Source organism: Collinsella sp. HCP28S3_G2 (assembly GCF_052065125.1).
Taxonomy (GTDB): domain Bacteria; phylum Actinomycetota; class Coriobacteriia; order Coriobacteriales; family Coriobacteriaceae; genus Collinsella.
In genome coordinates, this window is record NZ_JBQHUO010000003.1 from 57,672 (window position 1) to 115,342 (window position 57,671).

At 62.1% G+C, this 57,671-nt stretch carries 45 protein-coding genes and 1 tRNA gene (1 of these 46 only partly in view); 22 read left to right on the plus strand and 24 right to left on the minus strand.

The genetic code is table 11. The features are described from left to right. Positions 1 to 122 precede the first annotated feature (122 nt). Entirely contained in the window at positions 123 to 2,618 is a 2,496-nt protein-coding gene (gene dnaX, locus ACTNB2_RS03175; protein ID WP_441041740.1) for a DNA polymerase III subunit gamma/tau, read from the minus strand. A gap of 115 nt (positions 2,619 to 2,733) precedes the next feature. On the opposite strand from dnaX, the gene ACTNB2_RS03180 reads away from it, so the two are divergent. The 7 genes from ACTNB2_RS03180 to pknB all read left to right on the plus strand — a co-directional run bounded on the left by ACTNB2_RS03180 (position 2,734) and on the right by pknB (position 13,788). Next, positions 2,734 to 3,459, plus strand: coding sequence for a hypothetical protein (locus tag ACTNB2_RS03180; RefSeq protein WP_441041742.1), 726 nt, complete (start codon positions 2,734 to 2,736; stop codon positions 3,457 to 3,459). Positions 3,460 to 3,603: 144 nt separating this feature from the next. Next, on the plus strand, positions 3,604 to 5,457 hold the full coding sequence (locus ACTNB2_RS03185; RefSeq protein ID WP_441044853.1) for a serine/threonine-protein kinase: 1,854 nt from the start codon (positions 3,604 to 3,606) through the stop codon (positions 5,455 to 5,457). Then, a complete protein-coding gene (locus ACTNB2_RS03190; protein ID WP_441041745.1) occupies positions 5,454 to 6,461 on the plus strand; it encodes an FhaA domain-containing protein in 1,008 nt (335 codons plus the stop codon). Before ACTNB2_RS03185 ends, ACTNB2_RS03190 begins: the two co-directional genes overlap by 4 nt. Before the next feature lie 6 nt (positions 6,462 to 6,467). Beyond that, on the plus strand, positions 6,468 to 6,884 hold the full coding sequence (locus tag ACTNB2_RS03195; RefSeq protein WP_055250779.1) for an FHA domain-containing protein: 417 nt from the start codon (positions 6,468 to 6,470) through the stop codon (positions 6,882 to 6,884). Next, positions 6,881 to 8,818 (plus strand): Stp1/IreP family PP2C-type Ser/Thr phosphatase, encoded by a 1,938-nt coding sequence (locus tag ACTNB2_RS03200; RefSeq protein ID WP_441041747.1) that lies wholly within the window; start codon positions 6,881 to 6,883, stop codon positions 8,816 to 8,818. The genes ACTNB2_RS03195 and ACTNB2_RS03200 overlap by 4 nt, the downstream gene beginning before the upstream one ends. Positions 8,819 to 8,834: 16 nt before the next feature. Beyond that, the gene (locus ACTNB2_RS03205; protein WP_441041749.1) at positions 8,835 to 11,705 is read left to right on the plus strand and encodes an FtsW/RodA/SpoVE family cell cycle protein; all 2,871 of its coding nucleotides are present in this window, start codon (positions 8,835 to 8,837) and stop codon (positions 11,703 to 11,705) included. A 133-nt stretch (positions 11,706 to 11,838) separates the two neighbouring features. Next, positions 11,839 to 13,788: a Stk1 family PASTA domain-containing Ser/Thr kinase gene (pknB, locus tag ACTNB2_RS03210; RefSeq protein ID WP_427795137.1), complete on the plus strand. Its 1,950-nt coding sequence runs from the start codon at positions 11,839 to 11,841 to the stop codon at positions 13,786 to 13,788. Positions 13,789 to 14,216: 428 nt separating this feature from the next. Here the strand turns inward: pknB and ACTNB2_RS03215 are convergent. From ACTNB2_RS03215 to ACTNB2_RS03245, 7 genes are all read right to left on the minus strand, one after another. Beyond that, positions 14,217 to 14,292 (minus strand) — tRNA-Arg (locus ACTNB2_RS03215). A gap of 331 nt (positions 14,293 to 14,623) precedes the next feature. Next, positions 14,624 to 15,022, minus strand: a complete 399-nt coding sequence (locus ACTNB2_RS03220; RefSeq protein ID WP_441041751.1) for a DUF956 family protein — start codon at positions 15,020 to 15,022, stop codon at positions 14,624 to 14,626. 120 nt (positions 15,023 to 15,142) lie between these two features. Beyond that, positions 15,143 to 16,063, minus strand: a complete 921-nt coding sequence (locus tag ACTNB2_RS03225) for a PTS system mannose/fructose/sorbose family transporter subunit IID (RefSeq protein WP_154518429.1) — start codon at positions 16,061 to 16,063, stop codon at positions 15,143 to 15,145. 16 nt (positions 16,064 to 16,079) lie between these two features. Continuing rightward, positions 16,080 to 16,898 (minus strand): PTS mannose/fructose/sorbose transporter subunit IIC, encoded by an 819-nt coding sequence (locus ACTNB2_RS03230; RefSeq protein ID WP_055285302.1) that lies wholly within the window; start codon positions 16,896 to 16,898, stop codon positions 16,080 to 16,082. A gap of 18 nt (positions 16,899 to 16,916) precedes the next feature. Continuing rightward, on the minus strand, positions 16,917 to 17,906 hold the full coding sequence (locus tag ACTNB2_RS03235; RefSeq protein ID WP_154518426.1) for a PTS sugar transporter subunit IIB: 990 nt from the start codon (positions 17,904 to 17,906) through the stop codon (positions 16,917 to 16,919). Between the two features lie 378 nt (positions 17,907 to 18,284). After that, a complete protein-coding gene (locus ACTNB2_RS03240; RefSeq protein WP_441041753.1) occupies positions 18,285 to 18,713 on the minus strand; it encodes a hydrogenase maturation nickel metallochaperone HypA/HybF in 429 nt (142 codons plus the stop codon). 198 nt (positions 18,714 to 18,911) lie between these two features. Continuing rightward, the gene (locus ACTNB2_RS03245) at positions 18,912 to 21,689 is read right to left on the minus strand and encodes an FAD-dependent oxidoreductase (RefSeq protein WP_441041755.1); all 2,778 of its coding nucleotides are present in this window, start codon (positions 21,687 to 21,689) and stop codon (positions 18,912 to 18,914) included. A gap of 189 nt (positions 21,690 to 21,878) precedes the next feature. Here ACTNB2_RS03245 and ACTNB2_RS03250 point away from each other — a divergent pair, with 189 nt between their 5' ends. From ACTNB2_RS03250 to ACTNB2_RS03260, 3 genes are all read left to right on the plus strand, one after another. Beyond that, positions 21,879 to 22,541 carry a TetR/AcrR family transcriptional regulator gene (locus ACTNB2_RS03250; RefSeq protein WP_427719312.1) on the plus strand — a complete coding sequence of 221 codons (663 nt, stop codon included), beginning with the start codon at positions 21,879 to 21,881 and terminating at the stop codon, positions 22,539 to 22,541. A 62-nt stretch (positions 22,542 to 22,603) separates the two neighbouring features. Then, a complete protein-coding gene (locus tag ACTNB2_RS03255) occupies positions 22,604 to 23,611 on the plus strand; it encodes a DUF5692 family protein (RefSeq protein WP_154518417.1) in 1,008 nt (335 codons plus the stop codon). A 232-nt stretch (positions 23,612 to 23,843) separates the two neighbouring features. Then, positions 23,844 to 25,343 carry a hypothetical protein gene (locus ACTNB2_RS03260; RefSeq protein WP_441041756.1) on the plus strand — a complete coding sequence of 500 codons (1,500 nt, stop codon included), beginning with the start codon at positions 23,844 to 23,846 and terminating at the stop codon, positions 25,341 to 25,343. A gap of 132 nt (positions 25,344 to 25,475) precedes the next feature. Here the strand turns inward: ACTNB2_RS03260 and ACTNB2_RS03265 are convergent, their stop codons facing one another. From ACTNB2_RS03265 to dnaK, 7 genes are all read right to left on the minus strand, one after another. Beyond that, complete coding sequence (locus ACTNB2_RS03265; protein ID WP_229770727.1) at positions 25,476 to 25,670, minus strand: hypothetical protein; 195 nt, start codon at positions 25,668 to 25,670, stop codon at positions 25,476 to 25,478. A 132-nt stretch (positions 25,671 to 25,802) separates the two neighbouring features. Beyond that, positions 25,803 to 28,430 (minus strand): ATP-dependent chaperone ClpB, encoded by a 2,628-nt coding sequence (clpB, locus tag ACTNB2_RS03270; RefSeq protein ID WP_154518122.1) that lies wholly within the window; start codon positions 28,428 to 28,430, stop codon positions 25,803 to 25,805. A 624-nt stretch (positions 28,431 to 29,054) separates the two neighbouring features. Further along, positions 29,055 to 31,355: a hydratase gene (locus tag ACTNB2_RS03275; RefSeq protein ID WP_441041758.1), complete on the minus strand. Its 2,301-nt coding sequence runs from the start codon at positions 31,353 to 31,355 to the stop codon at positions 29,055 to 29,057. 533 nt (positions 31,356 to 31,888) lie between these two features. Continuing rightward, a complete protein-coding gene (locus ACTNB2_RS03280) occupies positions 31,889 to 32,305 on the minus strand; it encodes a heat shock protein transcriptional repressor HspR (protein WP_427719306.1) in 417 nt (138 codons plus the stop codon). A 72-nt stretch (positions 32,306 to 32,377) separates the two neighbouring features. Continuing rightward, positions 32,378 to 33,343, minus strand: coding sequence for a DnaJ C-terminal domain-containing protein (locus ACTNB2_RS03285; RefSeq protein WP_154518131.1), 966 nt, complete (start codon positions 33,341 to 33,343; stop codon positions 32,378 to 32,380). A 107-nt stretch (positions 33,344 to 33,450) separates the two neighbouring features. Further along, complete coding sequence (locus ACTNB2_RS03290; protein ID WP_441041760.1) at positions 33,451 to 34,293, minus strand: nucleotide exchange factor GrpE; 843 nt, start codon at positions 34,291 to 34,293, stop codon at positions 33,451 to 33,453. Positions 34,294 to 34,295: 2 nt separating this feature from the next. Then, entirely contained in the window at positions 34,296 to 36,188 is a 1,893-nt protein-coding gene (gene dnaK / locus ACTNB2_RS03295; RefSeq protein ID WP_441041762.1) for a molecular chaperone DnaK, read from the minus strand. Between the two features lie 590 nt (positions 36,189 to 36,778). On the opposite strand from dnaK, the gene ACTNB2_RS03300 reads away from it, so the two are divergent. After that, complete coding sequence (locus ACTNB2_RS03300) at positions 36,779 to 37,030, plus strand: indolepyruvate ferredoxin oxidoreductase subunit alpha (protein WP_158564522.1); 252 nt, start codon at positions 36,779 to 36,781, stop codon at positions 37,028 to 37,030. A gap of 242 nt (positions 37,031 to 37,272) precedes the next feature. On the opposite strand, the gene ACTNB2_RS03305 is transcribed toward ACTNB2_RS03300, so the two are convergent. From ACTNB2_RS03305 to nadA, 4 genes are read right to left on the minus strand one after another with little or no spacing between them, the layout of a single operon-like run. Continuing rightward, positions 37,273 to 37,818: a transcription repressor NadR gene (locus tag ACTNB2_RS03305; protein WP_427719302.1), complete on the minus strand. Its 546-nt coding sequence runs from the start codon at positions 37,816 to 37,818 to the stop codon at positions 37,273 to 37,275. Beyond that, complete coding sequence (gene nadC / locus ACTNB2_RS03310) at positions 37,818 to 38,678, minus strand: carboxylating nicotinate-nucleotide diphosphorylase (protein WP_427719300.1); 861 nt, start codon at positions 38,676 to 38,678, stop codon at positions 37,818 to 37,820. The genes ACTNB2_RS03305 and nadC overlap by 1 nt, the downstream gene beginning before the upstream one ends. Before the next feature lie 3 nt (positions 38,679 to 38,681). After that, positions 38,682 to 40,058: an L-aspartate oxidase gene (locus ACTNB2_RS03315; protein ID WP_441041764.1), complete on the minus strand. Its 1,377-nt coding sequence runs from the start codon at positions 40,056 to 40,058 to the stop codon at positions 38,682 to 38,684. A gap of 56 nt (positions 40,059 to 40,114) precedes the next feature. Further along, positions 40,115 to 41,140, minus strand: a complete 1,026-nt coding sequence (nadA, locus tag ACTNB2_RS03320; RefSeq protein WP_441041765.1) for a quinolinate synthase NadA — start codon at positions 41,138 to 41,140, stop codon at positions 40,115 to 40,117. A 193-nt stretch (positions 41,141 to 41,333) separates the two neighbouring features. On the opposite strand from nadA, the gene ACTNB2_RS03325 reads away from it, so the two are divergent. Next, positions 41,334 to 41,462, plus strand: coding sequence for a hypothetical protein (locus ACTNB2_RS03325; protein ID WP_441045711.1), 129 nt, complete (start codon positions 41,334 to 41,336; stop codon positions 41,460 to 41,462). Positions 41,463 to 41,522: 60 nt separating this feature from the next. On the opposite strand, the gene ACTNB2_RS03330 is transcribed toward ACTNB2_RS03325, so the two are convergent. Continuing rightward, positions 41,523 to 42,098 (minus strand): hypothetical protein, encoded by a 576-nt coding sequence (locus ACTNB2_RS03330; protein WP_441041769.1) that lies wholly within the window; start codon positions 42,096 to 42,098, stop codon positions 41,523 to 41,525. A 136-nt stretch (positions 42,099 to 42,234) separates the two neighbouring features. Here ACTNB2_RS03330 and trxA point away from each other — a divergent pair, with 136 nt between their 5' ends. The 8 genes from trxA (at position 42,235) to ACTNB2_RS03370 (ending at position 49,725) form a co-directional block, all read left to right on the plus strand. Next, on the plus strand, positions 42,235 to 42,555 hold the full coding sequence (gene trxA / locus ACTNB2_RS03335; protein WP_441041771.1) for a thioredoxin: 321 nt from the start codon (positions 42,235 to 42,237) through the stop codon (positions 42,553 to 42,555). A gap of 219 nt (positions 42,556 to 42,774) precedes the next feature. Next, positions 42,775 to 43,023 (plus strand): hypothetical protein, encoded by a 249-nt coding sequence (locus ACTNB2_RS03340; RefSeq protein WP_006235225.1) that lies wholly within the window; start codon positions 42,775 to 42,777, stop codon positions 43,021 to 43,023. 1 nt (position 43,024) lies between these two features. Further along, positions 43,025 to 43,531 carry a nickel-responsive transcriptional regulator NikR gene (gene nikR, locus ACTNB2_RS03345; RefSeq protein WP_441041773.1) on the plus strand — a complete coding sequence of 169 codons (507 nt, stop codon included), beginning with the start codon at positions 43,025 to 43,027 and terminating at the stop codon, positions 43,529 to 43,531. Positions 43,532 to 43,648: 117 nt separating this feature from the next. Further along, the gene (gene hypF / locus ACTNB2_RS03350) at positions 43,649 to 46,306 is read left to right on the plus strand and encodes a carbamoyltransferase HypF (protein ID WP_441041775.1); all 2,658 of its coding nucleotides are present in this window, start codon (positions 43,649 to 43,651) and stop codon (positions 46,304 to 46,306) included. A 134-nt stretch (positions 46,307 to 46,440) separates the two neighbouring features. Then, complete coding sequence (locus ACTNB2_RS03355; RefSeq protein ID WP_154518167.1) at positions 46,441 to 46,701, plus strand: HypC/HybG/HupF family hydrogenase formation chaperone; 261 nt, start codon at positions 46,441 to 46,443, stop codon at positions 46,699 to 46,701. Continuing rightward, the gene (hypD, locus tag ACTNB2_RS03360; RefSeq protein WP_441041777.1) at positions 46,701 to 47,816 is read left to right on the plus strand and encodes a hydrogenase formation protein HypD; all 1,116 of its coding nucleotides are present in this window, start codon (positions 46,701 to 46,703) and stop codon (positions 47,814 to 47,816) included. The genes ACTNB2_RS03355 and hypD overlap by 1 nt, the downstream gene beginning before the upstream one ends. An 81-nt stretch (positions 47,817 to 47,897) precedes the next feature. Next, complete coding sequence (gene hypE / locus ACTNB2_RS03365; protein WP_441041778.1) at positions 47,898 to 48,932, plus strand: hydrogenase expression/formation protein HypE; 1,035 nt, start codon at positions 47,898 to 47,900, stop codon at positions 48,930 to 48,932. 124 nt (positions 48,933 to 49,056) lie between these two features. Next, positions 49,057 to 49,725, plus strand: coding sequence for an HAD family hydrolase (locus tag ACTNB2_RS03370; protein ID WP_229770728.1), 669 nt, complete (start codon positions 49,057 to 49,059; stop codon positions 49,723 to 49,725). 147 nt (positions 49,726 to 49,872) lie between these two features. Here the strand turns inward: ACTNB2_RS03370 and ACTNB2_RS03375 are convergent, their stop codons facing one another. From ACTNB2_RS03375 to ACTNB2_RS03390, 4 genes are all read right to left on the minus strand, one after another. Next, positions 49,873 to 50,430 (minus strand): hypothetical protein, encoded by a 558-nt coding sequence (locus ACTNB2_RS03375; RefSeq protein WP_441041553.1) that lies wholly within the window; start codon positions 50,428 to 50,430, stop codon positions 49,873 to 49,875. Between the two features lie 233 nt (positions 50,431 to 50,663). After that, positions 50,664 to 51,200: a PTS sugar transporter subunit IIA gene (locus ACTNB2_RS03380; RefSeq protein ID WP_427719835.1), complete on the minus strand. Its 537-nt coding sequence runs from the start codon at positions 51,198 to 51,200 to the stop codon at positions 50,664 to 50,666. A 263-nt stretch (positions 51,201 to 51,463) separates the two neighbouring features. Then, entirely contained in the window at positions 51,464 to 52,912 is a 1,449-nt protein-coding gene (locus tag ACTNB2_RS03385; protein ID WP_427719834.1) for a glycoside hydrolase family 1 protein, read from the minus strand. Between the two features lie 172 nt (positions 52,913 to 53,084). After that, positions 53,085 to 54,092, minus strand: a complete 1,008-nt coding sequence (locus ACTNB2_RS03390) for an AraC family transcriptional regulator (protein ID WP_441041552.1) — start codon at positions 54,090 to 54,092, stop codon at positions 53,085 to 53,087. Positions 54,093 to 54,208: 116 nt separating this feature from the next. Between ACTNB2_RS03390 and ACTNB2_RS03395 the strand changes: the two genes are divergently transcribed. Then, positions 54,209 to 56,779: a glycosyl hydrolase gene (locus ACTNB2_RS03395; protein ID WP_427719832.1), complete on the plus strand. Its 2,571-nt coding sequence runs from the start codon at positions 54,209 to 54,211 to the stop codon at positions 56,777 to 56,779. Between the two features lie 42 nt (positions 56,780 to 56,821). Further along, positions 56,822 to 57,671: the 5' portion of a MurR/RpiR family transcriptional regulator gene (locus tag ACTNB2_RS03400; RefSeq protein WP_427719831.1), read on the plus strand. 5 nt of this gene lie beyond the right edge of the window; 850 of the gene's 855 nt are visible here — the first part of the coding sequence; its start codon is at positions 56,822 to 56,824; its stop codon lies off the right edge, out of view.

The following is a 57,671-nucleotide window of genomic DNA, read 5'->3' on the forward strand; positions in this document are numbered from 1 at the left end:
AGCGGGGCGGTCGCGCTAACTCAGTCGATATACATGTCCTCTAGCGTGACGCGCCGCCCAAGACTATGCAAGGTCGAATTATGCAAGGTCTCACAACTCGGCGTATATACCCGCCCGCATAGTTACTCCACCGGTTTGAAGATGGTGGACTGGCCAAAGACACTACGGATGAGGGCTTTGGCCTCGTCCTCGGTCTGCGGGATGCCCGGGGCTGCGCCCTGGTGACCGAAAGGACTGCCGGCGCCGGGGTTGGACTCCCAAGGGGCAGCGAGGGCGTCGTCACTTGCAGGAACGGACGTCGCAGCTGCGGGAGCTGCGGCCGAAGCGGCAGGGCTGGGCGCAGGCGCCGCGGCAGGCACGTCGAACGGAGGAAGATCTTCCCCGCTCGCATCGCCGGCGAACCCGCCGACCATGGCGTCGTCGTAGGGTACCTGCTCGGATTCCCATGGCGCAGCCTGCACAGACGGCTGAATCTTGGGAGCAGACGCGCACTCGGACACTCGGGGCGCGGGCTCGGTCGGGAGCTTGCCCGTGGCAGAAGCACCGGCAGGGTTGTCGGAGCGCAGCCAGGGGACCTTGGCCAGGTCGGATGACTTGGGTGCAGGCGCGGCAGCGGGTTTGGGCGCGGGAGCCGGAGCAGCCGGTTTGGGCGCCGCGAGCTTAGACGCCGACAGGGTCGATGCCGCTACCGGTGCCGCTTGCTGCTGCGGCGCGCTGGCGCTCGAGGATGCAGGGGCCGCCGAGGACACGGGTTGCGGGTCCGCAGATGCCGCAGCCCGTGCAGATGGAGAAAGCTCCTCATGTTGAGGAGCCGGCCTGACACCCCCATCCAGGACATAGTCGACGGTGCGACGACCGAAGACCGCACTGACTGTCGGCAAAAACACCGCCTGTGTATCAGCACGCCCGAGCATCTTGATAGCAAATGCCGTAGGGAACGAGACCGTGAGCTTAGAACCATCGTCTGCCGTAGCGCGAGCGTTCAACAGGAGAGCCGCATAAGAAGGTTGTTGGGCCTTGACGCGCTCGACGACCTCGACCCATTTGCGCTGGAGCTCGCCGGCATCCTCGACCGCAGGGGTCTCGGCGGCGCCGGCGGCAGCAACCTGAGCGGCAGTGTTGGGCTGGGGCTTAGGCGCCGGAGCGGTGATAGGCGCGGGGGCCGCAACGGGCTGAGGCGTCGGAGCTGGCGCAGGCCGAGGCGCAGGCGCCGCAGGCTTGGAAGCTGACACGGACGCAGGCTGGGCCGCCGGAGCGGCAGCGCCGCGGTCCCAGGGCATGCCGCCCTGGTGCGCAGACGCAGCGGCGGGAGCGGCAGATGCCGTCGGAGCGGCAGCTCGGGCACCCGAGATCAGCGTCGGTTGTTGTGTCGCCACAGGTGCAGCCGCGACAGCCGCAGGCGCAGCACTAGCAGCAGCCACGCTCGCCGGCACCGCGGCGTTGGCGACCATGGCCTCCAAGCGTGCCACGCGCTCGGCCAGGGCCTCAATGGTCAGATCGGCCTCGGGACGTGCCAGGCGCGTGCAGGCGATCTCGAGCACCAGGCGCACGTCGCTCGCACCCCTCATCTCCAACGCGGCATCGTCGAGCACTGTCAGCACGCGGGCCAGACGGTCGGCCGGATGCCCGCCAAAGGCAGCGGCCTCGGCAGCAAGCGCCTCGGCCTGCTCGGCCCCGCCCTCAAACAGCTCGGCACGGGTACCGGCAACGCAGGCCACATACACGTCGCGCACGTGCGCCACCAGGTCGCGCGTCAGCTCAAGCAGGTCATTGCCCTCCTCGACCTGTGCGCGAATGAGCCCATAGAGTTCAGCAATATCACGCTCGGCGATGGCACGGGCAAACTCGCCCAGGATCTGGTCCGAAACCTCGCCCAAAAGCGAGCGGGCATCGTCCGCATGCACGGCGCCGTTGCCAAAAACGCTCAGCTGCTCCAGCGTGGAAAGCGCGTCGCGCATGCCGCCCTTGGCATGGCGCGCCACGATGGCGAGCGCCTCGTCGTCGTAATCGAAGCCCTCCTGCTCGCACACGTAGGACAGACGATGCTCGATATCCTCGTTGCCGATGCGGTGGAAATCGAAGCGCTGGCAGCGCGAGAGGATGGTCTCCAGAATCTTTTGCGGATCGGTGGTGCACAACACAAAGATCACGTGCGCCGGCGGCTCCTCGAGCGTCTTGAGCAGCGCGTTAAACGCCGCCGTCGTGAGCATATGGACCTCATCGATGATATAGATCTTGTACTTGCCACGCACCGGGGCAAAGTTAACGGAGTTGATGATCTCCTCGCGCACATTGTCCACGCCCGTACGGCTTGCGGCATCGAGCTCGTAGACATCGGGGTGGTTGCCCTCGGCGATGAGCTCGCACTCTTCGCAAGTGCCGTCGGGCATGCAGCCGCTTGCGCCCTCGGCGCGCGCCGCCTCGGCATTGCGGCATAGCAGCGCCTTGGCCAGAATGCGCGCCATGGTGGTCTTGCCCGTGCCGCGCGGTCCGCAGAACAGGTACGCGTGGGACAGGCGTCCCTCGGTGATGGCGTGCTCGAGCGTCGAGACGATATGCTGCTGGCCCACCACGGAGTCGAAGGTGAGCGGGCGATACTTTCGGTACAACGATTCCATGGGTGCTCCCCCGGGTATACTGAGTCTTGTTGCCGCGACGGCCATGCGGTCGCACGGCATACTGCACTCATAATAACCCGTACGGCGAGCCCGCCGCGATAGGAGTCCAAAGAGCATGGCAGACGCAGAGAGCAACCTCGTTCCCTCCGAAGCAGCCGACCAGGTCGAGGTCGCGCTCGAGAAACAGGCAGCAGCCGACGACGGCATCCTGTACCTCAACGAGTATCAGTACGAAAACGACCTCGTCACCGACTTCGCCCGCTTGGTCGCCTCGCCCAGGCGTCGCGGCTCGCTGTATGTCGCCGCGGCAATTGCCGCGCTGCTCGGCATCGGCATGTTGGTGGCCGGCGGCAACTGGATCAAGTTTGGCGTCGTCCTGATCGTGTTCGGCGCCTTTTTGGCCTGGTGGAGCAAAAACCTGCACCACACGCTCGCCCGCGACTTTATCGACGCCGTCGAGGCCGACAAGTCCATGGGTGGCCGCTATCGCCGCGTCGCCGCCAACGAGGACGGCTTGATGGTATGGGGCAAGAGCGGCAAGTCGCAGTTCTTCCCGTTTGAGAAGCTCGACCACGTACTCGACGGCGAGCGCATCTTTGTTGCCATGTTCGCAGACCAGGGCGTGACGATCCCCAAGGACACCTTTGTTCGCGGCGACGCCGAGCAGTTTGGCTCCTTCCTTAAGGCGCACATCAACAAAAAGCTCCGCATCGAGACCAAGAAGAAGAAAATGAAGGCCGAGAAGGCTGCAGCCGAGGCCAAGCAGGGAGACAAGGCAGACAAGCCCCAGAACAACAAGGGCAAGCAGTGCAAGCAGAAGAAGGGCAAGAAGAAGCGCTAAGGCCAAGTCAGACAGGCAGCCTCGCATCCCGCTATCCTCCCCATGCACCAGAGCGTGCTACACTAGCAGCATCTATGCCACCGCGAATGGCTCGGCCCCGCGCCCGCCGCTCGCAAACGAACTTTAAACGCACGAGGGTTGGCCATGCCGCTTTTCTCGCAACATACCGCCCGGTTCTCGCCGGACGTCCCTTTGGAGGGCACCAGCTCTCGCGAGCTGCTCAAGCGGTACCAGCCGCTCGAGACGCTTGCGACCGGCGGTTTTGGCTCCATCGAGATTTGCCGCGACACGCACCTGCGTCGTCGCGTGGCCATTAAGCGCATCCCTCTTATCAACGGCTCCGGCATGCCCGCCAGCGACATCATGGATGTACTGCGCGAGGCACATACCGCCGCCATGCTTCAACATCCCAATATCGTGCAGGTTATCGACTTTACGCATGACACCGCCTATGCCTACCTGGTCATGGAGTATGTCGACGGCATGTCGCTGGCCGAGTTTTTGCATATCGTGGACGGCCACTCGCTCACCTTTGACGAGGCAGTGACCATTGCCGACGCGTTGGGTCAGGCGCTCACCTTTGCCCATGCAAACGGCGTGCTTCATCTGGACATAAAGCCCGCCAATGTGCTCATTGACCACTCGGGCAATGTAAAGCTCACCGACTTTGGCATGGCGCGGCTGTCATCTGCCGGCGGCTTTGGCGGATCGCGCGGCGGCACCATCGGCTACATGCCGCCCGAACAGCTCGATATCGAGACCGGCACGGTCGACGAGCGCGCCGATGTCTTTGCCCTTGCCTGCGTGATCTACGAGGGCCTGTGCGGCAGCGCCCCCTTTATGGCGGCAACGCCTGCCGACTCGCTCGACCGCATCATCGGCGGCGCCACCTACCCCAGCGAGCTGATCCCGCACTTTCCCCCGGGAGCCGAGGCAGCGCTCATGAGCGCCCTCTCCCCTATGCCGCAAGACCGCCCCGATAGCATCGAGGCATTCTGCGACCAACTCCTTGCCGGCTTGGGGAGCGTGCGCGAAGGCCATCGCAGCTTGGAGCAGATGGTAAGCGAGCTTTCGGACGACGAGCACGCAGCAGACGATATGGAGTCGCTGCCTTACGAGGATAACGCCATCGAAGTCGACCCCGCGCTCGGTTGGGCGGGCACGCGCTGGAGCTGCGCGCGCGATTACACCATGCGCGGTATCTCGGCGCTAACATGTGCAACCTTCAGCTTTTTGCTTATGCAGACAGCGGGCGTCGCGGCGCTTCCCGGGCTGGTCGCCGCGGCCATCGCTATTGGCGCGGCGGCAGGCTTGGCACCGCAGATCGGCTCGGCTATCTCGGCCGTGGGCTTTTTGGTGCTCATGGCCAACGCCACCATGCAGGCGCAGGGCATCCTGTCGATGCTGCCGGTCGCGGTCATTTTTGCCGCCGCCATGTCCGGATGGTGGATTGCCTGGGGACGCACCGAAGCGGCCGCGAGCGCGGCACTCACCTGCGCGCTTGCGCTAGGTTGTCTAACCGGCGACGCCATCCTTGCCGCCGGGGCCGCCGCGGGCTTCGCGGCGTTTTGGCTCGGCCCGGCAAGCGCCGCTGCCGCCACGGGTATAGGCGCGCTTTTTGCCCGCCTGGCCGCAGCTGCCCTCCCTACGGGAGGCGTGCTGGGGCTTGGCAATGTCGCCGCAGCGCTGGGCGACGCGTTCCTCTGGGCCGCCTTCGCACTGATTGCAGCAGCAGCCGCGGCAACGTCGCTGCTGCTCAATGCCCATGCCAAGCGCGCCGAGCAGGGGTCAAACCTCGCCGCCATCGTCGCAATTGCCGTCGCCGGTATCGGCTCGGCCGTATCGTTTTGTCTTGCACACCATATGGAAATTGCCAGCCTTGCGGGCACGGTCGTCGCCAAGGCGGCGGTTGCGGGAATCCTATCCTCTATAATCGTTGGGATATGCCTGTATTTGCTCGGATACCAAAGAACCTATACGGAGAGTGATCTTTCGTGAACTTCCTGAACATCTTCGAGGACCACGTGGCCGGCATCTTCGGTGCCACCCGTGCCCCGTTCTCCTTTAAGAAGCTTGCCAAGCAGGCTGCTCGCGACATGGAGGATCAAACTCTGGTGATCAACGGCGTCAACACCGCGCCGGCGCTCTATACCATCCTGATCGCCGCCGATGACGATCCCATGCTTGCCCCGTTCTATCCCGAGCTTTCGCGCGAGGTGCGCGAGTTTGTGAAGGCGCAGGCCGAAAAACGCCGCTACGTCTTTGTCGGCGAGCCCCTTGTTCGCTTTATGATCGACCCTCAGCTGCGCGCCGGCAAGTTCTCGGTCTTTGCCGAGAACGTCGACGCTCCCACGCTCGGCCGTCTGTACGAGGAAGAGCGCGCCTATCAAAATGGCCTGGGACAGAACAGCTCGGCCACAAGCCGTGCCGCAAGCGCCCCCCGCGCCGGCCAGCAGCAGTTTGCATCGCCGCAGCAACACCCGGCCGCCATGCCCCAGCAGCAGCCGACACCCCGCGCTGCCGCTCCCGACCCGCTCGCTGCGGCCGACCCCTTTGCACCCAATGTCCCCGATCCCGCAGCCCCCATCCCTGTGCCGCAAACCGTCTCGCGCGACGCACTTGCCGGTATGGGCGGAGCGGCTGCCACTGGCGCCGCCGTGGGCCTTGGCGCTGCGACCAGCATCGCCTCCAACATGGCAAGTCCCCGCGCCCCGCAGCGTCCGCTCGCCCAACTCGTCGACGTCGTGAGCGGCGAGAGCCACAACATCACCTCCGCGCAGGTGACCATCGGTCGTGAGCGCTCGGTATCCGACATCGCCCTGCGCGACCCCAACGTGTCGCGCCGTCATGCCCAGCTCACCTTTACCGGCTCTGACTGGTCGATCGAGGACCTCAACTCCACCAACGGCACGCTCGTCAACAACCGCCGCATCACGCGCTGCCCGCTGCGCAACGGCGATCTGCTAACGTTTGGCCTGAGCACCTTTGAATTTAGGGGTTAATCGCTTATGAACATCGATATCGTCCTTTTTGCAGGCCGCATCGTACTGGTCGTCCTGCTTTATATCTTCTTGTTCGCCGTCATGAAGACCGGCGTGGGGCTCGTGCGCGGCCAGCGCCGCGACTCTGCCATCTGGACGATCGATGTGGACAAGGGCCCGCGCGGCATCCGCGGTATTCACGTGGATATGCTTGGCCCCGTCATCGTCGGTCGTTCGCCGTCATCTGACATCTGCATCAACGAGCCGTTTGTCTCTGCCTCGCATGCGCGTTTTTCGCTGCAGGGCCCGGCACTTATTATCGAGGACCTCAACTCGCTCAACGGCACCCTTGTTAACGGCCGCCAGTTGGTGGAGCCCGCAACGCTGCGCGAGGGCGACGAAGTCCAGATTGGCGACGTGGTCATGAAGGTGAACCGTCGATGATCGACGAGGAGAACAAGTCCGCAACCATGTCCGAGGCACTGGCTGCCCCCGCGGCCGTGCCGGCTCATGCCGCCCCGGCGGGCCCTGCGCCCGTGGAGCCCGAGGACACCGTGTTCTCCCTGCCTCTTTCGCATGTAACGCAAGACCATCCGATGCCCACCGATGTCCAGGATGAAGATAATTCCACCGATGCCCCCATCGGCGCGCACGCCGTTGCCGATCAACCTTCGGCACCGGAAACTACACCTGCGCCGGCCCACTTTGCCGAGTCTGTCGCCGCGGCAATCGATGAGAGCGCCGCGGTGTTTTTGGCCCCCGAGCCCACGGCACCGGTGTTTCCCGTAGTTCCAGCACCCACCGCAGCGCCCGAGCCCGCATCTACACCGGCACCCGCGGCGGCATCCTCCCCCGCGGCCGCATCGGCGCCCGAGGCCGTGCAGCCTACGGCCGAAGAGATGCCCGTCACAGCGACGGAGGACGCCTCTCAGCCCCACAGCACGCCCGCGCCCGCGCACTTCGCGGCACCCGAGCCCGCAGCCGTCGCCCCGCAAGACGAAGAGCCTGCCGACAACACAACCGAAGTGCCCGCCACGTCTAAAGTCGACGATCCGAGCAACGAGGCCAACGCCGTCTCGCCCGGCGACACGGCCGAGATTGATGTCGCCGCCGTGGAGGCCAAGCTCAAGGACCCTGGTTCGACCATGAGTTTTGAGCCGCTGGCCGACGAGCGCATCGAGACCGATTCGACCTACGATGCCGGCACCACCACGCAACTCATGTGGGGCGCCCGCTCCGATGTTGGCTGCGTGCGTCCGCACAACGAGGACTCCTACCTGGTACAGTCGCCGCTCTTTTGCGTGTGCGACGGCATGGGTGGTCACGCCGCCGGCGAGGTAGCCTCCTCCATCGCGGTCGAGACCATCGCCAAGACGGCGCCACAGGCTGCCGACGCCGCGCGCCTAGCCGCAGCCGTCGAAGCTGCCAACGCCGCCGTCATCGAGGCCGCACTCAACGGCCTGGGCAAGCCCGGTATGGGCTGCACGGCAACCTGCGCCTATATCGAAAACGACATGCTCGCCATCGCCCACGTGGGCGACTCGCGCGCCTACCTGCTCCACGAGGGCACGCTCATCCGCGTGACCCGCGACCACTCCTATGTGGAGGAGCTCGTGGACGCTGGCGAAATTACGGCCGACGAGGCGCGCGTCCATCCCAACCGCTCGGTTATCACGCGTGCGCTGGGTTCGGACCCCGCCATGTATGCCGACCACTTTACCCTGCACATCGAAGAGGGCGACCGCCTGATCCTGTGCTCGGACGGCCTTTCGAGCATGATTCCCGATAGCGAAATCGAAAACATCGCCACGCAATCGTCTACGGCGCAGATTTGCGTCGACAACCTGGTGGACGCCGCGCTCGCTGCCGGCGGCCACGACAACGTGACGGTAGTCGTTGTGGACCTGGTCGACGACGGCGTCATGCGCGAGGCAAAGCGTGTTCGCCGCCGCAACGTCACCATTGCCGCCATCCTGGGCATCGCTTTTGTGCTGGCGGCAACCATCTGGGCCTACGCGGGCGTCACCGGCTCGTATTACCTGGGCACCTACAAGGACACCGTCGCGGTCTACCGGGGCATCCCCGGCAAGCCGCTCGGCCTTAAGCTGCACTGGCTCGAGAGCACGACCGCCATCAAGCTATCCGACCTACCCGAAGACACGCAGAATCGTCTGAAAGCAGGCATTCCGCAAACGAGTGTCGACGACGCGCAGGACACTATCTCCAAGTACCGTCATCAGATCGATGAGGAACAGACCCGCCAGGTGATCGACGCGCAAACGATTCGCGACAACACCGACCAGGAATCGACTTCCAAATCGAATTCCGAAAAAACCGCCGAACAGTCCGCCGAGGCCGAAGCCTCCGATAAGAATTAGAAAGGGAGTGCCGCTTATGAGTCGCCGCAACACCGAAATGCTCTTGCTCATCGCCTCGGCGTTCCCCGTCATCCTGCTGTATGCGATGTACGTGCTCACCGCAGGCGCTTCCATCTCGTTTGAAACGCTCGCCGTGCCGATCGGTCTTTTTGCCGCCTTCGCCGCGGCGCATATCGCCGTGCGCATCCTGGCGCCCGGTGCCGATCCGGCCATCCTGCCCATCGTCTTTGTGCTTTCGGGTATCGGCATCACGTTCGTAACGCGTCTGGCACCCGCCCTCGCCATCTCGCAGCTCGTCATTCTGTTTGTCTCGGTGGCACTGATGGTGGGCACGCTCGCGATGATCAAGAATCTCGATGTGGTCATGCGCTACAAGTACACCTTTGGCATCATCGGCATCATCTTGCTGATGCTGCCCATCTTTATCGGCACCACCATCTCGGGCTCCAAGCTGTGGATTCGCATCGCCGGCTTCACCATCCAGCCCGGCGAGTTCGCCAAGATTTTTATCGTATTGTTCTTGGCCGGATACCTAGCCGAGAACCGCGAGCTACTCTCCATCTCCAATCGCAAGATCTTGGGCCTCAAGGTCCCGCGCCTGCGCCTGCTGCTACCGCTGTTCGCTGTGTGGGGTGTATGCCTTCTGGTCGTTGTCTTCGAGCGCGACTTGGGCTCCGCCGTGCTGTTCTACACCATCTTCTTGCTGATGCTCTACGTCGCCACGGGACGTTTCTCGTATGTCGTCATCGGCCTTGCGCTTTTGGCAGTGGGTGCCGTGGGCGCCTACAAGTTCCTGTCGCATGTCCAGGTACGTTTCCAGATCTGGGCCGACCCCTTTAAGGATGCCCAGGGCCAGGGCTACCAGATTGTGCAATCCCTTTTCTCGTTGGCTGACGGCGGTCTTATCGGCGTTGGCATCGGTAATGGCATGGCCAATAACATCCCCGTCGTCGAGTCCGACTTCATTTTCTCGGCCATCGGCGAGGAAATGGGCCTTTTGGGCGGCGGCGCCGTACTCGTCCTGTTTATGCTCTTTGCCGTGCGAGGCCTGACCACGGCCGCCCGCGCTAAGTCCGACCTTGCCGCATTTAGCGCCACGGGCCTCACGGCCGCCATTAGCTTCCAGGCCTTCTTGATCGTTGGCGGCGTTACCCGCCTGATTCCGCTGACCGGCGTCACCCTGCCCTTTATGAGCCAGGGCGGCTCCTCGCTGCTGGCGAGCTTTATCATTGTCGCGCTTTTGCTGCGCGCCGGCGATGAGGCCACCGGTCGCGAGGCCGAGCTCACCGGCACCGGCACCATGGCCGCCATCACTGACGACCAGGTCGCTTCTGCCGCGGCGCATGCCGGCACGCGCTTCGCTTCTTCGTCTTCCTACGGCCGTGGCAGCCACTCCACCGGCTCGCGCATGCGTCGTCGCCTGCTCGATACGCCCGAATCTGGCGTGCTCGGCCGCGTGGCGCTCGCTAACCGCCTAACCCGCGCGGTATTTGCCTTTACGGCCCTGTTCGCCATCCTCATCGGCAACCTCACCTATGTCCAGGTCATCAAGGCCAAGGATTACCAGGATATGCCGACCAACAATCACACCATCGCCCGTTCCAAGTACATCCAGCGCGGCTCCATCATCACGTCCGACGGCGTGACGCTGGCCGAATCGCTGCAACAGGAGGACGGCACCTACGTACGCTCCTACCCTAACGGCAACCTGGCCGCCCATGTGGTTGGCTATGTGAGCCAGCAGTACGGCACCGCCGGTATCGAGAGCGTGATGAACGACACGCTCACCGGTTCCAAGGATTACTCCAGCTGGAACAACGCCATCGCGTCGCTCGCGGGCCAAAACCAGCCGGGCAACACCGCCAAACTCACCATCGACTCCCGCATCCAGACGGCTGCCGAACAGGCTCTCAAGGGCTTTAAGGGCGCCGTTGTGGTCATGGACCCGCGCACTGGCGCGGTGCTCGCATGTGCCAGCTCGCCCACCTACGACAACACCAACATCGACGCCCTGCTGCAATCGGGTGGCGGTGAGGACGGTTCTATGTACGACCGCGCCATGGACGCCCTCTATACTCCGGGCTCCACGTTTAAGGTCGTCACGCTTTCGGCGGCGCTCGAGTCCGGTGCAGCGACGCTCGACACCACCTATAGCGCTCCGGCCGAGATGGAGATCGGCGGCGCTGCCGTCACCAATGCCGACGACATCGGCTACGGCACCATCTCGCTCCGCCGCGCGTTTGCCGTGTCGTCCAACGTCGCCTACGGCCAGCTGGCCCGCGACCTCGGCGCCGAGACGCTCGTCAACCAGGCGAACGCCTTTGGGTTTGGCCAGTCGCTCGGCCAAGACTTCTCCACCACGCCCTCCATCATGCCCGACCCGTCGGTGATGACGGAATGGGAGCTCGCCTGGGCCGGCGCCGGCCAGCCCGTCGGCATGGACCACACGCCGGGTCCGCAGACCACCGTCATGCAGAACGCCGTTATCGCGGCGGCCATCGCCAACAGCGGCGTCGTCATGGACCCGTTCTTCGTTGCCCAGGTGCTCGCCCCAGACGGAACCGTGGTCAAGACCACGCAGTCCCGCTCACTGGGCCAGGCCGTCAGCGCCACCACGGCCGAACAGGTCAAACAGGCCATGCTCGACGTCGTTCAATCCGGCACCGGCACCGATGCCCAGATTCCGGGCGTCAAGGTTGCCGGCAAGACCGGCTCTGCCGAGATCGTCGGCACCAAGGTCAACTCGATGTTCGTCGGTTTTGCGCCTTACGATTCACCCACGGTCGCCATCTCGGTAGCCTTGGAGGATTACGACAAGCACGACGTCGAGGCGGCAAAGATCGCCGGCATCGTCCTGACCGCGGCGCTTGCCGCCCAGGGAGCGTGATGCCCGTGATTGATGCGCAAGCATGGGGCGTGCCGCGGCCGATAACACTAGCGGCAATGCGCCACACGGCCCCAGCGGCCTCAAATTTGGTACTACACACATCGTTGAGCGAATAGTCATGTTAGGAGCAGGAATGGAACAGAGGGTCCTCGGGGGAAGATACCTCCTCAAGGATAAGGTAGGGACAGGCGGCATGGCGACCGTCTACCGTGCACAGGACCAGGTCCTCGACCGCACGGTAGCTATCAAAATCATGCTGCCGCAATATGCCGGCGACGCCACCTTTGCCGCACGCTTTAAGCAGGAGGCCCAGGCAGCCGCCGGCCTCTCCTCCCCCTATATCGTCGGCGTCTACGATTGGGGCAAGGACGGCGACACCTATTACATCGTCATGGAATACCTGCGCGGCACCGACCTTAAGAGCGGCATCAAGAGCCACGGCGCCCTTGATCCCAAAAAGGTCGCTCAGATCGGCTCGCAGATCAGCTCCGCACTTTCGGTCGCCCACAAGCACGAGATCATCCACCGCGATATTAAGCCGCAGAACATCATGGTGCTGCCCGACGGCAACATCAAGGTCATGGACTTTGGCATCGCGCGCGCCAAGAACAGCCACCTTACGCAGGACAACAACGTTTTGGGCACCGCCCACTACGTAAGCCCCGAGCAGACCCGCGGGCAGGATCTAGGCCCCACCTCGGACATTTACTCGCTGGGCGTCGTGATGTACGAGTGCGCCACCGGCCGCGTGCCTTTCGACGGCGACGATGCCATCTCGGTCGCACTCAAGCAGGTCAACGAGCTGCCCGTGCCGCCGAGCCAGATCAACTCCGGTGTCGATGCCGATCTTGAGCGCATTATCCTCAAGTGCATGGAAAAAGATCCGGCTAACCGTTTCCAGACGGCCGACGAGCTGCGTCAGGTGCTCAACAGCTACCTGTCTGGTCGCGCCGTCAACGTGCCGGAGCCTACGCGCGTTATCGGCGCCGTTGGCGACCTGGGTGCCACCAAGACCCGAGAGCTATCCGACCAGACGCGCGCCATGGTACGCCCCGTCTCGGGCGTGAGCGGACAAAATAACGCTCGCAGCTCCGTCTCGGGTTCAACCGGCTCTTACGCCACCGAGCAGCCCAAATCCAACAAGAACAAGATCATCGCCGCCGTAGTTGCTGCGGTAGCCGTAATCGGCGTCATCGTGGCCTTTGCCACCGGACTCTTTGGCGGCGAGCAGGTCCCGGTTCCCGATGTGTTGGGTAAGGACCAGGAGACCGCCGTCGAACTGATTAAGGATGCCGGCCTTGACGTCGGAACCATTGACCAGAGCTACAACGACGACGTCGACGAGGGAAAGGTTGTCGAGCAGACTCCTAACGGTCACACCAAGAAGCCCAAGGGCACCAAGGTGAATCTGGTAATCTCCAAGGGTCCCAAGCCCTCCGAGAAGGTTGATGTCCCGCAGCTCGTTGGTCTGACCAAGGACCAGGCAGAGGCGGCGCTGGCAAGCGTCGGCCTTAAGGGCAATGCCACCGAGGAAGCCAACGAGGCCGAAAAGGGCGAAGTCTTTGAACAGGGCACCGATGCGGGCAAGGAAGTCGAGAAGGGCACGACCATTTCGTACAAAGTCTCGAGTGGACCCGACACCACCTCCGTTCCCGATCTGACCGACATGACCGAGGCTCAGGCACGCAACGCCCTCGATATGGCCGGCTTCGGCGTCGATGTGACCTACCAGGAGAACGATTCCGTCACCGAGGGCACCGTCATTAGCTGGAACCCCAGCGGTAAGCAAAAGCCCGGCGCCACGATTACCGTCGTCATCGCCAAGAAGTCCGGCAAGGCAAACGTTCCGGGCAACCTGTACGGCAAGAGTATCTCCTCCGCCGTCACCGCGCTCAACAACGCCGGATTCTACAACATCGCATTCTGCGATCAGAACGGCAACCCCGTGAGTGGTAACGAAAACGCCACCGTGACGGGCGTCTCCCCCACTGGCAAGCAGTCCACCGACAGCACGATCACGCTGACGGTTTCGATTTCTGGCTCTGGCACCGATTCAGGCGACGATTCCGGCACGACCAACTAGTCATCGAGACATTGCCCACAGCAGCTGATGCCACAAACATATTCGCTCACAGGCGCCCGCTTGCTCCCCCAGCAAGCGGGCGCTTTCTTTATCCGAAGCAGTGAAAACTACGGTATGCCTTTAAACCAGAAGAGCCCGGTACCGCAGTGGTACCGGGCTCGATATTGCTCTGGTGCCCCCAGGCGGATTCGAAAACTCCCCCGCGGGGAAATCGGTGACGCGGGTGTCGACGGCCCGAATCCGGCCCTTAGACCAGAAGAGCCCGGCACCGTGGTGGTACCGGGCTCGATATTGCTCTGGTGCCCCCGGGCGGATTCGAAAACTCCCCCCGCGGGGAAATCGGTGACGCGGGTGTCGACGGCCCGAATCCGCCGGCGGCCCCCCACAAACCAGAAACGGCGCCGCTCCCGCGACGCCGTCATATTCCCTGGTGCCCCCGGGCGGATTCGAACCGTCGACACCCGCTTTAGGAGAGCGGTGCTCTATCCCCTGAGCTACGGAGGCATGTTGTACTAGTGTAGCAGATTTGCGCCACTGCCATGCAGCGCATAGCCACTCTTCGAAGTTACGGTGGGACAGCCTTCCGGAAAGCGTGTCCCACTATCCAGACGAATTCTGGGACGGGCTTTCCGGATGGGGCCTCTCTAGGAAACTACGACCCGAAATTTGAGCTCGAAACGGGATATGGTTTCCCAAATGAGCCTGTTCCGGAAACTGCATCCCAGAATAGGCGCTCAAACTGGGATGATATTTCCCCAGCGAATCCCGCGAAGAGCTACAGGTAGTTATTGGGGACATTCTTAAATGACTAGTCGTATAAGAACGTCGCAGGCGACTAGCTGCCTTTGTGGAAAAGGCCTTTGATGACGGAGGGGATGCTCTTGGCGCCCTTGGCCGTCACATCGATAAAGTCGGGCGAACGCACGAGCTTATCCTCGTCGACGTACTTGCGAACTGCACGAAGCGTCTCTTTGTCGTCGCGCGTCGAAAACGTAAAGTGGCCGTTATCCTTGGTAAAGATAGCAAAACGCGTGATCTTTTTAGTGCCGCGCAAAACCTCGGCGGCAATATAGTCGACCTCGTTCCACGGAATTTGAATAAAATCCTCGGGATTGCGCTCGTTGTAATACTCGAACGCCTTATTGCCCACCATCACGTTACCGTGGCTGGTAAGCCCCATCAGGCAGGTTGCCGGTGTTGCCAGATCGACCGTGCTGTTCTGAGATTGCGCCATGCGCGCCTCGCCCTCCAAATAAAACAATCGGACCGCATCCAGTGTACCCACCGGGTGCGGTCCGTTTCAATGGCTCAAAAGCCCTTGCCTAGCAACTCTCGGTCTTAAGCCGAAGCGCGATTACATGAAGCCGCAAACGCGACCGATGATACCGACGGCGAAGAGAGCCAGGATGATGACGATCGGGCTGACCTTCTTCTTGAGCAGCTTGCAGACGAACAGCGTCAGGCACACGGCAGCAAGGCCGGGGATGAGCTGATCGAGGTTAGCCTGAAGCGTGGTGACCTTCACCTGATCAAGAGCGGTAGCACCGACGGAGTTGTACATCGTCAGCGCTTCCTTGATGCCCTCGGCACCGGAAGGCAGGTTAGCCCAGTCAATGAAAGCGCCGGCAGACTGCGTGACCTTGGAGACGACCGGGGTGAAGGAGATGGACACCCAGCGCTCGACCAGGGCGCCGATGATGAACATACCCAGGATGGAAGCACCCTCGGTGACCTTGCCCATCAGACCGCCGGAGAGGTCCTTGGCGATGGAGGAGCCGACCTTATAGCCAAACTCCTGCGTGTACCACAGGAAGGCGTAACGGATGATGTTCCACGCGAAGAAGAACAGCAGCGGACCGGCGATGCTGCCGGACAGGGCCAGGGAAGCGCCCAGAGCGCCCAGGATCGGGCGAAGGGTGAACCAGAAGGCGGGGTCGCCGACGCCGGCGAGCGGGCCCATCATACCGACCTTGACGCCCTGAATGGCGACGTCATCGATCGGTGCACCGTTGGCGCGCTCCTCCTCGAGAGCGAGGGTAACGCCAATGACGGGGGCGGAAACATAGGGATGGGTGTTATAGAACTCCAGGTGGCGCTTAAGCGCGGAAATCTGGTCGTCCTTGCTGGTGTAGAGCTTCTTGATCGCAGGGATCATTGCGAAGCACCAGCCGCCATTCTGCATACGCTCGTAGTTCCACGAGCCCTGAAGGAACTGATGACGGAAGCAAACCTTCTTGCGGTCAGCCTTGGTGAGCTGAATCTTGTTCTCTGCCATATGTATCACTCCCCTCCTACTCGTAATCGTTCAGAATGTCGCCGAGCGGGTCACCGGAGCCACCGCCCATGCCGCCACCCTGCTTGGCCAGATCCTTGAGGCCAAGGTAGATGAGGGCAAGGGAGATGCCGATGAGGCCAAGAGCGATCAGCGTGAGCTGAGGGATGGCAGCAAGGACAAAGCCGAGGATGAAGAACGGCCAGGTCTCCTTGGTGGCCATCATGTTGATGACCATGGCGTAACCGACGGAGGCGACCATGCCGCCGCCGACAGCCATGCCGCCGGACAGCCAGTCGGGCATAGCGTTAAGCGCGTTGGTAACCGCCTCGGCCGGGATGATGCACAGAAGTACTGCCGGGATGGCGATACGAAGGCCCTGCATGAGGATGGCGGCGTACTGCCAGCGCTCGATGCCGGAGAAGTCGCCCTTCTCGGCGCAACCGTCCATGGCGTGAGCGATAGCGGTAGCCAGGGTACGGCAGATCATGGTCAGGAACAGACCAGCGACCGACAGCGGGACGGCGACGGCGATGGCGGCGGTAACGGCCTTGGCCGAATCGGTAGCGCCACCGTTGAGGGCGAGCACCATGATGATCGAAGAAGCGACCGAGGCCAGAGCGGCGTCAGGCGCGACGGCGGCGCCGACGTTAGCCCAGCCAAGGGCCATCATCTGGAGCGAACCGCCCAGGAGGATGCCCTCCTGAAGGTGACCGGTTACGAGACCGATAAGCGTGCATGCCACGAGCGGCTGATGGAACTGGAACTCATCCAGAATGCCTTCCATACCGGCAAGCAACGCGACAATCGCAACAAGCAGAATAGTGATTGCAGACATGTATCGGACCCTCCTTTACTATGCTTGAGCGGCCAGTTCGGCCTTAGCTTTCTTCAACATGGCGTCGAGATCCTCGGAGGAATCCGAAGGAACCTTGCGGACCTCGAACTTGACGCCCTTGGCCTTGAGGGCCTCGAGAGTCTTAACGTCGTCATCGCCCATAGCGACGGCGTTGGTGACGACGACCTTGCCCTTGGAGTGAGCCATGGAACCGATGTTGACTTCCTTGATGTCGACGCCGGCCTCGATAGCCTTGAGCAGATCCTGCGGGTTCTCAAAGAGCAGCATGGCCTTGGTGTCACCAAAGCGCGTGTCCTTGACAACCTCGGCCATCTTCTTGATGGGCACGACGTTGGCATGGACTCCCGGAGGGGCAGCCTGCTCGATCATGGTCTTGCGGAGCTCGTCGTGAGCAACGCCGTCGGAAACCACGATGATGCGGTTGGGGTTGATCTGCTTGGTCCACGTGGTGGCCACCTGACCATGCAGCAGACGGGTGTCGATACGGACGTGGGCGATCTTGATGTGCCCATCGCCGATGACCGTTCCCGGAGGGATGGCGCCTGCAGGAGCAGCGGCGGCCGTGGCCGGCTTCTTCTCCTCGGGCTCCAGAGACTCGGGCTTGACGCGCACGCCAGCCTTAGCCTCAGTCACGAGATGTTTTGCGATCGCATGTGCAGTGTTCTTTGCGTCAAAGCGCTGCGAATATGCCTCGATGAGCATAGGCAGGTTGACACCGGTGACGATAGCCCAGGAATCGTGGCCCTCGATGAGACCGCTGATCTGGTTGAACGGCGTGCCGCCCCACAGATCAACGAGGAAGAGCACCTGCTCCTGGTCCTCGAAGGAAGCGATTGCTTCCTCGACCTTGGCACGGAAGTCGTCGGGGCCCATGCTCGGCTCGAGCGAGACCACGGCCACAGACGGCTGATCGCCAAAGACCATCGAGCCCGTCTGCTTGATTCCGGCTGCCAAGTCCCCGTGGCTAGCAAGAACAATACTTACCATCACATAACCTCCTCTTTGTCTACGTATTTCCTACACGACATGAAAGGAGTATACCTGTTCGTCCTGTAAAATTATAGAGAAAAATGCGAATGATTGGATAATTTGTTTAAACGTCTAGGTTTGTTACAAGTTGATTACGTTACTGCTTTTTGACGGATTACACGCCATGGCGTCACTTATCAAGCCATTCATTTTACAGATACAAGCAGGCTGGTCATTAATATCGATTTTAGGCAAGCGCAAATGCGCTTGTACTGCAGTTATTTTGTTTAAACAGACATAACTTGACTATTAGCGTGACTTGTGCACTAACGTAAGTAGTCATTGGGGACGTTCTTAAACGACTAGTCAAACAAGAACGTCCCCAACGACTAGGGGCTAGACGATGTGGAGGGGGTTGGCAGCGTCGACGGCATCGGGGGCGTCGGAGAGGCCGTCGGGAGCAGCATCTGCCGGGTCCTCGTCGGGGGTCTCAATCTGCTTGATCATGACCTCCTGGCCCTGCAGCAGGTATGTCTCGCCGCTACCGCAATGGGGGCAGATCTTGCCGTGCTCGACCGTCGCATAGTCGCGGCCGCACGCCTCGCAATGCGTCACGGCCTCGACAGGCTCCACGATAAGCTCCGCGCCCTCGGTGATAGGCTTTTTATCTGCCGCCCAGCGCCAAGCGTCGAGCAGCAAGTCGGGAACGACGCCCGAGACCTCGCCCAGCAGCAGCGTGACGCTCGAAACGCGACTCACGCCATTGGCGCGCGCCACGTTCTCGACATCGCGAATAATGTGATAGACGATTCCCAATTCATGCAAGGTAGAAACCTTTCGGCAACGGTTGATGCGATGTCAGCCAAACGTCAGCGAGCGGCGATCCAGGTGCCCCAGGTTGCCCCGAAACAAGGCGTCCGCTGGGCTTTTTGCCCGCGGCGCCGCAGTTGAGGGGCAAGATGGGGTATCTGGGCGCCGCGCAGCGTCGGCAGTGCCGCCGTTCGTTAGAACGGCGGAACCTCATTACTTCTTCCCGAATTTGATCTTGATGGCACGCTTGAGCGCGTACTTACCCAAGCTGGGGAGCTTTTGCTCGTATTTGACCATCGTGGAGCACTCGGGGCGGTCGCGATCCAGGTGGATGGCATCGAACGCGCACTTGGTAGTGCACAGACCGCAGCCGATGCACTTGTTGGGGTCGACGATCGAGGCACCGCAACCCAGGCAGCGAGCGGTCTCGGCGCGTACCTGCTCCTCGGTAAAGGTCTCGATGTACTCGCTAAAGGGCGCGGCCTTCTCGCGCTCGCGGTCGACATGTGCCACCTCGCGGCTCGCGTTGTCGTAGCTCTCGATCACGACATCGTCGCGGTCGAGCGCGATGTAGCGGCGCTGGTTACGGCCGATGGTGAGCGTGGAGCCCGGTTGCACAAAGCGGTGGATGGACACGGCGGCCTCGTGACCGGCAGCGATGGCGTTGATGGCAAAGCTCGGACCGGTGTAGACGTCGCCGCCCACAAAGATGTCGGGCTCAGCGGTCTGGTAGGTCTGAGGATCGGCAAGGGCACCCTGGCCGCGGCCAAGCTCCACCTTGGAGCCAGCCAGCAGGTCGCCCCACACGATGGACTGACCGATCGACATGACCACGCGGTCGGCGTCGACACGACGCAGGTCGTTCTCGTCGTACTCGGGCGCAAAACGGCCCTCGTCGTCAAAGACACGCGTGCAGCGCTTGAAGGTGATACCGCACACACGACCGGCCTCGTCAAGATGGACCTCCTTGGGGCCCCAGCCGCAGCTGATGTGGGCGCCGTCCTCAACGGCCTCGCGACGCTCCTCCTCGCTGGCGGGCATCTGGGCCTCGCTCTCCAGGCAGAACATCTCAACGTGCTCGGAACCCAGACGGCAGGCGTTGCGCGCGACGTCGATAGCCACGTTGCCGCCGCCCACCACGATGGTGCGGCCGGGCAGCGCTTCGATCTTGCCACTGTTGACCTTGCGCAAAAAGTCGACGGCCACGGTCACGTCCTCGGCATCCTCGCCCGGAATACCGGCGAGGCGGCCGCCCTGGCAGCCAATGGCAACATAAAAGGCCTTAAAGCCCTGCTCGCGCAGCTCGTCAAGCGTCACATCGCGACCGACCTCCACGCCATAGCGGAACTCGGCGCCCATCAGGCGAATGACCTCGACCTCGGCCTCGATCACATCCTTCTGCAGCTTAAAGCTGGGAATGCCATAGGTGAGCATGCCGCCCGGACGCTCATTCTTCTCGAACACGACGGGCTTGTAGCCCTTCTCGGCCAGGTAGAAAGCGCAGGACAGGCCGGCCGGACCGGCACCGATGATGGCGATCTTCTGGTCGAAGCCGCCGGCACGCGTCGGGGTCACCACAGGTGGGACATAGCGGGTCGCGGCATCCAGATCGCGCTGGGCGATAAACTTCTTGACCTCGTCGATGGCCACGGCCTCGTCCACGCGACCGCGGGTGCAGGCATCCTCGCAGCGGCGATTGCACACACGGCCGCAGATAGCGGGCAGCGGGTTCTCGCGCTTGATGAGCGCTAGCGCCTCGTCATAGCGGCCCTGCGCCGCGAGCTTCAGATAGCCCTGAACGGCAATGTGCGCGGGGCAGGCCGTCTTGCAGGGCGCGGTGCCGGAATCGTGTGTCTCGATGCGGTTGTCGTTGCGGTAGTTGGGCGACCACTTGGTGTGGTCCCACTTGGTGGCATCGGGCAGCTCCTGGCGCGGATACTCGGGCACCTGTCCGCCGGCCTTTTTGCTGCAGAGCTTCTGGCCGAGCTTGACGGCACCGGCCGGGCACACCTCAACGCAGCGACCGCAGGCTACGCACTTGTCCTTCTCGACCTTGGCGACATAGGCCGAGCGCGACAGGTTGGGCGTGTTGAACAGCTGCGAGGTGCGCAGGGCGTAGCACACGTTGACGTTGCAGTTGCAGATGGCGAAGATCTTGTTCTCGCCGTCGATATTGGTGATCTGGTGCACAAAGCCGTTGTCCTCGGCCTGGCGCAAGATGTCATAGACCTCCTCACGCGTCACATAATGGCCGCGGTCGGTCTCAACCACATAGTCGGCCATATCGCCCACGGCAATGCACCAGTCGGCGGGGTCGTCGGCACAGCCCTCGCCCATCACACGACGGCTCGCGCGGCAGCTGCAGGTGCTGGCGGCATATTTGCCCTCGTATTTGTCGAGCCAATGCTCGATATGCTCGATCGGCACCGAGGTGCTCGAAGCATCGATAGCCTTCTCGACCGGAATGACGTGCATGCCAATGCCGGCGCCTCCGGGCGGCACCATCGGCGTGGCTTTGGACAGCGGCCCCTTGGACGCCTGCTCAAAGAACTTGGCATAGACCGGATGCTCCTCGAGCTGGCTCACGCGCATGTTGAGGAACTCGGCGGAACCCGGCACCAGCATGGGCAGTACCCACTGCTTGGCGCGCTCGGGATTTTCCCAGTTGTACTCGAGCAGACCCGTGTAGCTCATGTCGTCGAGCATCTTCTCGATCTGGGCCTCGGGCATGCCGGTGAGCTTGACCATCTCGGGCAGCGTATAGGGACGGCGCATCTTCATCTTGCAGAGCACTTCGGCCTGCTCGTCGGTTGCGGCCTCGGCAAACGACCAGTACTCGTAGCCCAGCAGCTCGTCGCGATGCAGCAGACGGTTGGTGCAATGCTCGCACAGCTTGACAATGGCCTCGCGCGGATGTTCCGGCAGCGGCGGCACGAACTCCGAACCGATGTCGGGCTCGGTGTAGCTAATTCCCGGTCCGTTGAGAATCATGGTTGTCCCTTCTCTTGCCGCAGCCCGACGAGGCCGCAGCGCCCCTCTTTTTTGCAGGCCGGGCATGCCCCCATGCCGTTCACCCGCCATTGTTGACATTATGTCAAAAATAGTATTGACGAACCGTCAACACTATTCAAGACTATTAGGCGAACGGTCGGGCCCAAACGGATGAAAGGCGGCAAGCGCATGAGCGATAACGCAGCGAACACCCCTGTGGCCGACGCCGTCCCCACGCCCGACAGCGCGGCAAAGCGCCTGACAGGTGACGAGCGCCGTCGCGAGATTCTCGCCGCCGTGCGCGCCGTGAGCTCCGAGCTGGGCGTGTCCCATCTATCCGTCTCGGCCGTGACCAAGCGAGCCGGCTGCACGCGCTCGCTGTTCTACCACTACTTCGTCGACATGGACGCCGCCGTCACCGCCGTCATGGACGAGGCAATCGACGGTTTTATCTCCGAGCTCGAGCAGTGGAATGCCAGCCGCATCGTCGGTGATATCGAGGGCGCACTCGACACCGTCGCCCCGCTCTTTAAGCGCCTGGTTGTGAGCGGCCACGAGCTGCCGAGCACGCTCATCTCGAGCAGCGGCGCGCTCTACGGCGGCTTTCTGCACAACGTGGTCCAGCGCGTGGCGCAATACATCTGCGACACCACCGTGGTGGACTTTGTCGCCCATCATGACCTGCGCATCGACCATGTCTACGAGACGTTTTACACCCTCATCATGGGGCTGTTGATGTACATCCGCACGCACCCCGATGTGCCCGACGAGACGGTTAAGGAGATTATCGCCTCGACACTCCACATCGAGGGCTACACCGCCAAGTATTCCGAGCGCAAGCCCAGGAACTGATGACATTTGGCCAAACTGCCCGCGACGGAAGAGGGGCCGCGGGCGTATGAAAGGAGAGCAGCATGCTGTTCGATGTTTGGGGTAGCGATACCCTTATCCACTGGGCCGGCTGGGCGATGGTCTTTATCGGCTTGATCGTACTCAACGAGGTCGGCCGCCGTACCAAGCTCGGCGCGGCCATCATCTTTGGCGTGGCTCCGCTGGCCATGACCATCTACTGCATCGCCATCGCCGTCGGCGTTTCGCAGGGTGCCGAGTGGGCGCTCACCAACCCCACCCATGTATACCAGAACAGCTGGTTCCATTACGCCAAGGTATACGCGGCGCTGGCCGGCTGCTGGGGCTTCATTGCCATTAAGTACCAGTGGGGCAAGATCGGCAAGGCGCATTGGTTCCGCGCATGGCCGTTTGTGATCGTCGCCATCAACATCTTGATCGCCGTCGTGTCCGACTTTGAGAGCGCCTATCACTTCTTTGTCCTGGGCGAGTCCACCTGGGTCACCTCCGAAGGTGCTACGCAGCTGGCCGGCTGGAACAACGTGTTCAACGGCATCGCGGGCATCATCAACATCTTCTGCATGACCGGTTGGTGGAGCGTCTACGCCTCCGAGGACAAGACCGACATGCTGTGGCCCGACATGACCTGGGTCTACATCATCGCCTACGATATCTGGAACTTCTGCTACACCTACAACTGCCTGCCCACCCACTCCTGGTTCTGCGGCTTTGCGCTGCTGCTGGCGCCCACCGTCGCCGCCTTTATCTGGAACAAGGGCGGCTGGATCCAGAACCGCGCCTTTACGCTGGCCATTTGGTGCATGTTTGCCCAGGTGTTCCCCTACTTCCAGGAGGAGTCCATCTTTGTGACGCACTCCACGCTCGACCCCGGCGCCGCCACCGCGGTCTCGATCGTCGCACTGGTCGCCAACATCGCCGCGATCATCTACGTCGCCTACCGTGCCAAGAAGCTCGGCCGCAACCCCTACAAGCAGGATGTCTTTGAGGGCACCAGCGATTGGGAGAAGGCCACTGCCCGTCGCGCCAAGGTTGATTACGCGCACGCCGAGTAACGCGCCTGACGCAAACATCGCTTGAGCACGAAGCGGCATAGCCGGCTCCGCGCAACTCAACGCACTGCAGAGCCCCCGAAACGTGATTCGTTCGCGTTCCGGGGGCCTTTTGCTGCCGCGAGGATGCGGCTGAACGATACGCTCGGGTTAAATCGGATCTTATATTTCGCATGCGCTTTATATGGCTCCATTTTTGGGTACAGTGTTGAGCCGATATTGCATTGGGGGATATATGAGCGATGAGACACGTGGCCGCGAGGATGCGGCCCAGGATGCGGAAGCATGTGCCGAGGCCCTGGAGAGCCTTGACCGGATTGCGCTAGACGAGCTCTCGTTGAGCGATTTGGCCGTCGACGCGCAGGACGAGGTGCGCGAAGGCACTGAGGACGAAGGCAGCGACGCCAAAGACGCTTCTGACGAGGCCGAAGCCGAAGCCGAAGCCGAAGAGGACGATAGCAAGGACGACGTCCAGTCGGAATCCGCCTCGGGAGAAGAGACCGCCCTGCTTGGCAGCTTGCCTGCCGACGACTCGCTCACCCGCGAGCTTCCTGGCCTGGGTTCTGCGCCGGCCGTCGACGAGACCATCGCCATGGGCGATATTCCCCTGCCGTCCGTTCCCTCGGCACGCGAAGCCAAGGCTCGCCATCACAAGATGTCGCCCAAGCGACGCAATTTGATGGTTGCCGGCGTCGTTGCCGCCGCGCTCGTTGCCGGCGGCGCGGGCTATGCCGCTTGGAACGGATACCAACAAGAACAGGCCGCCGTCGCTGCCGTCAACGCCCACACCATGATGTCGGTGCAGATTGGCGTACATGCCGCAGGGCTCGACTGTTCCACCGGCTCCAAGATTCCCGTGCAGGTGAGCGGGCAAGACTCTGACGGCTCCTCCGTGAGCGAGACGCTCTATGTTGATGAGCGCGGTCGCGGTATTAAGCTGCTGCCTGGCGACTATACGCTCTCCATCGCTGGGTCCCCCATCGCAGTCGACGGTACCATTTACACCGTGCCAACCACCAAGGCGCAGGTTAGCGTAAAGAGCGACGGGCAGGACCTGAGCGCTCAGGCATCCTTTAAGCTTAAGGTACCTTCGGCAGACACGGTGACCGACGACCAGATCGATGCCGCGGCCAAGTACGCCGAGGAGGGTGGCGCGAGCTCTGCCGCGGTCGCAAAGGTGCTCCAGCAGACGGCAACCGCGCGCCGTGACGCCGCCGTCAATGCCATAAGTTCCCGCGAGGCGCAGGCGGCCCGCGACGCCGATGCTCGGCATAAGGCAACGGACCTGTATCAGCTCGATATTCCCGTTGAGTGGTACGGCAAAGTCGCGACTTGGCAAAACGGCAATACGCTGTGCATCTATCTTGCCAGCGACAGCAATACGCCGATCGTGACGCTTGTCGCAGTGCGCGACGGCGAGAGCTTTACGCCCGATAAGGGCGATACGGTTTTAGGTGCGGCAAGCCTTGGCAACGGCTACACGGTCTACGCCAGCGGCCCCGTCTATCCGTATGTGGTGCCCCAGACCATCAACGGGCGCACGCAAGACCCCGTGTCGACCTACCCCATGGACACGGCCATCGATCTTGTCGAGCTCACAACCGGCAACCGCTATACCTATAGCCAGATCAAGAACGTACTGGTCGGCAAAGACGGCAAGGCAGACGCCGCGACCAAACTCGAGACCGACTACCTCGCCCAGATTCTGATGCCAAGCATCAAGGCCCAAGACTAGCCGGCCGCAGCGAGGGTAGCTAATTTGGGACGGGGCTTTTTTAGCTGCCCCGACCGTTAATCGACTAAGCCGGCACATTACCAGCCGGGGCAGCTAAAAAAGCCCCGTCCCAAATTAGCTACCCTGCAGGAGTTAGCGCCACGGATCGGCTTCGAACATCGGCTCGCGCTCGGGGCGGCGATCGCTGTAGGGATCGTAGCCGTCGTCGTCCTCGTTCTCGGCACGGATGTAGGGGTCGCGCGGCTTGGGTGCCGGCTTAGGCGCAGGCTTGGGTGCGGCGGGCGCTGACTCAGGCGCCGGTGCGTTCGTCTCGTTCTCGTCTTTCATCTGCATAGCTCCTTGCCATGTACTCATGTTCAACATCATCGATTGTCGCACGAAAAAGGGCGGCGGACCCAATTGGATCCGCCGCCCTTGGCGTTTGGCTCAAAAAGTAGATTTAAGGCATGGCCCAACAATCTACTCGGCGTCGGGCACCTCGTAGGTGGCAGACGGCGTGTTATCGCACACGACGGTAAAGGCACCGTCCTTGTCGACGTCAACCGTCACCTGATCGCCCTCGCGCACCGTACCGTCGATGATAGCGGCGGCGATGGCGTCCACGACCTCGCGCTGCACCAGACGCTTGAGCGGACGGGCACCAAAGACCGGGTCCAGACCGCCCACAGCGAGCATCTGCTTGGCCGCCGGGGTGATGGCAAGCGTCATGCGCTCCTTGGCCAGACGTGCGCGGACGTCGGCGAGCTGAATATCGACGATCTTTTCGATCTGCGCCATGCCGAGCGGATGGAACACCACGATATCGTCGATACGGTTGAGGAACTCGGGACGGAAAGTCTGAGCCATGGCCGCGTCAACCTGATGGCGCATCTCCTCCTCGTCCTTGCCCGAAAGATCGGCGATAGCCTTGGAGCCCACGTTGGACGTCATGATGATGATCGTGTTCTTGAAGGACACCTGACGACCCTGACCATCGGTCAGACGACCGTCGTCGAGCACCTGCAGCAGCACGTTGAAGACATCCGGGTGAGCCTTCTCCATCTCGTCGAGCAAGATCACGGAGTACGGGCGACGGCGCACGGCCTCGGTGAGCTGTCCACCCTCGTCGTAGCCCACGTATCCCGGGGGCGCACCGATCAGACGCTGAACGCTGAACTTCTCCATGTACTCGGACATGTCGATACGCACGAGCGCGCGCTCGTCATCGAACAGGCACTCGGCCAGCGCCTTGGCGAGTTCGGTCTTGCCCACACCGGTGGGGCCCAGGAAGAAGAAGCTGCCGATGGGCTTGTCCGGATCGGAGAGGCCCGCACGGCTACGGCGCACAGCCGCGGCGACGGCGGAGACGGCCTCATCCTGGCCGATGACGCGCTTATGCAGCTCGCCTTCCAAGCCCTTCAGCTTGTCGAGCTCACCCTGCATCATCTTGGAGACGGGCACACCGGTCCAGGCGCTCACGACCTCGGCGATCTCGTCGGAGGTCACCTGCTCGTTGAGGCCTTCACCGTCCTGCTGCTTTTGTGCCTCGAGCGCGGCCTCGGAATCCTGAATCTGCTGCTGCAGACCCGGAATCACGGAGTAACGCAGCTCGGACGCACGGCCCAAGTCTCCGTTGCGCGTCGCACGTTCCTCTTCGCTCTTGGCCTCATCGAGCTGGCCCTTGAGCTCCTGCACATGGTCGATGGCGTTCTTTTGGTTGAGCCAACCGGCCTTTTGCACGTTGAGCTTTTCCTGGACCTCGGCGATTTCCTGGCGCAGGGTCTCCAGACGCTCCTTGGAGGCGTCGTCGGTCTCCTTCATGAGCGCCTGCTCCTCAATCTGCAGCTGGGTGAGCTGACGCGTGGTGGCGTCGATCTCGACCGGCATGCTATCGAGCTCCATGCGCAGACGGCTTGCGGCCTCATCGACCAGGTCGATGGCCTTGTCGGGCAGGAAGCGGTCGGCGATATAACGATCGGAGAGGTCGGCGGCGGCCACGAGCGCGCTATCGGTAATGTGCACGCCGTGGAAGATCTCGTACTTCTCCTTGAGGCCACGCAGGATCGAAATGGTGTCCTCAACGGTAGGCTCGGAGACCATAACGGTCTGGAAACGACGGGCGAGCGCCGCGTCCTTCTCGATGTACTTGCGGTATTCGTCGAGCGTGGTCGCGCCGATCGCGTGCAGGTCGCCGCGGGCGAGCGCAGGCTTGAGGATGTTGCCGGCGTCCATGGAGCCCTCGGTGGCACCCGCGCCCACAATGGTGTGGAGCTCATCGATGAACAGGATGACCTTGCCTTCGGACTTCTGCACTTCCTTGAGCACGGCTTTCAAGCGGTCCTCGAACTCGCCGCGGTACTTGGCACCGGCGACCAGCGCGCTCATGTCGAGCTCGATGAGGTCGCGGTCGCGCAGCGTGCTCGGCACGTCGCCGGCCACGATACGCTGGGCGATGCCCTCGACGATGGCCGTTTTACCGACACCCGGCTCACCGATGAGCACAGGGTTGTTCTTGGTACGACGGGATAGGACCTGAATGGTACGACGGATCTCGTCGGTACGACCGATAACCGGGTCGAGCTTGCCGGCACGGGCCAGGTCGCAGATGTTGCGGCCGTACTGCTCCAGTGCCTCAAACTGGGTCTTGTCCTCGGCGGACGTCACGCGGTCATCGCCGCGCAGCTCCTCGTAGACCTGCTCGATACGCTCCTTGGTAACGCCGGCGTCGCGCAGCACGCGGCCCGCCTCACCTTTGTCCTCGGCAAGTGCCATCAGCAGATGCTCGGTCACTACAAAGCTGTCGCCCATCTTGGTGGCCTTTTTCTCGGCCTTCTCGATGACACGGACGAGCTCGTTGGACAGGCCCATCTGCTGGCCCTCGCCCGAAACCTTGGGTGCGCGGTCGATGGCATCTTGCGTGGAGTGCGCAAGCTGGGCTGGGTCGGCGCCGATGCGCTCGATAATCACGGAGATATTGCGCTCACCGGCGCCGAGCAGGGCAGACAGCAGGTGAATCGGCTCCACCGCGCCGGCCTGTGCGTCGGCAGCCGTGCTCATGGCGGTCTGCAACGCTTCGCGCGACGTCATTGCTAGCTTATCGATTCTCATGGAATCACCTCTCTTGGGGCGGCCGCCCTACGGGGCGGCTTCACGTTGTCCGAGAAGTATTGTTGCCAGCTTTGTACGATCTTATACACAAATCTAAGTCTCTATATATAAGATTTTCTGAGTGATTAAGCGATAGGGAGCAGGCACGCTCACCCGCTGCGGACTTGTCCCCTTACTATCTCAATCTGTAACATCTAGCGACTGTTTATGGCTCCAGATGTTACAAATCAAGATGAAATGGCCAGCGGCACCCGTTTGTCTCAATCTGTAACATCTACTCGGCAAATAGAGCTCTATCTGTTACAAATCGAGACGAACAGAAGACACCCGAATCGAAAATCTAAATCTGTAACACCAGGCCCACTTTTAGCGGCCAAGATGTTACAGGTCGAGACAAACCGAGAACCGCCACAAAGGTGCCTGTCCCCTTTGTGGCGGTTCTCGACAAAAAAGAAGCCGCCCCATTAACAGAGGCGGCATCAAGCAAGTCTATTTATTAGCGTCCCTCAAGACCCAACGAGAACGCAGAAATGTAGCCCGGGGCTTACCCTTTCCCGAACGCGACCCTCGCGAAGCGCGTGAGCGGGCGGGAAAGGGTAAGCCCCGGGCGGACAATTAAGTGCGTTACTCGGCAGCGGCCTTGAACTTGTTGTAGTTGATCAGGCAGCCGGCCTTGACGATGGCACGCTCCTCATCCGTCATATCGGCAATGTAGAGCTCAATCTGCTCGACCGCACCATCGGCGCGCACCACGTAGGCGGCGATGTTCTGCAGATCGCCGTCGAGCGCAGCGCGGATACCCGGCACAAAGACGTAGTCACCCACCTCAAAGTTGGGCTCGGCCTCCATCTGGAAGGGCACCATGCCCCAGTTCATCACATTGGAGCGATAGCGCTTGGTGGCGTACTCGTGGACGATGTTGGCCAGACCGCCAATCACGCGCTGGCAGCTCGCAGCCTGCTCGCGGGCAGAACCGTCACCGGGCTTCTTGGCATAGAGCATGGAGCCGTACTCGGTCGCCTTGGCATCGGCCACGACGCCGGCGCCGGCCAGCGCCTCAAACACGCCGGCAAGCTCAGCATCGAGTGCCGCCAGATCGCCCGCCGCCTCGCCGGCAACGCGGCGCTTCTCCACGGCGTCGACCTCCTTGGAACGACCCACGTAGGCCGGATCGCGGCGGCTGAGCGTAAACTCTGCCAGGCCCAGCGGGTTGGAGCGGAAGGAGCTCGTCTCGCCCGAGGGAATGAGCTCGTCGGTCGTGGTGACCGGGTCCATGATCTTGGAGCACACCTTGAGCAGGATATCGTCGCCGAGAGGCTCCATTGCGGGCCACGGCTTGATGTTGGGACCTTCGACCAGCTCGTCGGCAGGCTCGGCCTTGCCAAAGCCCCAGTACACGCGCTTTTTGTACGGCGCGTCGTCAAAGGTGTACTCGCAGGCCTCGTCCCAAGTCTCCTCGGGCAGGTCGGTCGCCGGCGTCAGGACGCCGCCGTTGGCAGCCGTCGCCGCAATGGAGCGAGCGTCCATTAGGGCCACGGCGCTCAGCTGACCATTGCCCGGCTTGGAACCCTCGCGGTTGGGGAAGTTGCGCGTGGTGTGACGGATCGAAAGGCCGTTGTTGGCAGGCGTGTCGCCGGCGCCAAAGCACGGACCGCAGAACGCCGTGCGCACGATCGCGCCGGCCTCCATAAGGTCGTAAATATAGCCACGGCGCGTAAGTTCGAGTGCCACGGGCTGGCTCGTGGGATAGACCGACAGCGAGAACTCGCCGCAGCCGGTGTTGGCGCCCTTGAGCACGCGGGCAGCCTGGACCACGGAGTCGTAGTTGCCGCCCGAGCAGCCGGCGATAACGCCCTGTTGCACGTGCAGCTTGCCGTCGACGATCTTGTCGAGCAGGCTAAAGTGCGTCTTGCCCTCGCCGATCTTGGCGGCCTCGAGCTCCACCTCATGCAGGATGTCCTCGAGGTTCTCGTTGAGCTCCTCGATCTCAAAGCCGTTGGAAGGATGGAATGGCAGCGCGATCATGGGCTTGATGCTCGACAGATCGACCTCGACGCAACCGTCGTAGTAGGCGACATCGGCGGGCTTGAGCTCGCGGTAGTCGTCGCCGCGACCGTGCATGGCCAAAAACGCGTGCGTGTCCTCGTCAGTGGCCCAGATGCTCGACAGGCAGGTGGTCTCGGTGGTCATGACGTCGACGCCGTTGCGGTAATCGGTCGTCATGCTCGCGATACCCGGGCCCACAAACTCCATGACCTTGTTCTTGACATAGCCCTTGGCAAAGACGGCACGGATGATGGCGAGCGCCACGTCGTGCGGGCCGACGCCGGGACGCGGGGCGCCCGTGAGGTAGATAGCGACGACGCCGGGATAGGCAACGTCGTAGGTGTCGCGCAGCAACTGCTTTGCCAGCTCGCCGCCGCCCTCGCCCACGGCCATGGTGCCCAGGGCGCCATAGCGGGTGTGCGAGTCGGAGCCCAGGATCATCTTGCCGCAACCGGCGAAGTTCTCGCGCATAAAGGAGTGGATGACGGCGATGTGCGGCGGGACGAAGATGCCGCCGTACTTTTTGGCCGCGGAAAGGCCAAAGACGTGGTCGTCCTCGTTGATGGTGCCGCCCACGGCGCACAGCGAGTTATGGCAGTTGGTGAGCACGTAGGGCAGCGGGAACTGCTCCATGCCCGAGGCGCGCGCCGTCTGGATGATGCCGACAAAGGTGATGTCGTGGCTCGCCATGGCATCGAAGCGAATCCTGAGCGCCTCGGGGTCGCCGGACGTATTGTGTGCCTGGAGGATCGAATACGCGATGGTGCCGCGCTTGGCATCCTCGGGCGTCTGCGTAATACCGCGCTCGGCAGCCTCGGCCGCAGGCACAACCTCGCTGCCGCCGCGCAGGTAGATGCCGTCCTCGTACAGCTTGACCATACTGTCTCCCACTCTGCCCAAAAGATTTGGGCGCATAGCATGCATTCGTTCAATATCGTGCCATAGAACGGTTGCGAATGGGTTACGAATCTGCACGTTCACTTTATCTCGGTAAAGTACAGGACGAGCCCGATGTGGATCAGCAGATTTGGTGCAAGAGCGTCCCTTTCGACTAGTTATTTAAGAACGTCCCCAATGACTACTCCGGCAACACCGATGCTTTGGCAACGACAGCGAGCGGGCCCCAATGACTACCAACGACTACTGCATCCGGAGCAAGGCAACGCCGCAGGTAGAGGACGGACAGCGAGCGGGCCGTATTTCCAAAGTGAGGAACGTCCCCAAGTGCCGCATCCGGGCCATGGCAACGCCGATATTTTGGCGCGGACAGCGAAAGCCCGCCAGAGCGAGCAAGGTGCCTTGAAACAAGGCGGCATTGATCTTTTGATCATGCCGCCGAAGTTGAAAGGCAGATTGCCGCTCTGACGGGCTTGCAGCGTCAACTGGTTACGCGGGTTGGTAAACCCGCGTAACTACAAATCCCCGCCGGCGCCCAGCAGCTTGCGCATGACCTGTTCGGGATTAACCGAGCCATCGCGCGGGGCCAGGGAGGTGATCTTCTTCTGCATCTTGTACTCGTGCAGCTCGTCCTCGAGCTGGCGCATGCGGGCGCGGAGCTTTTCGTTCTCGCGCTCGCGCTCCTCGGCACGCTCCTTCATATCGAGGATACGCACCACGCCGGCAAGGTTGATGCCCTCGTCGGTCAGCTGGTTGATGAGCTCCAGGCGCTCGATATCGGCACGCGAATACAGGCGCGTGTTGCCGCCCGAGCGCTGGGGGTTCACCAGGCCCTTGGACTCGTAGACGCGCAGAGTCTGCGGATGCATGCCGGTCAGCTCGGCCGCCACGCTGATCATGTACAGCGGTTTGTTCCTATTGTCCTCGGCCATGCTACCTGACCCCTTTCCGTCTCGTTATCGTCCATCATAAGCCCACGGGCGTGGGCGTGCACCGCGACCGTCCTAGAACGTCGCCTTGTAACGGTTGACCTTCTCGCGGTAGTCGCGCGTGTCGGCCTCGCGCAGCTTGGTCATGGCATCGCGCTCGTCATCGGATAGGTTCGTGGGAACCTGCACCTTGATCTCGACGAGCAGCGCACCCGTACGGCCACGGTGCTTAACGTCGGGCGCCCCCATCTCCTTAAAGCGGAACTTCTTGCCCGTCTGGGTACCCGCAGGCACTTTCAAACGGACCGTCGCACCGCCGGGCGTGGGCACGTCCACCGTGCAGCCGAGCGCCGCCTCGTAGACCGAGACCGGTACCTCCATGGTCACGTCGGCGCCTTTGCGCTTAAACAGCGGGTGCTCCTCCACATGCGTGGTCACGACCAGGTCGCCGCGCTCGCCGCCGGCGACGCCATACTCGCCGCGACGCTTGTAGCGTAGCTTGCCGCCGTCGACCGCGCCCGCGGGCACCGAGACCGTAATGGTCTGCTGCTCGCCTGTCGAGGGAATGCGATAGGTGACCTTGTGCGTCACGCCGCGAAACGCGTCCTCGGCCGTCACATCGACGGTCAGCGACAGGTCGCCGCCCTTGCGAGCGCGGCTGCGACCCGCGCCGGCACCGGCAGCGCCTGCAGCCCCGGCAAAGCCCGAGCCCCAATCGCTGCCCCAGGCGCCGTTGCCGCTAAAGATGCTGTCGAAGATGTCGCCCCAGCCGCTGGCACCCGCGCCGGCACCGTAGCCGCCGCCATACGCGCCGCCTGCGCCCGGCATGCCGCCAAACATGAGCATCTGGTCGTACTCTTTGCGCTTCTTCTCGTCCGAAAGCGTCTCGTAGGCCTCGCTGATCTCCTTGAACTTGGCCTCGTCGCCGCCGGCGTCAGGGTGATATTTTTGCGCGAGCTTGCGAAACGCGCTCTTGATCTCTTTGTCGGAGGCGCTCTTGGATACGCCCAGGATGTCATAGAAGGTTTTGCCTGCAGCCATCGTAGCTCCTCTCCTGTTTTATCCGTCGCCCAGCGGGCGGCGGCTCATGCTTTCATATGGCACTAGGCCAGAAAGGGCCCCGGGTGTTGCCCCGGGGCCCTTCTCAATTACTCCTCGGTGCTCTCGGCCGTATCGGCCGCAGCATCCTCGGGCGCCGCTTCGGGCTCCGGTGCGGGGCGCTTTTCGCCACCGTAGGTCACCGTCACCATCGCGGAACGCAGGATGCGGTCCGCCATGCGGTAGCCCTTCTGGTACACGTCGTTGACGGTCTCGTCGTACTGCGACGAGTCCTCGACACGACCCACAGCCTGGTGCTCGAGCGGATCGAACGCCTCGCCCTTGGGGTCGATGGGCTCAACGCCCTCGTGCGCAAACACATCGAGTAGCTTGGCATGCACCGCGTCGACGCCGTCGACGAACTGCTTAAAGTCGTCGGCAAGCTCTTGGCTGCGGGCATGGTCGATCGCACGCTCGATATCGTCGACCACCGGCAGCAGCGCAGTGACGAGCTTCTCTGTCGCGCGCTCACGCTCGGCGATACGCTCGCTGGCGGTGCGGCGACGGAAGTTCTCCCAGTCGGCCTGCAGACGGGCGGTGCGCTCGGTGGCGTCCTTCGCCTTGTCCTCGGCAGCCTTCTGAGCCTCTGCCGCAGCATCGAGCTCATTGCGCACGTCGGCAAGCTCCTTCTGGGCCTGCTCGAACTTGAGCTTAAAGTCGTTGTCGGCGGCTTCCTCACCGGCGCGGATAGCGGCTTCCACCATCTCGTCCTCGGTCATCGTCGCCTCCTTGTTGGAATCCTCTACCTGGTTCTCGACAGCCTCGGCGGCCTCGGCCTCGTTGGCCTCGGTATCGTCGACGGCCTCTACGGGAATCTTCACGTCCTTCTCCTCAGAGTCAACGGGGGCGGCTCCAACGGCAGCCGCCCCCGTGCGAGCTTTACGGGCGGACATGATTACTTGTCCTCGTCGTCCACAACCTCGTAGTCGGCGTCGACGACGTCATCGTCGGCATGCTGGGCGCCGGCGGCACCGTCGGTCTGCTGCTGAGCGTCGGCGTAGACAACCTGAGCCAGCTCGTAGGCCACGGACTGCAGGGACTCGCCAGCGGCCTTGATGGCCTCGACGTCAGAGCCCTCGAGCGCCTTCTTGGCATCGGCGATAGCGGCCTCGGCCTTGGACTTCACGTCGGCGGAAACCTTGTCGCCCAGCTCGTTGAGGGTCTGCTCGGTGGAGTAGCACAGGCTGTCGGTCTGGTTGCGGACCTCGACCTCTTCCTTCTGCTTCTTGTCCTCCTCGGCATGAGCCTCGGCGTCCTTGACCATACGATCGACTTCTTCGTCGGACAGAGCGGTGGAGCCGGAGATGGTGATCTGCTGCTCCTTGCCGGTGCCCTTGTCCTTAGCGGAGACCTTGACGATGCCGTTGGCGTCGATGTCGAAGGTGACCTCGATCTGCGGCACGCCACGGCGGGCAGCCGGGATACCGGTCAGCTGGAACTTACCGAGCGACTTGTTGTCGCGGGCAAGTTCGCGCTCGCCCTGGAGCACGTTGATCTCGACGCTGGTCTGGTTGTCGGCAGCGGTGGAGTAGACCTCGGTCTTGGAGGTCGGAATCGTGGTGTTGCGGTCGATCATCTTGGTCATGATGCCGCCCATGGTCTCGACGCCCAGCGACAGCGGGGTAACGTCGAGCAGCAGGATGCCCTCGACGTCGCCGGTGAGCACGCCGCCCTGGACGGCAGCGCCGTCGGCAACGACCTCGTCGGGGTTCACGGACATGTTGGGCTGCTTGCCGGTCATGGTCTTGACGAGCTCCTGGACGGCGGGCATACGGGTGGAGCCGCCGACGAGGATGACCTCGGTCAGATCGGAGAGCTTAAGGTTAGCGTCGCGCAGGGCGTTGGTGACAGGCTGCTTGCAGCGCTCGAGCAGGTCGCGGGTGATCTTCTCGAACTCGGCGCGGGTCAGCGTGTAGTTGAGGTGCAGCGGGCCGGACTGGTTCATGGTGATGAACGGCAGGTTGATAGTGGACTGCTGGGCGGCGGAGAGCTCCTTCTTGGCGTTCTCGGCGGCCTCCTTCAGACGCTGCAGGGCCATGGGGTCCTGACGCAAGTCGACACCGTTCTCCTGCTGGAACTTATCGGCCATCCAGTCGATGACGCGCTGATCCCAGTCGTCGCCGCCCAGGTGGTTGTCGCCCGAGGTGGACAGAACCTCAAACACGCCGTCGGCGAGGTCGAGGATGGAGACGTCGAAGGTACCGCCGCCCAGGTCGAAGACCAGGATGCGCTGGTCGGAGCCCTGCTTGTCCAGGCCATAGGCCAAAGCGGCAGCGGTCGGCTCGTTGACGATACGCTTAACGTTGAGGCCGGCGATCTTACCGGCGTCCTTGGTGGCCTGGCGCTGGGCGTCGTTGAAGTAGGCCGGGACGGTGATGACGGCGTCGGTGACGGTCTCGCCCAGATACTTCTCGGCGTCGGCCTTCATCTTTGCGAGCGTCATGGCGCTCACCTGCTCGGCGGTGTATTCCTTGCCCTCGATGTCGACGACGGCACGGCCACCCTGGCCCTCCTTGACCTCATACGGCACGGTCTTGAGCTCGGAGGTGCACTCGGAGTACTTGCGGCCCATGAAGCGCTTGATGGAGAACACGGTGTTCTTGGGGTTGGTGACCGCCTGGTTCTTAGCGGCCTTGCCCACGACGCGATCACCGTCGGCACGGAAGCCCACGACAGACGGGGTGGTGCGGTCGCCCTCGGCGTTCACGATGATGGTCGGAGAACCGCCCTCGAGAACGGCCATTGCGGAGTTAGTAGTACCAAGGTCGATACCAAGAATCTTGCCCATTAGAAATTCCCTCTCTCTTGTGCGTTTGCACCGACTCGGCGGTCTGCCAAGCGGTCTTTCGGTTTGTCTTTCAGGATGTAGTGTATCCCCTTATGGACCGGAATATACAAAATCTAAGTCAATTCATATAAGATTTCTTATCACTTAGAGTTTAGGTTCTCGAATACGCAGGTAGATGCGCTGATTGAGTTCTCGGCAAATCTATCGAGATCTATGTAGAGATGGCTGAGGTTTGGGCCGGGGGTGCCTGGGGCTGCTTTACGGAAAGCTCGTCCCGGTTTGAGTGTGGATTCCGGGTCGCAGTTTCCGTCTGAAGGCTCAACCGGAAACCGTATCCCGTTTTGAGAGCTGATACCGGGTCGCAGTTTCCGCTAGCGGGCCCAACCGGAAACTGCGACCCGTTTTTCGACCAGATAACGGGATGCGCTTTCCGAAAGCCCACTCAATTGCTCAATAATTCGAGTCACCTTTAGCTAACATTTGCACAGCTCACCAGCCTCACCTGTGCGTTTCTTAGTAAGCCTTGGCATACTCGGCGAATGGTATGAAGATGCCGGCCAGAGGGTATTGCAAACGGTCGCTCACGTGGTATGTTTTTGCCCGAATCAAACCGGCGCGCATCGCCTGTAGCGTCGGTCAACAGAGAGGAAACTACCATGGCTCATCCCGTAATTGATGCCGACGAGTGCATCGCTTGTGGCGTTTGCGTCGACTCCTGCCCCGCTGGCGTTCTGGAGCTCCAGGACGTCGCTACCGTTGCTGACGAGGACTCCTGCGTCGCCTGTGGCGCTTGCCAGGACGCTTGCCCCGCCGGCGCGATCACCGAGATCGTCGAGGAGTAACAGCTCTTCCACCTGCACACACTCAAAAGTACACCGTGCACAAACAAAAAGGAGGCCTCCGCATCGCCGCGAAGGCCTCTTTTTTGTGCGGATAGCTAATTTGGCACCGTCGCAGGTTGAGCATAAGTCAGCGAAAACGCCCCCAAGCGAGCAAGGTGACGTGAAAGAGGAGGGAAGCGTACTTTTGTACGCGACCGACGATTGAACGTCAGATTGCCGCTTAGGGGCGTTTGCAGCGTCGGCTACGACAGATCGTCTTCGTAGGGCATCAGGTCTGCCAGATAGCCCTTCTCCTTGAGCATAGCCTCGATCTCGTCGAGGGCTTGCTCATCCTCTGCCGCGATGCGATGGAAGTGATAGCCGCTCGTCACCGTTAGTAGTGGAAAGCTCTTGCCGCTCTCGATATCGTGCAGGTAGCGCTCAACATCGCGACGATTGCGGATGTCCAGGTCGGCCGTGATCTTACCGTACACGCGGTGGTTGACGATTACGTTGAGCACGGCGCCTCCGGCGTCGACGATACTCGTGAGCTCATCGCCTGTCTGCTCCACGCTATGGCGAACCTTGACCAGGCGCGTGGGCACGGCGGGGCTGCTGGGGGCCTCCTGCAGCACGTAGCCGCGATTGGTCGCCACGATATCGTGCCCATCGGCGCGCAGCAGGGCGATGTCTTGCACGACAACCTGGCGGCTCACACCCACCTCGCGAGCAAGCGTACTGCCGGAGACGGGGTCTTTGGCTCGCTCGAGCACGCCCATAATGGCACGGCGACGCTCGCGGGCGTCCATTATTTACCGTCCAGCAGACGCAGGTGCTTAAGCGAGAGGTCGAGAATCGGCGCAGAGTGCGTCAACGCCCCCGAGCTAATAAAGTCAACGCCCAGGTCGGCAAGCGCACGGATATTGCTGGCATCCACGTTGCCCGAACACTCGGTCTTGGCGCGACCGGCAATAAGCTCAATCGCGGCAGCCATGTCATCGTGGGTCATGTTGTCGAGCATGATGATGTCGGCGCCGGCCTCCACGGCCTCGCGCACCATGTCCAGGTTCTCGCACTCGATCTCGACCGTCGCGGTAAACGATGCATGGGCGCGCGCCATCTCGATCGCACGCGTCACGCCACCGGCGGCGTCGATGTGGTTGTCCTTGAGCATGACGGCCGTCGACAGGTTGTAGCGGTGGTTGCTGCCGCCGCCGATCTCGACCGCGGCCTTCTCGAAGACGCGCATACCCGGCGTGGTCTTGCGCGTGTCGACGAGCACGGTCTTGGTGCCCTCGAGCGCCGCAGCCATCTGGTGCGTATAGGTAGCGATACCGCTCATGCGCTGCAGGTAGTTGAGCGCCACGCGCTCGCCCGAAAGCAGCACGCGCGCATCGCCGCGTACCTGGCCCACATGGTCGCCGGCGTGCACCTCGTCGCCATCGGCAACATCAAACAGTACCGAGCTCTGCGAATCCAGCAGCTCAAAGGTGCGAGCGAACACATCCAGGCCCGCGATGATGCCATCGGCCTTGGCGATGAGCTCCACCGTGGCGGGACGCGCCGTGGGGCACACGCTCGCCGTGCTCACATCCTCAAACGTAATGTCCTCGCGCAGAGCCTGCAGAATCAGATCATCGACGACGAGCTTCATGGTAATGGGGTTCATGGTCTACTCCTCCACGGCCTGCGTGCCGGCGGCACGGGCCAAATCATCGATTGCCAGGGTGTCGGCGCTCAGGGCGCGATGACGGCCGTCGAGCGCGGGCTCGCCCGCCTGCTCCACGGCGAGCGACTGGCCGGTACGCATGTGCCACGCGGCGCGACGACCCCAGACCAGCGCCTCGAGCAGGCTGTTTGATGCAAGGCGGTTCTTGCCGTGAACGCCGTTGCAGGCCGTCTCGCCGGCGGCGTAGAGCTCGGGCATCGAGGTGCGGCCGTCCTTGTCGACCCACACGCCGCCCATAAAGTAGTGCTGCGTGGGTGTGACGGGAATGGGCTCGTCCAAGATGTCGCGGCCGTCCTCCAGGCAGCGTGCGCGAATGTTGGCAAAGTGTCCGGTTACCACGTCGCGCTCAACGGGGGCAAAGCTCAGCCACTCGTGCTCGGTACCATCCTGCTTCATCTGCTCGCGAATAGCGGCAGCGACCACATCGCGCGGCTGAAGCTCATCGGTAAAACGCTCGCCGGCGGCGTTGAGCAAAATCGCGCCCTCGCCGCGGCAGCTCTCGCTGATCAGGAAGGTGCGGCCCGGCTGCGGCGAGAACAGTCCCGTGGGGTGAATCTGCACGTAGTCCAGGTGCTCCATCTTAATGCCATGCTCCTGGGCAATGTAGCAGGCATCGCCGGTGAGCTGCGGGTAGTTGGTCGAGTGGTCGTACACGCCGCCGATACCGCCTGTCGCCCACAGCGTGTGGCGGGCATGGATCTTAAACGGCTCGCCGGCATGCACGCCCTCGGCGGCATTTGCCAGCTCGTCGGCGGGGCGAACCGAGTTGTCCTCGTCCACGGGAACGGCGACGACGCCGAGGCACGCCGTGGCGCCATCACGCTCGCCCGTCAGAATGTCGGTCATGGCCACGTGCTCCAAAATCTGCACGTTATCCAGCTTGCGAACGGCCTGGAGGAGCTTGGTCGTGATCTCCTTGCCCGTAATGTCGGCATGGAAGGCGATGCGCGGGCGACTGTGCGCACCCTCGCGGGTAAAGTCGAGGCTGCCGTCGGCCTTGCGCTCAAAGTCCACGCCCATGGCCAGCAGGTCGTTGATGACCGAGCGGCTCGAGCGGATCATGATGTCGACGCTCTCGCGGCGGTTATCGTAGTGGCCGGCGTGCATGGTGTCCTCAAAGAAGGCGTCGTAGTCAGAGCCTTCGGGAAGCACGCAGATACCGCCCTGCGCGAGCATCGAATCGCACTCGTCGACAGTGCCCTTGGAGAGCATGATCACGCGCGTGCTCGTCGGCAGATTAAGGGCCGCGTACAGGCCCGCCACGCCGCAACCGGCAATGACGACGTCGCACTCCATGTCGGGGCATTGTTTGGTTTCCACAGGAATCCTCTCCCTTGTAATGTGACATAAGGGATGGTCCCTCATGTCACATCGTTCTAGCGCGCCGCGTATTCGAGCATGCGGTCGAGCGTGAGCTTGGCCTGGTCGGCGGCCTCATCCGACACGCCGATCTGCACCTCGCCCTCGCCCGTCTCCAGGCAGCGCACGAGCTTTTCGAGCGTGATGAGATCCATGTTGACGCAGGTGGGCTGCACCGCGGGGAAGTAGAACTTTTTGCCGGTGCCCTGACAGCGGCGCTCGAGCTCGTAGAGCACGCCGCGGACCGTCACGATGATAAACTCGCTCGCGTCCGACTCCTCGGCATACTTGATGATGCCGGCAGTGGAGCCGATGTAGTCAGCCTCGGCCAGGACGTCGGCCTTGCACTCGGGGTGCGCCAGCACGAGAGCGTCGGGGTGTGCCTCCTGTGCGTCGACGATCTGCTCGACGGTGATGATGTGATGGCGCGGGCAGTAGCCGTTGTTGAGGATGACGTGCTTTTGGGGCACCTGCTCGGCCACAAAGCGGCCCAGGTTCTGGTCGGGAATGAACAAGATGTGCTGCTGCGGCAGCTCGGAGACGATCTTGACGGCGTTAGAGCTGGTAACGCACACGTCACTCCAGCTCTTGATCTCGACCGTCGAGTTGACGTAACACACCACGGCCTGGTCGTCGCCATATTCGGCGCGCGCCGCGTCGACCGTCTCGTGCTTGACCATGTGCGCCATGGGACAGTCCGCGCCCGGCTCGGGCAGCAGCACGGTCTTGGTGGGATTGAGCAGCTTGGCGCTCTCGCCCATAAACTCCACGCCGCACAGCACGATAGTCTGCTGCGGCAGGCTCTTGGCGAGCTTTGCCAGGTAGAAGCTGTCGCCGACGAAATCGGCCACAGCCTGAACCTCGGGCGCCACATAATAGTGCGCCAGGATCACTGCGTCACGTTGGGTTTTTAGCTGATGAATGGCCTCGACGAGCTCTGCGGGCACCAGTGCCGCGCGCTCCGTTGCCGTCGTTGCCGATGCCAGGCCGGCCGCGATATCGCGTGCAAGCTCCGATGCATCCATGTTCGCGCTCTGTGCCATCAAGGCCCCTCTCTTTTGGCGAATCTTGGGGCTTTAGTATGACACCTGGCTTTACAGCTGACAAGACAGCTGTAAAGCCAGGTGTAAAGTTGGAATAAGGATTCAATCTTGGGGCGGGTCCATTTTCGAACTGGCAAGCTGAGGACAGTCGAGCTCTCGATAACGCAGGAGGCATCTTTGGATGGTCGACGGCATGCCCGTGACCCAGCATGCGGGCCACGGCTTTGACACCAAGAGCATCAAGTTCGCCGTCGAGCGCATGAACGGCAACTGCCAGTTTCGCATTCACGGCAATCGGTTTGAGCTTCGCGCAGTGATGTAAGGGCGCGACAAGTCGGCGCCGCGCTCGACCCATCAGGACCGCCTTGCCGGCGCCAGTCCGCTACAGCGGTGCGGCGGCCGGGGTCAGCTGCTTGATGTAGGCCCACATGCGCTGCTTGGCGGCCTTGTCGGTCAGCGCGGCCTCAAAGCCGTCGAGCGCGAGTACGCGACGACCCTGCACGTGGGCGACCAAGCCGGGCTTGAGCATGGCGGTATCAAAGTCGTCGATCGCCACGAGCATGTCTGCGTAGGTCTCGCGCATGGTATCGGCCGCGCGATCGTCCAGCAGCAGGACCGCCTCGGGGTCCAAGGCCTCGAGCGCCTCGCGGAACAGCTCGCACGGCAGGTCCTCGCCTATCGCAACCGCTCCGTCGCCCGCGCCGGCAACACTTGCCAGCACGCAGAAATCCTCGGGCGCGTAACCGATGGCGCCGAGCGCCTTACGCAACGCGGCGCCGTCTGGACCGGCAGCCAGCTCGCCACCCGCACGCTCGGCATCGTCTAAATCTCCTTTTACCAGCACAATCGGCGAGCACGCGTTGCCCGCGATACGCACGCCGCGGCCCGCGAGCGATGCGAGCTCCTGCTCGGCCGCCTGGGCGATGGCTTCTTTTTTCTGGCTTTGTGACGTGGGCATGCGCTCTCCAATCGTTTGCGTTCCCACCATTATATAAAAGAGCCGCCTGCGAGTGGTTGCATTACGGGCCGTTGGGTATAAGCACGGTCGTACTGAGTCTTACGCGGCAGAGCCGCGTCGCACTATGGAGGTCACCATGGCTGACATTAAGCAGATTACCCCCGAGAATTTCGATTCCATCGTTGACGGCAGCCTTCCCGTGCTGGTTGATTTTTGGGCACCGTGGTGCGGTCCCTGCCGTTCGCTCTCGCCCATTGTTGACGAAGTGGCCGACGAGCTGGCCGGCAAGATTACCGTCGCCAAATGCAACGTCGACGACAATCAGGACCTGGCCATGAAGTTTGGCGTTATGAGCATCCCCACGCTGATTGTCTTTAAGAACGGTGTGGAAATCGACCGCTCCGTCGGTGCGCTGCCCAAGGCCAGGCTGCAGGCGCTGCTGGAGAAGCACCTGTAATACGCCGGTCACGTGTTGCCGTCCATGAGTGGTTTTGTGCCGCTCGCCGGAGAGCCGGGTGTTGCGCCCGCGACCACGGATAGTATGGTAATCACAAACAGCCCCCAGTGAACGGGTGCGGGTCAGACGGACTCGCACCCGTTTTCTTATGCGGCGATGCGTAAAGCGGGCGTAGTAGAATCTGAACCACTGATTAGACCCGTACAAAAGGAGATTCCCATGCATGACGTCGGAATGAACATGAGCCAGCTTGCCATGAGCGTCAAGCAGGTCGACGACACGATCGAGCTCGCCCACGAGTGGAGCCATCAGCTGCTGCATGCGACCGAGAACTTTGACATGGAGCGCATTGGCGCCAAACTCGAGGCCGCCATGGCGGCGCTCCACGAGGCGCACGACGCACTCGAGGGCTACGAGGAGGCCATCGAGGCCGACCATAACTCCGTTGGCTCCGTAAAGCTGGTGTAGCGTGACCGAGCACGAGCACGCCTGCGAGCACGAGCATCCGCACGGGCCGACCGGCGACGTGGGCTGCCGTTGCAGCGGCTCCGCCTCCGAGCTGGTCCGTTTTTCGGTCACCGCGCCCGACGACCTGTTGTGCCGCTTTGACGAGCAGATCGCGCGCCGCGGCGACGTTGCCAACCGCTCCGAGGCCGTGCGCGACCTGATTCGCGCCTCGATCGCCAAGGAGCAGATGCGAACGCCCGACGAGCAGGTCATCGGGTCGCTCACCATGATTTACGACCATCACACCGGCGACCTGACGCGCCGCCTGGACGAGGTACAGCACGACTACACCGACGAGATTGTCTCGACCATGCACGTGCATCTGGATCACCACAACTGCCTGGAGATTCTGGCGCTTAAGGGTCACGGCGAACGTGTCTACGAACTGGCTGACCGTCTGCTGGGCCTGCGCGGCGTTAAACACGGCGAGCTCACCTGCGCCGCCACCGAGCAGAGCCTGGGGCTGTAGCGGGTCTTTGCGCGGCGCACCTGCCAAGAAGGGACAGGTTTGTTTTGGCAGGTTTAACGTTTTACCTACCAAAATAAACCTGTCCCTTTTTGGCAGGTCTCGATGAAGGAGGGTCGCATGCGGCATGTGCATATTCATGTGACGGGCATTGTGCAGGGCGTTGGCATGCGGCCATTTGTGTATCGCGAGGCCATGGCGCATGGCATTTGCGGCTGGGTGCTTAACGCGGGCGATGGCGTGCATATCGAGGCGCACGCCCTAAGCGAGGCGCTCGACGAATTTGTCGCCGCGCTTTCCGAGCATACGCCTGCGGCAGCTCGTGTGGAGCATGTCGAGGTTATGGACCTAGCGCCCGGCGACTGGGAAGCCGCCAACGAGCGGGGCTTTCGCATTGTGGCATCGCAGGATCAAACCGCCCACACGACGCTCGTCTCGCCCGACATCGCCACGTGCGACGACTGCCTGCACGAGCTGTTCGATCCCGCCGACCGACGCTTTCACTATCCCTTTATCAACTGCACCAACTGCGGACCGCGCTTTACCATCATCCGGTCGCTGCCCTATGACCGAGCGGCCACCTCGATGGATTGCTTTCCTATGTGCCCCACCTGTGCCGCAGAGTATGGCGACCCGCTTGACCGGCGGTTTCACGCGCAGCCCGATGCCTGCTTTGATTGCGGGCCGCACATTACGTGGCGCGAGGCCGGCGAAGCCGCCGCGTCGCTGACCGTCGGCACCACGCGCAAGACCAGCGACGCCATTATCGACCGCTGTGTTGAGCTGCTGGCCAACGGCGGTATCATCGCCATCAAGGGTCTGGGCGGATTTCACTTGGCATGCGACGCCTCCAACGAGAAGACGGTAGCCGAGCTGCGCCGTCGCAAGCGCCGCAGCAACAAGCCGCTTGCCGTTATGGTGCGCGGCCTTGCCGATACTGAACGCCTGTGCCATGTCAACGACGTTGAGCGCGGCCTGCTGGCCGGCAGCATTCGCCCCATCGTGCTGCTGCGCCGACGTGCCGTTTGCGAGAGCGGCGGCTCCCCCAACGCGCTCGCACCGTCCGTCGCGCACAACCTTCCTGAGCTTGGCGTTATGCTCCCCTACACCCCGCTTCAGCATCTGTTGCTTGCCGCGGCAGAAGCCCGCGGCATGCACGCGCTCGTCATGACCAGCGGAAACCTGAGCGAAGAACCCATCGAGACCGATGACAACCTTGCCTGGGAACACCTCGTTGCCGCCGGCATCGCCGACGCGTTGCTCGGTAACGACCGCGCAATCCTCTCGCGCTACGACGACTCTGTGGTGCGCGCGGTGAACGGCGCCGTTATGCCCGTTCGCCGCGCTCGCGGATATGCACCCCAGCCGCTGCCGTTGCCGGCGCTCGACGGCACCACGCCCTGCGTACTCGCCTGTGGGCCGCAACAAAAGGCCACGATTGCGCTCACGCGTGAAGGGACGAACGGCGAGGCAACCTGTTTTGTGTCGCAGCATATCGGCGATATCGAAAACGGCGCAACTTTCGATGCCTGGAACGCCGCGCGCACGCGCTTGGAAGATCTCTTTGACTTGGCGCCCGCCGCCTTGGCCTGCGATCTACACCCCAGCTATCTATCGAGCCAGTGGGCGCGCGAGCAGGCGCGAAAATGCAATCTGCCGCTCGTCGAGGTCCAGCACCATCATGCGCATATCGCGAGCGTAATGGCCGAGGCGATTGCCGCGGGCCAGCTTACAACCGACTCGCGCGTCCTTGGCATCGCCTTTGACGGCACCGGCGCCGGCACCGATGGGACCATTTGGGGCGGCGAGTTTCTTGTTGCCAGCCTTGGCGGCTTTGAGCGCGCCGCGCATTTGCGCACCTGGACGCTCCCCGGCGGGGCGGCCTCCGTGCGCGACGCCCGCCGCAACGCCTTTGCCCTGCTCAGTGAGCTCGGCCTGCTTGAACATCCGGGGGCCGAGCGGCTCTTGGACGGCCTAGACGAGCAAACACGCAGCGTGACGGCAACGATGATCGAGCGGAACATCAACAGCCCACGCACGAGCAGTATGGGGCGTCTCTTTGACGCCGCCGCTGCAGTTTTGGGCATTTGCGGGCAGGCAACCTACGAAGGCGAGCCCGCCATCGAACTCGAAGCCGCCGCCTGGCGCGCGCTCGGCAGCAAAATTACCCATGTTCCCGGCGATAAAGACGGCTGTTCCGCATCTGACCCATTGCGACTGGACAGTTTGTTCAGATTTGTATTAAAAACAGACCCTCTAACCAACGGTTTTGGCTCAGATTACCCCGAAGAGGGCTCTCCAGGCACCTCATTTGCGGTTAATACGCCCGCCGGATACCCCAAATCAACCCATTCGGGGTCCTCGCAGACGATCTATACCACCCATTACCACTCTAAAAAGTACAAATCTGAACTAACTGTCCAAGCAACCTCGAGCAGGTCTCTCGTCCTGGGCCCCAGCTCACTTTTTGCGGCGCTTTTGGAGGGAACCAGAGCCGGTGTGCCCGCCGACAGGCTCGCACTCGACTTCCATGTCGCCGTCGCGCGCTCCTCGGCACGCATCGCCAGCGAGATCTGCGCGTGCGAGGGCATCGACACCGTCGCGCTCTCGGGCGGCGTGTTCATGAACCGACTTCTGCTCCAGCTCCTCACCCGCGAGCTCAAAAGCGCAGGTCTTACTGTCCTTATCCCCCATACCGTGCCCGTCAATGACGGCTGCATCGCCTACGGTCAGGCGGCGGTCGCAAGCGCTCGTCTTGCGCAGATCGCATCGCAGTAGCTCGCTCTCGCACACCGCTGTGCCCAGCCGTCTCACAGGCGTAACGCGTTTGCCCGCGAACCCCGCGAGCGCTACCATCAACTGATGGATTATTGAGCGCCTATCCAGCGCAAAACGTATAAAAGGGGAACAATATGTGCCTTGCCGTTCCCGGCAAAGTAGTCAAACGCGACGACGGCCTCAAGGCTACCGTCGACATGATGGGCATCGAGCGCCCCGTGTCGCTGCGACTCGTGCCAACGGCGCAGGTTGGCGACTATATTCTCGTACACGCCGGCTTTGGCATCCAGATCGTCGACGAGCAGGAAGCGCAAGAAACACTCGAGCTCGTTAACGCCATGACCGAACTGGCCGAAGAAGACCAACTGGCCAGCAACCCGGCCGAGGCATACTAGTGGCGGCCGGACAGCCGGCGCGCTCCGGTATCGACTTTTCGGCATTTCGCGACCCCAAGCTGGCTCGCGAGCTCATCGATCGTATTCAAGAGCTTGTCGGCAACCGCAGCATCAACCTTATGGAAGTCTGCGGCACGCACACCGTGAGCATCGGCCGCTATGGCTTTCGCTCCATTATGCCGGCCGGGCTCAAGCTGCTGAGCGGCCCGGGCTGCCCCGTCTGCGTTACCGCCAACCGTGACATCGACCACGCGATCGCGCTCGCTAACATAGACGGCGCCATCATCACCACCTTTGGCGACATGATGCGCGTGCCCGGATCGTCCACCTCGCTCGCAGCGCAAAAGGCGGCAGGGCGCGATATCCGCATCGTCTACTCCCCGCTCGATGCGCTCGACATTGCCGAGCAAAACCCCGATCGTCCGGTCATTTTTATGGGCGTGGGCTTTGAGACTACGACGCCCACCATCGCCGCTGCCATCTTGGAGGCCGAGGCGCGCGGGCTTTTGAACTTTTCGGTCTATTGCGCCCACAAGACCACGCCGCCGGCGTTGCGCGCCATCGCCAACGATCCCGAGACCGCCATCGACGGCTTTATCCTGCCGGGCCACGTCGCCACCATCACGGGTTTGGCGCCCTTTAGCTTTTTGGTCGACGAGTTCGATACCCCGGGCGTGGTCACGGGATTTGAACCGGTCGATATCCTGCAAGGCATCTGCATGCTGGTCCAGATGGCTGTCGAGGGCAGGCCCGCGATCGACAACGCCTACCGCCGTGGCGTCAACGCAGACGGCAACCCCGTGGCGCGACAGCTGGTCGAGCAGGTGTTTGAGCCATGCGACACCACATGGCGCGGGCTGGGGCCGATTGCCAACTCGGGCCTTTCCATCCGCCCTGAGTTCTCGCGCTTTGATGCCCGTACCCGCTTTGACGTGCCCGTTGAGGCGACGGTCGAGCCGCGTGGATGCCGCTGCGGCGACGTGCTGCGCGGGGCCATTACGCCGAGCGGCTGCCCGCTCTTTGGCCGCACCTGCACGCCCGAGCACCCCGTCGGCCCGTGCATGGTGAGCTCCGAAGGCAGCTGCGCGGCGTACTACCGCTACCGCGACTATTAGGTTCCGCCGTTCTAACGAGCGGCGGACTGGTCGACGCTGCGCCTCACCCATATAATTCCGTCCTCGATTGGAGTTTTGGATATGTCCCATAGCATCACCGATAGCAACGTCCTTTTGGGCCATGGCTCCGGCGGTCAGATGATGAAACGCATCATCGATGAGGTCTTTTTGGATGCCTTTGGGACGCCCGAGTTGCTCGAAGGCAACGACGCCGGCGTCGCCGCGCTGCCCGCGAGCGGGCGCATCGCCATGTCGACCGACAGCTTTGTAGTCTCGCCGCAGTTCTTCCCCGGTGGCAACATCGGCCGTCTCGCCGTGTGCGGAACCGTCAACGATGTCGCGACCTCGGGCGCCAACGTGCGCTACCTATCGTGCGGTTTTATCCTCGAAGAGGGCTATCCCATGGATAAGCTCCGCCAGATTGTGCAGACGATGGCCGAGACGGCGCGCGAGGCGGGCGTGTCCATAATCACGGGCGACACCAAGGTGGTCGAGCGCGGCGGGGCCGACGGCGTCTACATCAATACCGCCGGCGTGGGCGAGGTTCCCACGGGCGTGGCGCTCAGCGGCGCCAACTGCCGCCCCGGCGACGTTATCCTGGTGTCAGGCACACTCGGCGACCACGGGATCGCCATCATGAGCCAACGCGAGGGCCTGGCATTTTCGAGCACGATCGAAAGCGATGCCGCGCCGCTCAACCACCTGATTGCCGACGTTTTGGCCGCAGCGCCCGGCACGCGCTGTTTCCGCGACCCCACGCGCGGCGGCCTGGCATCCACACTCAACGAGTTTGCCCAGGCCAGCGGTGTTGCCATGGAGATCGACGAGGATGCCGTGCCCGTGCGCCCCGACGTGCAGGCCGCATGTGAGATGCTCGGCTACGATGTGCTGCAGGTGGCAAACGAGGGCAAGATGGTTGCCGTGGTGCCGGCCGAGCAAGCCGATGCCGCGCTGAGCGCCATGCGCGCCGCCCGCTACGGCGAGAATGCCGCCATCATCGGTCGCGTGCTGCCGCTTGGATCGGACGCCCGTCCCGCCGTGCGCGTTCGCACCGGCTGGGGCTCGACCCGCATCCTCGACATGCTCGTGGGAGAGCAGCTGCCAAGGATTTGCTAGGGCGGAATCGCATGAGTGGCGCGATGTCACCTGATATCCCTGGAGATGTTCAGATTCCAAGCACACCCAACGCGTAAGCCCAGTATTATGGGGTGCGTTTTGAAACCCAATGACGGGAGCTTTCATGGCAGCAGCTTTTTCCCATGTGATCTTTGATCTGGACGGCACCATCCTCAACACGCTCGAGGACCTGGCAGCCGCCGGCAACCATACCTGCGAGGCGCACGGCTGGCCCACATTTGCCGTTGACGAGTACCGCTACAAGGTGGGAAACGGCATGCTCAAGCTGGTTGAGCGCTTTATGCCCGCCGAGTACGCGGGCGACGGCCGTATGTTTGAGCAGACGCTTGCCGAGTTTAGGGCTTATTACGGCGAGCACAAGGAGGACCACACCGCCCCCTATGCCGGCACGATCGAGATGCTCGACCGCTTGCGTGCCGCGGGTGTGCAGCTTGCCGTGCTCACTAACAAGGACCACGTCTCGGCGGCCCCGCTTATCGAGAAGTATTTTGGTTCCGAGCGCTTTGCGCTGGTACAGGGCCGTGTCGATGCGTTTCCGCCCAAGCCCGAGGCACCCGTCACGCTGCATGTGATGGAAGAGTTGGGCGCCGACCCGGCGACCACGCTCTATGTGGGCGATTCCAATGTCGATATCCTGACCGGCCACAACGCCGGTCTTAAGAGCGCAGGCGTCAGCTGGGGCTTCCGCGGCCGCGCAGAGCTGGAAGCCGCCGGCGCCGACTACGTGGTGGACAGCCAGGCAGAGCTCGCGGCGCTGGTGCTGGGCGAGTAGCGAGCGGGCACCAGAGCGAACAAATTGGCATGAAAAGAGGACGGCATAGACCTTCTGGTCATGCCGTCCTCTTTGAATGACAAGTTGCCGCTCTGGTGCCCACGCAGCGTCGAGCAGTTGCGGCGTTTGGCAAAACGCCGCAACGAACTAGTTCATCATCGCATTCATCATCTCGGTGGTTGCGGAATCGTCGGCAGACCACTCGTTATCCTCGTTGGCGGAATACTTAAAGGTGACCTTGGTGTCCTTGGTCTTAGCGGCCTTGGTCACGTCGACCATCACCTGGCCGGCCATCTTGTACAGCTCGTCCTCGGAAGGCATCGTATCGAGTGCGGCGATCTTCTCCTGATACTGGGTGGCGAAATCTTCGACGATCTTGTTCATGGACTTGCAGGTGATGGTGACCTCGGCGGTCGCGGTGCCCTTGCCCTCATCGACCGTCACATCACCGATCTTGTAATCAAAACCCTCGAGATAGCTCTTGGCATACTCCTTGGGATCGATGCCCAGCTGCTCAAACTCGTCGCCCGAAGCCTCTTCCAGGCCGGAGAGGAAATCATCGCCGCCGTTCTTGATCTCGTCAAACTGACTCGTAAGGTCGTTGGTGATGAGCTCCTCCACCGAAGGCCCTCCGCAGCCGGAAAGCAAAACCACGCACGCGACCAGGGCAGCCATCAGGGGCGCAAGCAGCAGCTTCTTTTTCATGACATTCCTCCAAACAAGCGGCGCTGCGTTTCCCGCGCAGCGCACGTCGCAACAGTAAGTCCATATTAGCGACTCCGTTCAACCCCCTACGTCGCAAAAGCGTGGGCGGCTCAATTTGACGAGTGAATGGCCCATAAAGCAAGCCCCCTGCAATAAAATGCGCCTGCTCGGCCTATTAAAAAAGGGTGGCCGGATAACCCGACCACCCTTGTGCATCTTCTGGATGCCGCAGACTACTTGCGGACGACCTTAACGATGGCGTCACCGGCGGCGACGGCAGACTCGGCCTCGACGGCGAGCTCGACATCGGCAAACTCGGCGGTGTTGGACACGGCCACGACGACGCAGTCCTTGTAACCGGCGGCAGCGATCTTGGCGCGGTCGATCTTGAGCAAGGGCTGGCCGGCCTTCACGACGTCGTCGGCCTTGACGAAGCCCTCGAAGCCGTCGCCATTCATGTTGACGGTATCGACGCCAACGTGCACCAGAACCTCGATGCCGCTATCGGACTGCAGGCCCACGGCGTGACCCATGGTGACGGTCACCTTGCCGTCGCAGGGAGCGTAGACCAGGTCGTCCTCGGGCCACACGGCGCAGCCCTTGCCCAAAACCTCGCCAGCAAAGACGGGATCGGGCACGTCGGCCATCTTGATGACCTTGCCCTTGACGGGCGAACACAGCACGTCGGCGCCGGCAGAAGCAGAAATGGAGGCCGGAGCAGCGGCAGCCACGGGCTCAGCCTTCTTCTTGAACATATCAAACAGACCCATACGTTTTCTCCTCTTGATTAAGCGCAACGTTATGCGCATACCTATGGTGATTATAGTGCCAAATGGCCAAAATGCTAAGGCGAGGGCCCGAATCACAAGCCCTTCCAAGCCCTTCCAAAACCTTTTCCCATGGGGACTCATATTGTCGATTAAGCCTCGATAAGCCCCAGGTGAACAAAAGCGTTCCAGATGCCGTCGTCATCGACGTCGGTGGTCACGTAGTCGGCGGCCGGTCCGGCGTTCGGCGGAACGCCGGAGCTCAATTATTCCAAGCCCTCGGCGCCGTTGGACTTGATGATCTTCTGGTATGCGAAGAAGCTGTCCTTGCGGCGGCGCTCGTAGGTACCGGTGCCGTCGTCGTACTTATCGACGTGGATGAAGCCGTAGCGCTTGCGCATCTCGCCAGTGCCGGCGGAAACCAGGTCGATGGGACCCCACCAGGTGTAGGCAATCAGGTCAACGCCATCGGCAATGGCCTCGCCCATGGCCTTGATGTGGCTCTGCAGGTAGGCGATGCGATACGGGTCATGGATGGAGCCGTCCTCCTCGACCTCGTCGTAGGCGCCCATGCCGTTCTCGACCACCATCAGCGGAATCTCGTAGCGGGCGTAAATCTCGTTGAGGGCGATGCGCAGGCCCAGCGGATCGATCTGCCAGCCCCAGTCGGTGGACTCCAGATAGGGATTCTTGCCGCCAAAGGTCATGTTGCCCTCGGTCATCTCGTGGTCCTTGTGGGTGCCCACGGTGCCGGACATGTAGTAGCTAAAGGTGTAGAAATCAACCTTGCCGTCGGCGATATCCTGCAGGTCGCCGTCCTCCATCACGAGCTCAACATCGTTCTCGGCCCAGAAGCGCTTGGCATAGAACGGGTACTTGCCGCGCACCTGCACGTCGGAGCAGTACCAGTTCATGGTATTCATCTCCTGCTGCGTGGCGAACACGTCGGCCGGATCGCACGTGGCGGCATAGGAAAGGATGAAGCAGTCCATGTTGCCCATCTTAAACTGCGGGTAATGCTCATGGGCATAGCGCACGACGCGGCCGCTGGCGACAAACTGGTGATGCAGCGCCTGCATACGAGCCTGCGGCGTGGTGTGGACCGCCGACGCCGGACCCTCAAAGCCCTGAATCATGCTGGTCTCAAAGAGGTTGCCCATGTCCTGAGTACCGCAGTTGATCTCGTTGAAGGTGAGCCAGAACTTGACCTTGTCCTGATAGCGGTCGAAGACGGTCTGGCAGTACTTCTCAAAGAAGCCGATGAGCTCGCGGCTCGCCCAGCCGTTGTATTTCTCGACCAGGTGATAGGGCATCTCGTAGTGCGAAAGGGTCACGAGCGGCTCGATATTGTGGGCGCGCAGGCAGTCGAAGACGCGATCGTAGAAGGCGAGGCCGGCCTCGTTGGGCTCAGCGTCGTCGCCGTTGGGAAAGATACGGCTCCAGGAGATGGACATGCGGAACATATTGAAGCCCATCTCGGCGAACAGCGCGATGTCCTCCTCGTAGTGGTGGTAGAAATCGATACCGTCATGATTGGGGTAGAAGCGGTTGGGGTCGATATCGGTCGTAATCTGACGCGGCTCCTTGTAGCTGCCGCCCAAGAAATGGTCGTCGACGGAAGGACCGCGGCCGTCCACGTTCCAAGCGCCCTCAAACTGGTTGGCAGCGGTGGCGCCGCCCCAATAGAATCCCTCGGGGAACTTGATGTTTGCCATGAGCATCTCCTTTGCATCGTGGGTCGATAAGCCGAGTATCGCCCACGCGCGGGACGGGCAGAAGCGGGCGCACCAAACCCGACACTTCTTTTCGCCTTTGTGCCCCGTCACCACCCCGCCCCTGACACTTCCTGATACCTGCCAAAAAGGGACAGGTTTATTTTGGCAGGTTTTATCTGGACAAACGCCGGCGGTAGACGGCCGGCGTGCAGCCATAGCGCTCGGCAAACTTTTTGTAGAAGAAGCTCATGTTGGCGTAGCCGGCCTCGCGCGCCGCGGTTTCGGCAGTGGCGCCGGCGTCGAGCAATGTTGCCGCGCGTGCCAGGCGGCTCTCCTGCACGAGCTGCATAAACGTGCGGCCCGTCTGCCGTTTGAGCAGCGCGCTTGCGTAGTTGGGACTCAGATGCAGGTGGCGAGCTACGTCCTCGAGCGTACAATCGCAGGCATGGCGCTCGATGTAGCTCACGGCGGCCGCGACCTGCGCCGAAGGCAGCGTGGGCATGTCCGCCTGCAGCAGCGATGTCTCATAGCTTTGCATAATTTCGACCAGCAGCAACTCAAACAGCCTCGACACGATCTGGGGACTCGCCGCCGTCGGCTCCAGAAGCTCGCACAGCATCTCCTGCATATATCGGCGCACGCGGCGGCTGTTGCCCGTGCGGAAATGCACATGACCGCGGTGGCCGGTTTCGTCATTGAGGGCATTGATGAGGAACTGCGAGACGGCGCTTGACGGCGACAGGCTCTGCTCTAGGCTGCGGCGCAACATCACCCGCGAGATGACGATGCTCAGCATAATGTCATGCTCGCCGAGCTCGCCTACGGCATGCGGACAGGCCGCGTCGAGCAAGAGCACCTCGTTTTGGGCAAGCGTGAGCCGTGCGCCGTTGACGACCTGCGGCGCATGCCCTCGATAGACATAGCAGATTTCGACATAATTGTGCACATGCTCCGGCACGGGGTTAAAGCGCGAGTTGCGCACGATTGACAGGCCCTCAGGCATGCCTTCTTGGTGCAGGGCTCGCGTCGGGTCACCGATTTTATGGATATGTTTTTCACCGATATTCTGCTGATGACCCGAACTGAACGCATCGTTCCAGTCATAGCGGGTGCCTGCGCAGTAAGCGCGCTCGCTGTCGGTCAGCTTGAGCAAAAGATTGTCCAAACGTGCGATATCCATATCGCCACCATCATTGATTTGGTCATATTCTGCCGTGGTTTTGATATTAGCAGAAGTGTGCGCGCGACGTACTCTGACTTCAATCGATTTAAAAGGTTTGTTTTAGAGGAGTGGATATGGCGGCATACGACAACCATGTGCTTCCGTTCTTGTGGCTCAAGGGCGAGGCGCGCGAGACGATTACCGAATACTTAGAGCAGATTGCCGGGGCGGACATCCACGAGGTCTGCCTCGAATCGCGCACGCATCCCGAGTTTTGTCGCGACGGCTGGTGGTCCGACCTGCGTTTTATCATTGGCGAGTGCAAGCGCCTGGACTTGAAGATCTGGCTGCTCGATGATGCCCACTTTCCCACGGGCTACGCCAACGGCGCGCTTGCAGGCGAGGATGTAGACCCCGCGCTCAAAAAGACCGTGCTTAAGCATCACACGGTAACGGTCGTCGGTCCCCAGCCGTCCACGACCATTAAGCTCGGCAATCTTATGGATCCCACGGAGCGCTTTGTGGGCACGGCGACTTTCGACGCCGCCGGCGCACCGCTCGACCTTGAGCTCGCCGTTGAACAGACCGAGGATGGCACTCCCGTCCGCCTGCGCTTTGACGCTCCTGCCGGCATCACCACCCTCGAGCTCTACGTCACCAGCCAAAAGACCGGCTTTCGCGATGAGTACATCAACATGGTCGACGCCGATTCGTGCCGTATGCTCATCAACGCCGTCTACGAACCCACGTTTGAACATCTGGGCGACGAGTTCGGCAAGACCATTCTGGGCTTCTTTACCGATGAACCGGGCTTTATGAACGAGAAGGGTGCGACCCTCGAAGACGCTTCCACCAGCAGCTTTATTGGACGCGGCGATATGGCACTGCCCTGGTCGGATGAACTTGCCCGCCGCTTGCACGAGGAGTTGAGCGCGAGCTGGCTTGCCGAGCTCCGCGGCCTTTGGACGCGCGACCCCGCCGGCGCTCGGGTCCGCCACACTTACATGGACATCGCCACGCAACTCTACCGCGCGTGCTTTGACGAGCAGATTGGTGACTGGTGCCGCAAGCGCGGCGTCATGCACATCGGACATGTGATTGAGGACAAGAGTTGCCACACGCGCCTGGGCCAGGGCGCCGGACACTACTTCCGCGCGGTCGCCGGGCAGGATATGGCGGGCATCGACGTTGTCATCAACCAGCTTGCCCCCGGCGTCGACCACGGACGTTACAGCTACTTCCACGGCGCGTGGAACATGGAGTTCTTTACCTACGCGCTCGCCAAGTTGGGCTCTTCGGCCGCACGCCTCGACCCCAAAAAGCAGGGGCGCTGCATGGCCGAGGTCTTTGGCGCCTTCGGCTGGCACGAGGGCTTGCGCGAGATGAAATGGATCGCCGACCACATGCTCGTCCGCGGTATTAACTGGTTTACGCCGCACGCGTTTAGCATGGCGCCCTTCCCCGATTGGGACTGCCCGCCGCACTTTTACGCACACGGCAACAATCCGCAATGGCCGCACTTTGGCCAGCTCATGAGCTATATGAACCGTACGGCAACGCTGCTTTCAGGAGGCTATGCCATGCGCCCCGTTGCCATCCTGTACCATGCCGATGCCGAATGGGCCGGCAACGCCATGCCTATCGAGCGCGTGGCGGCAGAGCTCACGCGCGCGCAGATCGACTTTGATTTTGTGCCCGCCGAGGCTTTTGAGGATGAGGACCGTTACGAGGTTTCGATTGCCGACGGATTGCTTACCGTAAACGATTGTCGTTACCAGGCGTTTGTTATGCCAGGAGCTTCATTTATTGGCGCTGCGACGGCGGAGGCAGTGAGACGCATGGCGGATGCAGGCGTTATGGTGTTTGCCGTCGACGAGGTGCCCGGCACATTCTACGATACCGATGGCGCGATCGAGCTGGGAGGGCTCGTCGCAACGCCGCTCGCCGATGTCGCCCGCGCGCTTGCAAGCGCGGGACTGCAGACCGTTGTGCCTGACACACCGCAGCCTTGGCTACGCGCACTTCGCTACGAGCGGGTGGGCGAGACCTACGTTATGCTCGTCAACGAACACCCACGCGAGCGTATCGACTGCACGGTTGCACTTGCGACAGGCGAGCGCCTTTGCGGCACGCGGCTCGACCTGCTAAACGGCGCCGGGCCCGTTGCGTTTGACGGTGCGTTGGAGCTCGCACCCTTCGAGAGCTGCATCGTTGTTTTGGAAACGAGCAGCAAGAATGCGCCTGGAGACGGCGCAATCGACGCTGATACGTCGCTCGGCCTGCGCATCGAAGGCCCATGGACCGTCGCCCTCTCTCCTGCCGGCAGCAATGGCGCCTTTGGTGAATCACAAAAGCTCAAGCACCTGTGCAACCTTACAGCCGATCTGTTCACCGGCACCTGCGGTACCTACCGATATCATGCGTCGTTTGAGCTGGCCAACGATTGCGCCGACGCCACAATCGACCTGGGAGACGTCTACGAAACCGCGACGCTCACGCTCGATGGACGCCCGCTCGGCACACGCATCTGCCCGCCCTATCGTTTTGCCGCCGGCGCACTTTCTGCCAGTGCGCATGAGCTCACGATCGACGTCATCAACACGCTCGACCATGCGATCCCCGACATTTTCGCCCTCACCGAACCCGTCGCCCCCAGCGGCATCCTCGGCCCCGTTACCCTTTGCGGGCAAAACCTGCCAAAATAAACCTGTCCCTTTTTGGCAGGTTTGGCGAGTGTGGGAGTTCGTATGGATATCAAACGCAAGATCACCGAGGCGCAGGGCCTCACCCCCACCGAGCAACAGCTCGGCATTGCAGCCCTTGCCATCGGTCAGGACATCCGCGGGCTTTCTATTAAGGAATTTGCCGCGCGCACCAACGTTTCGGTCGCGAGCGTGCATCGTTTTTGCAAAAAGCTCGGCCTCGAGGGCTTTAAGGATCTCAAGGTCGAGCTTATTCGCTTGGCAACCGAGGCGGGAAACCGCCGCGACGTGGACATCAACTTTCCCTTTGATGCTACGTCCAGCCCCGCGCAGGTCATGGAGCGCATGGAGGGGCTCTACCAGACCACGCTGGCCGAAACGCAGGAGCTGCTCGACCCCACGCAGCTCGACCACGCCGCCAAGCTCATCGCGAACGCCCGACAGGTCGACATCTACACGGGCTCGCACAACCTCTATCCAGCGGGAATGTTCCGCGACCGCCTGCTCTCCGCCGGTAAAAGCGCGACGTGCCACAACGGTGTCGAGGCCCAGGTGCGAACGGCGCTCGCCTCGGATCCCGACCATGCGGCAATCGTCATCTCCTACAGCGGCCTTGCCCCCAACCTCAAGGACATCTTGCCGATCCTCAGCAGTCGGCATGTCCCGGTCATCGTCATCGGCACGCCTTATTGCGCTCGCATTCACCCCGGCTTTGCCGCCTACCTTACGGTGAGTGACCACGAGAGCATGACGCATCGCATCACGCAGTTCGCCAGCCACATCGCCGTGCAATACGTACTCGATTCGCTCTACAGCAGCTACTTCGCCAAAGACTACGCCCGCTGCTCCGAATTCCTGGAGCGTTCGTTCCCCTATACCCGCCTGCCCGGGCTTA

Bases quoted from the DNA above. Each gene is read 5' to 3' on its own strand.
- ACTNB2_RS03225 (WP_154518429.1), bottom strand. From the start codon at position 16,063: ATGGCAGAGAACAAGATTCAGCTCACCAAGGCTGACCGCAAGAAGGTT.
- ACTNB2_RS03265 (WP_229770727.1), bottom strand. From the start codon at position 25,670: ATGAAAGACGAGAACGAGACGAACGCACCGGCGCCTGAGTCAGCGCCC.
- ACTNB2_RS03195 (WP_055250779.1), top strand. From the start codon at position 6,468: ATGAACATCGATATCGTCCTTTTTGCAGGCCGCATCGTACTGGTCGTC.
- clpB (WP_154518122.1), bottom strand. From the start codon at position 28,430: ATGAGAATCGATAAGCTAGCAATGACGTCGCGCGAAGCGTTGCAGACC.
- nadA (WP_441041765.1), bottom strand. From the start codon at position 41,140: ATGGCACAGAGCGCGAACATGGATGCATCGGAGCTTGCACGCGATATC.
- hypE (WP_441041778.1), top strand. From the start codon at position 47,898: ATGTCCCATAGCATCACCGATAGCAACGTCCTTTTGGGCCATGGCTCC.
- trxA (WP_441041771.1), top strand. From the start codon at position 42,235: ATGGCTGACATTAAGCAGATTACCCCCGAGAATTTCGATTCCATCGTT.
- ACTNB2_RS03390 (WP_441041552.1), bottom strand. From the start codon at position 54,092: ATGGATATCGCACGTTTGGACAATCTTTTGCTCAAGCTGACCGACAGC.
- ACTNB2_RS03280 (WP_427719306.1), bottom strand. From the start codon at position 32,305: ATGGCCGAGGACAATAGGAACAAACCGCTGTACATGATCAGCGTGGCG.
- ACTNB2_RS03235 (WP_154518426.1), bottom strand. From the start codon at position 17,906: ATGGTAAGTATTGTTCTTGCTAGCCACGGGGACTTGGCAGCCGGAATC.
- hypF (WP_441041775.1), top strand. From the start codon at position 43,649: ATGCGGCATGTGCATATTCATGTGACGGGCATTGTGCAGGGCGTTGGC.
- ACTNB2_RS03255 (WP_154518417.1), top strand. From the start codon at position 22,604: ATGCTGTTCGATGTTTGGGGTAGCGATACCCTTATCCACTGGGCCGGC.
- ACTNB2_RS03395 (WP_427719832.1), top strand. From the start codon at position 54,209: ATGGCGGCATACGACAACCATGTGCTTCCGTTCTTGTGGCTCAAGGGC.
- dnaX (WP_441041740.1), bottom strand. From the start codon at position 2,618: ATGGAATCGTTGTACCGAAAGTATCGCCCGCTCACCTTCGACTCCGTG.
- ACTNB2_RS03370 (WP_229770728.1), top strand. From the start codon at position 49,057: ATGGCAGCAGCTTTTTCCCATGTGATCTTTGATCTGGACGGCACCATC.
- ACTNB2_RS03375 (WP_441041553.1), bottom strand. From the start codon at position 50,430: ATGAAAAAGAAGCTGCTGCTTGCGCCCCTGATGGCTGCCCTGGTCGCG.
- ACTNB2_RS03260 (WP_441041756.1), top strand. From the start codon at position 23,844: ATGAGCGATGAGACACGTGGCCGCGAGGATGCGGCCCAGGATGCGGAA.
- ACTNB2_RS03200 (WP_441041747.1), top strand. From the start codon at position 6,881: ATGATCGACGAGGAGAACAAGTCCGCAACCATGTCCGAGGCACTGGCT.
- ACTNB2_RS03245 (WP_441041755.1), bottom strand. From the start codon at position 21,689: ATGATTCTCAACGGACCGGGAATTAGCTACACCGAGCCCGACATCGGT.
- ACTNB2_RS03230 (WP_055285302.1), bottom strand. From the start codon at position 16,898: ATGTCTGCAATCACTATTCTGCTTGTTGCGATTGTCGCGTTGCTTGCC.
- ACTNB2_RS03285 (WP_154518131.1), bottom strand. From the start codon at position 33,343: ATGGCTGCAGGCAAAACCTTCTATGACATCCTGGGCGTATCCAAGAGC.
- ACTNB2_RS03275 (WP_441041758.1), bottom strand. From the start codon at position 31,355: ATGGTCAAGCTGTACGAGGACGGCATCTACCTGCGCGGCGGCAGCGAG.
- dnaK (WP_441041762.1), bottom strand. From the start codon at position 36,188: ATGGGCAAGATTCTTGGTATCGACCTTGGTACTACTAACTCCGCAATG.
- ACTNB2_RS03220 (WP_441041751.1), bottom strand. From the start codon at position 15,022: ATGGCGCAATCTCAGAACAGCACGGTCGATCTGGCAACACCGGCAACC.
- ACTNB2_RS03185 (WP_441044853.1), top strand. From the start codon at position 3,604: ATGCCGCTTTTCTCGCAACATACCGCCCGGTTCTCGCCGGACGTCCCT.
- ACTNB2_RS03250 (WP_427719312.1), top strand. From the start codon at position 21,879: ATGAGCGATAACGCAGCGAACACCCCTGTGGCCGACGCCGTCCCCACG.
- ACTNB2_RS03180 (WP_441041742.1), top strand. From the start codon at position 2,734: ATGGCAGACGCAGAGAGCAACCTCGTTCCCTCCGAAGCAGCCGACCAG.
- ACTNB2_RS03340 (WP_006235225.1), top strand. From the start codon at position 42,775: ATGCATGACGTCGGAATGAACATGAGCCAGCTTGCCATGAGCGTCAAG.
- ACTNB2_RS03355 (WP_154518167.1), top strand. From the start codon at position 46,441: ATGTGCCTTGCCGTTCCCGGCAAAGTAGTCAAACGCGACGACGGCCTC.
- ACTNB2_RS03330 (WP_441041769.1), bottom strand. From the start codon at position 42,098: ATGCCCACGTCACAAAGCCAGAAAAAAGAAGCCATCGCCCAGGCGGCC.
- ACTNB2_RS03300 (WP_158564522.1), top strand. From the start codon at position 36,779: ATGTTTTTGCCCGAATCAAACCGGCGCGCATCGCCTGTAGCGTCGGTC.
- ACTNB2_RS03305 (WP_427719302.1), bottom strand. From the start codon at position 37,818: ATGGACGCCCGCGAGCGTCGCCGTGCCATTATGGGCGTGCTCGAGCGA.
- pknB (WP_427795137.1), top strand. From the start codon at position 11,839: ATGGAACAGAGGGTCCTCGGGGGAAGATACCTCCTCAAGGATAAGGTA.
- ACTNB2_RS03385 (WP_427719834.1), bottom strand. From the start codon at position 52,912: ATGGCAAACATCAAGTTCCCCGAGGGATTCTATTGGGGCGGCGCCACC.
- ACTNB2_RS03325 (WP_441045711.1), top strand. From the start codon at position 41,334: ATGCCCGTGACCCAGCATGCGGGCCACGGCTTTGACACCAAGAGCATC.
- nadC (WP_427719300.1), bottom strand. From the start codon at position 38,678: ATGAACCCCATTACCATGAAGCTCGTCGTCGATGATCTGATTCTGCAG.
- ACTNB2_RS03380 (WP_427719835.1), bottom strand. From the start codon at position 51,200: ATGGGTCTGTTTGATATGTTCAAGAAGAAGGCTGAGCCCGTGGCTGCC.
- ACTNB2_RS03290 (WP_441041760.1), bottom strand. From the start codon at position 34,293: ATGTCCGCCCGTAAAGCTCGCACGGGGGCGGCTGCCGTTGGAGCCGCC.
- ACTNB2_RS03205 (WP_441041749.1), top strand. From the start codon at position 8,835: ATGAGTCGCCGCAACACCGAAATGCTCTTGCTCATCGCCTCGGCGTTC.